This is a genomic window from Shewanella sp. MM_2022_3, from assembly GCF_022557375.1.
Lineage (GTDB): Bacteria > Pseudomonadota > Gammaproteobacteria > Enterobacterales > Shewanellaceae > Shewanella > Shewanella xiamenensis.
The window spans coordinates 1-56,747 of record NZ_JAKZGV010000001.1 but is presented as its reverse complement, the minus strand read 5'-3'; the positions used below and the strand labels follow the sequence as shown (position 1 = coordinate 56,747).

General features: G+C 46.7%; 58 protein-coding genes and 1 riboswitch (1 of these 59 running past the window's edge). Of the genes, 29 read left to right on the top strand and 29 right to left on the bottom strand.

Going from position 1 to position 56,747, the window contains the following annotated elements; translation table 11 throughout:
- Positions 1-1,957, top strand: the 3' portion of a protein-coding gene (locus MMG82_RS00290; protein WP_241406230.1) for a S9 family peptidase. It extends 335 nt beyond the left edge of the window; the window shows 1,957 of its 2,292 coding nt (coding positions 336-2,292); its start codon lies beyond the left edge, outside the window; its stop codon occupies positions 1,955-1,957.
- A 304-nt stretch (positions 1,958-2,261) separates the two neighbouring features.
- On the opposite strand, the gene arcA is transcribed toward MMG82_RS00290, so the two are convergent.
- Positions 2,262-2,978 carry a two-component system response regulator ArcA gene (gene arcA / locus MMG82_RS00285; RefSeq protein ID WP_007644695.1) on the bottom strand — a complete coding sequence of 239 codons (717 nt, stop codon included), beginning with the start codon at positions 2,976-2,978 and terminating at the stop codon, positions 2,262-2,264.
- 582 nt (positions 2,979-3,560) lie between these two features.
- Here arcA and MMG82_RS00280 point away from each other — a divergent pair.
- The 3 genes from MMG82_RS00280 (at position 3,561) to MMG82_RS00270 (ending at position 7,029) form a co-directional block, all read left to right on the top strand.
- Complete coding sequence (locus MMG82_RS00280) at positions 3,561-3,995, top strand: DUF3293 domain-containing protein (protein ID WP_037430123.1); 435 nt, start codon at positions 3,561-3,563, stop codon at positions 3,993-3,995.
- Between the two features lie 243 nt (positions 3,996-4,238).
- A riboswitch (Lysine riboswitch) is annotated at positions 4,239-4,413 on the top strand.
- Between the two features lie 143 nt (positions 4,414-4,556).
- A complete protein-coding gene (gene lysC, locus MMG82_RS00275; protein ID WP_241406229.1) occupies positions 4,557-5,912 on the top strand; it encodes a lysine-sensitive aspartokinase 3 in 1,356 nt (451 codons plus the stop codon).
- A gap of 1 nt (position 5,913) precedes the next feature.
- Positions 5,914-7,029, top strand: a complete 1,116-nt coding sequence (locus tag MMG82_RS00270) for a succinylglutamate desuccinylase/aspartoacylase family protein (RefSeq protein WP_241406228.1) — start codon at positions 5,914-5,916, stop codon at positions 7,027-7,029.
- A gap of 54 nt (positions 7,030-7,083) precedes the next feature.
- Here MMG82_RS00270 and MMG82_RS00265 read toward each other — a convergent pair whose 3' ends face one another.
- Positions 7,084-8,049 carry a zinc transporter ZntB gene (locus tag MMG82_RS00265; RefSeq protein WP_037421970.1) on the bottom strand — a complete coding sequence of 322 codons (966 nt, stop codon included), beginning with the start codon at positions 8,047-8,049 and terminating at the stop codon, positions 7,084-7,086.
- 180 nt (positions 8,050-8,229) lie between these two features.
- On the opposite strand from MMG82_RS00265, the gene MMG82_RS00260 reads away from it, so the two are divergent.
- Positions 8,230-8,604, top strand: coding sequence for a YacL family protein (locus tag MMG82_RS00260; RefSeq protein WP_037421973.1), 375 nt, complete (start codon positions 8,230-8,232; stop codon positions 8,602-8,604).
- Positions 8,605-8,692: 88 nt separating this feature from the next.
- On the opposite strand, the gene MMG82_RS00255 is transcribed toward MMG82_RS00260, so the two are convergent.
- Both MMG82_RS00255 and narQ read right to left on the bottom strand, forming a co-directional pair.
- On the bottom strand, positions 8,693-9,322 hold the full coding sequence (locus tag MMG82_RS00255) for a response regulator (protein WP_037421976.1): 630 nt from the start codon (positions 9,320-9,322) through the stop codon (positions 8,693-8,695).
- A complete protein-coding gene (narQ, locus tag MMG82_RS00250; protein WP_037421979.1) occupies positions 9,315-11,111 on the bottom strand; it encodes a nitrate/nitrite two-component system sensor histidine kinase NarQ in 1,797 nt (598 codons plus the stop codon). Before narQ ends, MMG82_RS00255 begins: the two co-directional genes overlap by 8 nt.
- Positions 11,112-11,353: 242 nt before the next feature.
- Here narQ and nrfA point away from each other — a divergent pair, with 242 nt between their 5' ends.
- Positions 11,354-12,757, top strand: a complete 1,404-nt coding sequence (nrfA, locus tag MMG82_RS00245) for an ammonia-forming nitrite reductase cytochrome c552 subunit (protein ID WP_037421983.1) — start codon at positions 11,354-11,356, stop codon at positions 12,755-12,757.
- Between the two features lie 543 nt (positions 12,758-13,300).
- Positions 13,301-14,080 carry a phosphatase PAP2 family protein gene (locus MMG82_RS00240; protein WP_037421986.1) on the top strand — a complete coding sequence of 260 codons (780 nt, stop codon included), beginning with the start codon at positions 13,301-13,303 and terminating at the stop codon, positions 14,078-14,080.
- Positions 14,081-14,101: 21 nt separating this feature from the next.
- Here the strand turns inward: MMG82_RS00240 and MMG82_RS00235 are convergent, their stop codons facing one another.
- Complete coding sequence (locus MMG82_RS00235) at positions 14,102-14,650, bottom strand: DUF2799 domain-containing protein (protein WP_037421988.1); 549 nt, start codon at positions 14,648-14,650, stop codon at positions 14,102-14,104.
- A 626-nt stretch (positions 14,651-15,276) separates the two neighbouring features.
- Between MMG82_RS00235 and MMG82_RS00230 the strand changes: the two genes are divergently transcribed.
- Positions 15,277-16,134: a PA4780 family RIO1-like protein kinase gene (locus MMG82_RS00230; RefSeq protein ID WP_037421993.1), complete on the top strand. Its 858-nt coding sequence runs from the start codon at positions 15,277-15,279 to the stop codon at positions 16,132-16,134.
- Between the two features lie 725 nt (positions 16,135-16,859).
- Here MMG82_RS00230 and MMG82_RS00225 read toward each other — a convergent pair.
- Positions 16,860-17,090 carry a transposase gene (locus MMG82_RS00225; RefSeq protein ID WP_037421997.1) on the bottom strand — a complete coding sequence of 77 codons (231 nt, stop codon included), beginning with the start codon at positions 17,088-17,090 and terminating at the stop codon, positions 16,860-16,862.
- Between the two features lie 656 nt (positions 17,091-17,746).
- Here MMG82_RS00225 and MMG82_RS00220 point away from each other — a divergent pair.
- Positions 17,747-18,439, top strand: a complete 693-nt coding sequence (locus MMG82_RS00220; protein ID WP_037430137.1) for an OmpA family protein — start codon at positions 17,747-17,749, stop codon at positions 18,437-18,439.
- A gap of 217 nt (positions 18,440-18,656) precedes the next feature.
- The gene (locus MMG82_RS00215; protein WP_241406227.1) at positions 18,657-19,484 is read left to right on the top strand and encodes a molybdate ABC transporter substrate-binding protein; all 828 of its coding nucleotides are present in this window, start codon (positions 18,657-18,659) and stop codon (positions 19,482-19,484) included.
- An 81-nt stretch (positions 19,485-19,565) separates the two neighbouring features.
- On the opposite strand, the gene mgtE is transcribed toward MMG82_RS00215, so the two are convergent.
- The 11 genes from mgtE to MMG82_RS00160 all read right to left on the bottom strand — a co-directional run bounded on the left by mgtE (position 19,566) and on the right by MMG82_RS00160 (position 27,928).
- Positions 19,566-20,930, bottom strand: a complete 1,365-nt coding sequence (gene mgtE / locus MMG82_RS00210) for a magnesium transporter (protein WP_037431332.1) — start codon at positions 20,928-20,930, stop codon at positions 19,566-19,568.
- 189 nt (positions 20,931-21,119) lie between these two features.
- Positions 21,120-21,395 (bottom strand): HPr family phosphocarrier protein, encoded by a 276-nt coding sequence (locus MMG82_RS00205; protein ID WP_011627201.1) that lies wholly within the window; start codon positions 21,393-21,395, stop codon positions 21,120-21,122.
- Positions 21,382-22,236, bottom strand: a complete 855-nt coding sequence (rapZ, locus tag MMG82_RS00200; RefSeq protein ID WP_037422011.1) for an RNase adapter RapZ — start codon at positions 22,234-22,236, stop codon at positions 21,382-21,384. Before rapZ ends, MMG82_RS00205 begins: the two co-directional genes overlap by 14 nt.
- A complete protein-coding gene (gene ptsN, locus MMG82_RS00195) occupies positions 22,233-22,676 on the bottom strand; it encodes a PTS IIA-like nitrogen regulatory protein PtsN (protein WP_037422014.1) in 444 nt (147 codons plus the stop codon). The genes rapZ and ptsN overlap by 4 nt, the downstream gene beginning before the upstream one ends.
- Positions 22,677-22,678: 2 nt before the next feature.
- Positions 22,679-22,966 carry a ribosome hibernation promoting factor gene (gene hpf / locus MMG82_RS00190; protein WP_007650503.1) on the bottom strand — a complete coding sequence of 96 codons (288 nt, stop codon included), beginning with the start codon at positions 22,964-22,966 and terminating at the stop codon, positions 22,679-22,681.
- A 28-nt stretch (positions 22,967-22,994) separates the two neighbouring features.
- Positions 22,995-24,470 (bottom strand): RNA polymerase factor sigma-54, encoded by a 1,476-nt coding sequence (locus MMG82_RS00185; RefSeq protein WP_037431329.1) that lies wholly within the window; start codon positions 24,468-24,470, stop codon positions 22,995-22,997.
- A 106-nt stretch (positions 24,471-24,576) separates the two neighbouring features.
- Positions 24,577-25,308: an LPS export ABC transporter ATP-binding protein gene (gene lptB, locus MMG82_RS00180; RefSeq protein ID WP_037422019.1), complete on the bottom strand. Its 732-nt coding sequence runs from the start codon at positions 25,306-25,308 to the stop codon at positions 24,577-24,579.
- Complete coding sequence (lptA, locus tag MMG82_RS00175; RefSeq protein ID WP_055648105.1) at positions 25,305-25,856, bottom strand: lipopolysaccharide transport periplasmic protein LptA; 552 nt, start codon at positions 25,854-25,856, stop codon at positions 25,305-25,307. Before lptA ends, lptB begins: the two co-directional genes overlap by 4 nt.
- A complete protein-coding gene (gene lptC / locus MMG82_RS00170) occupies positions 25,843-26,403 on the bottom strand; it encodes an LPS export ABC transporter periplasmic protein LptC (RefSeq protein WP_241406226.1) in 561 nt (186 codons plus the stop codon). The genes lptA and lptC overlap by 14 nt, the downstream gene beginning before the upstream one ends.
- Positions 26,400-26,951 carry a 3-deoxy-manno-octulosonate-8-phosphatase KdsC gene (gene kdsC / locus MMG82_RS00165; protein ID WP_037422031.1) on the bottom strand — a complete coding sequence of 184 codons (552 nt, stop codon included), beginning with the start codon at positions 26,949-26,951 and terminating at the stop codon, positions 26,400-26,402. The genes lptC and kdsC overlap by 4 nt, the downstream gene beginning before the upstream one ends.
- Positions 26,951-27,928: a KpsF/GutQ family sugar-phosphate isomerase gene (locus tag MMG82_RS00160; protein ID WP_037422034.1), complete on the bottom strand. Its 978-nt coding sequence runs from the start codon at positions 27,926-27,928 to the stop codon at positions 26,951-26,953. The genes kdsC and MMG82_RS00160 overlap by 1 nt, the downstream gene beginning before the upstream one ends.
- A gap of 569 nt (positions 27,929-28,497) precedes the next feature.
- Here MMG82_RS00160 and mlaF point away from each other — a divergent pair.
- From mlaF to murA, 7 genes are read left to right on the top strand one after another with little or no spacing between them, the layout of a single operon-like run.
- Complete coding sequence (gene mlaF, locus MMG82_RS00155; protein ID WP_037427130.1) at positions 28,498-29,316, top strand: phospholipid ABC transporter ATP-binding protein MlaF; 819 nt, start codon at positions 28,498-28,500, stop codon at positions 29,314-29,316.
- Positions 29,313-30,098: a lipid asymmetry maintenance ABC transporter permease subunit MlaE gene (gene mlaE / locus MMG82_RS00150; RefSeq protein ID WP_037422041.1), complete on the top strand. Its 786-nt coding sequence runs from the start codon at positions 29,313-29,315 to the stop codon at positions 30,096-30,098. Before mlaF ends, mlaE begins: the two co-directional genes overlap by 4 nt.
- Positions 30,099-30,152: 54 nt before the next feature.
- Positions 30,153-30,626, top strand: a complete 474-nt coding sequence (gene mlaD, locus MMG82_RS00145) for an outer membrane lipid asymmetry maintenance protein MlaD (RefSeq protein ID WP_037427133.1) — start codon at positions 30,153-30,155, stop codon at positions 30,624-30,626.
- Positions 30,627-30,637: 11 nt separating this feature from the next.
- Entirely contained in the window at positions 30,638-31,291 is a 654-nt protein-coding gene (locus MMG82_RS00140) for an ABC transporter substrate-binding protein (RefSeq protein WP_037427135.1), read from the top strand.
- Between the two features lie 5 nt (positions 31,292-31,296).
- Positions 31,297-31,581: an STAS domain-containing protein gene (locus tag MMG82_RS00135; protein WP_011715854.1), complete on the top strand. Its 285-nt coding sequence runs from the start codon at positions 31,297-31,299 to the stop codon at positions 31,579-31,581.
- 16 nt (positions 31,582-31,597) lie between these two features.
- Positions 31,598-31,849 (top strand): BolA family protein, encoded by a 252-nt coding sequence (locus MMG82_RS00130; protein ID WP_011621481.1) that lies wholly within the window; start codon positions 31,598-31,600, stop codon positions 31,847-31,849.
- Between the two features lie 12 nt (positions 31,850-31,861).
- Positions 31,862-33,121 carry a UDP-N-acetylglucosamine 1-carboxyvinyltransferase gene (gene murA / locus MMG82_RS00125; RefSeq protein ID WP_011073687.1) on the top strand — a complete coding sequence of 420 codons (1,260 nt, stop codon included), beginning with the start codon at positions 31,862-31,864 and terminating at the stop codon, positions 33,119-33,121.
- 518 nt (positions 33,122-33,639) lie between these two features.
- Here murA and MMG82_RS00120 read toward each other — a convergent pair.
- From MMG82_RS00120 to degQ, 3 genes are all read right to left on the bottom strand, one after another.
- Positions 33,640-34,089 (bottom strand): hypothetical protein, encoded by a 450-nt coding sequence (locus tag MMG82_RS00120; RefSeq protein WP_047538721.1) that lies wholly within the window; start codon positions 34,087-34,089, stop codon positions 33,640-33,642.
- A 528-nt stretch (positions 34,090-34,617) separates the two neighbouring features.
- On the bottom strand, positions 34,618-35,700 hold the full coding sequence (degS, locus tag MMG82_RS00115; protein ID WP_037427151.1) for an outer membrane-stress sensor serine endopeptidase DegS: 1,083 nt from the start codon (positions 35,698-35,700) through the stop codon (positions 34,618-34,620).
- A 125-nt stretch (positions 35,701-35,825) separates the two neighbouring features.
- Positions 35,826-37,178 carry a Do family serine endopeptidase DegQ gene (degQ, locus tag MMG82_RS00110; protein WP_037422060.1) on the bottom strand — a complete coding sequence of 451 codons (1,353 nt, stop codon included), beginning with the start codon at positions 37,176-37,178 and terminating at the stop codon, positions 35,826-35,828.
- 440 nt (positions 37,179-37,618) lie between these two features.
- Between degQ and zapE the strand changes: the two genes are divergently transcribed.
- The 8 genes from zapE (at position 37,619) to rlmB (ending at position 45,501) form a co-directional block, all read left to right on the top strand.
- The gene (gene zapE / locus MMG82_RS00105) at positions 37,619-38,731 is read left to right on the top strand and encodes a cell division protein ZapE (RefSeq protein ID WP_047533498.1); all 1,113 of its coding nucleotides are present in this window, start codon (positions 37,619-37,621) and stop codon (positions 38,729-38,731) included.
- Between the two features lie 298 nt (positions 38,732-39,029).
- Positions 39,030-39,458 carry a 50S ribosomal protein L13 gene (rplM, locus tag MMG82_RS00100; RefSeq protein WP_011073682.1) on the top strand — a complete coding sequence of 143 codons (429 nt, stop codon included), beginning with the start codon at positions 39,030-39,032 and terminating at the stop codon, positions 39,456-39,458.
- A 14-nt stretch (positions 39,459-39,472) separates the two neighbouring features.
- Positions 39,473-39,865 carry a 30S ribosomal protein S9 gene (gene rpsI / locus MMG82_RS00095; protein ID WP_006083052.1) on the top strand — a complete coding sequence of 131 codons (393 nt, stop codon included), beginning with the start codon at positions 39,473-39,475 and terminating at the stop codon, positions 39,863-39,865.
- 114 nt (positions 39,866-39,979) lie between these two features.
- Positions 39,980-40,168 carry a DUF2065 domain-containing protein gene (locus tag MMG82_RS00090; protein WP_047533524.1) on the top strand — a complete coding sequence of 63 codons (189 nt, stop codon included), beginning with the start codon at positions 39,980-39,982 and terminating at the stop codon, positions 40,166-40,168.
- 66 nt (positions 40,169-40,234) lie between these two features.
- On the top strand, positions 40,235-41,530 hold the full coding sequence (locus MMG82_RS00085) for an adenylosuccinate synthase (protein ID WP_037422070.1): 1,296 nt from the start codon (positions 40,235-40,237) through the stop codon (positions 41,528-41,530).
- Positions 41,531-41,637: 107 nt separating this feature from the next.
- The gene (gene motX / locus MMG82_RS00080; RefSeq protein ID WP_172590603.1) at positions 41,638-42,294 is read left to right on the top strand and encodes a flagellar protein MotX; all 657 of its coding nucleotides are present in this window, start codon (positions 41,638-41,640) and stop codon (positions 42,292-42,294) included.
- Between the two features lie 39 nt (positions 42,295-42,333).
- A complete protein-coding gene (gene rnr / locus MMG82_RS00075; RefSeq protein WP_047539298.1) occupies positions 42,334-44,760 on the top strand; it encodes a ribonuclease R in 2,427 nt (808 codons plus the stop codon).
- Positions 44,761-45,501, top strand: a complete 741-nt coding sequence (gene rlmB / locus MMG82_RS00070; RefSeq protein WP_037427160.1) for a 23S rRNA (guanosine(2251)-2'-O)-methyltransferase RlmB — start codon at positions 44,761-44,763, stop codon at positions 45,499-45,501. It begins immediately after the preceding gene.
- A gap of 61 nt (positions 45,502-45,562) precedes the next feature.
- Here the strand turns inward: rlmB and MMG82_RS00065 are convergent, their stop codons facing one another.
- Together MMG82_RS00065 and MMG82_RS00060 are read right to left on the bottom strand one after the other, a co-directional pair.
- Positions 45,563-46,990: an MFS transporter gene (locus MMG82_RS00065; RefSeq protein WP_047539301.1), complete on the bottom strand. Its 1,428-nt coding sequence runs from the start codon at positions 46,988-46,990 to the stop codon at positions 45,563-45,565.
- Between the two features lie 183 nt (positions 46,991-47,173).
- Positions 47,174-47,917 carry a DUF481 domain-containing protein gene (locus tag MMG82_RS00060; RefSeq protein ID WP_047539304.1) on the bottom strand — a complete coding sequence of 248 codons (744 nt, stop codon included), beginning with the start codon at positions 47,915-47,917 and terminating at the stop codon, positions 47,174-47,176.
- Between the two features lie 212 nt (positions 47,918-48,129).
- On the opposite strand from MMG82_RS00060, the gene rpsF reads away from it, so the two are divergent.
- From rpsF to rplI, 4 genes are read left to right on the top strand one after another with little or no spacing between them, the layout of a single operon-like run.
- A complete protein-coding gene (gene rpsF, locus MMG82_RS00055; protein WP_011623998.1) occupies positions 48,130-48,525 on the top strand; it encodes a 30S ribosomal protein S6 in 396 nt (131 codons plus the stop codon).
- Between the two features lie 8 nt (positions 48,526-48,533).
- Complete coding sequence (gene priB, locus MMG82_RS00050; protein WP_011073673.1) at positions 48,534-48,839, top strand: primosomal replication protein N; 306 nt, start codon at positions 48,534-48,536, stop codon at positions 48,837-48,839.
- A gap of 11 nt (positions 48,840-48,850) precedes the next feature.
- A complete protein-coding gene (gene rpsR, locus MMG82_RS00045; RefSeq protein WP_006083042.1) occupies positions 48,851-49,078 on the top strand; it encodes a 30S ribosomal protein S18 in 228 nt (75 codons plus the stop codon).
- A 36-nt stretch (positions 49,079-49,114) separates the two neighbouring features.
- Positions 49,115-49,567 carry a 50S ribosomal protein L9 gene (rplI, locus tag MMG82_RS00040; protein ID WP_037422085.1) on the top strand — a complete coding sequence of 151 codons (453 nt, stop codon included), beginning with the start codon at positions 49,115-49,117 and terminating at the stop codon, positions 49,565-49,567.
- 153 nt (positions 49,568-49,720) lie between these two features.
- Here rplI and hydF read toward each other — a convergent pair whose 3' ends face one another.
- From hydF to hydA, 7 genes are all read right to left on the bottom strand, one after another.
- A complete protein-coding gene (gene hydF, locus MMG82_RS00035; protein WP_241406225.1) occupies positions 49,721-50,962 on the bottom strand; it encodes a [FeFe] hydrogenase H-cluster maturation GTPase HydF in 1,242 nt (413 codons plus the stop codon).
- Complete coding sequence (hydE, locus tag MMG82_RS00030) at positions 50,946-52,028, bottom strand: [FeFe] hydrogenase H-cluster radical SAM maturase HydE (RefSeq protein WP_241406224.1); 1,083 nt, start codon at positions 52,026-52,028, stop codon at positions 50,946-50,948. The genes hydF and hydE overlap by 17 nt, the downstream gene beginning before the upstream one ends.
- The gene (locus MMG82_RS00025) at positions 52,028-52,666 is read right to left on the bottom strand and encodes a hypothetical protein (protein ID WP_241406223.1); all 639 of its coding nucleotides are present in this window, start codon (positions 52,664-52,666) and stop codon (positions 52,028-52,030) included. The genes hydE and MMG82_RS00025 overlap by 1 nt, the downstream gene beginning before the upstream one ends.
- A complete protein-coding gene (gene hydG / locus MMG82_RS00020) occupies positions 52,667-54,106 on the bottom strand; it encodes a [FeFe] hydrogenase H-cluster radical SAM maturase HydG (protein WP_241406222.1) in 1,440 nt (479 codons plus the stop codon).
- 69 nt (positions 54,107-54,175) lie between these two features.
- Entirely contained in the window at positions 54,176-54,859 is a 684-nt protein-coding gene (locus tag MMG82_RS00015) for a cytochrome b/b6 domain-containing protein (protein ID WP_037427165.1), read from the bottom strand.
- A 13-nt stretch (positions 54,860-54,872) separates the two neighbouring features.
- On the bottom strand, positions 54,873-55,193 hold the full coding sequence (gene hydB / locus MMG82_RS00010; RefSeq protein ID WP_023268564.1) for an iron hydrogenase small subunit HydB: 321 nt from the start codon (positions 55,191-55,193) through the stop codon (positions 54,873-54,875).
- Positions 55,194-55,205: 12 nt separating this feature from the next.
- The gene (gene hydA / locus MMG82_RS00005; protein ID WP_172589062.1) at positions 55,206-56,438 is read right to left on the bottom strand and encodes an iron hydrogenase large subunit HydA; all 1,233 of its coding nucleotides are present in this window, start codon (positions 56,436-56,438) and stop codon (positions 55,206-55,208) included.
- Positions 56,439-56,747: the final 309 nt, after the last annotated feature.

Sequence of the window (56,747 nt, the reverse complement as noted above, 5' to 3'; positions counted from 1 at the left end):
TGAACTGTCCGATGAAGAAAAGGCCCGCCGCGAGCGCCAACGTATTTATGGCGACGGCATTATGGAATATTTCTGGGCGGACGATAGCAAGGCACTGTTGATCCCCGCCTCGGGTAATCTGTATTACTTCTCCTTAGCAGATAACAGCGTCAGCCAACTGCCGATAGGCGAGGGCTTTGCCACCGATGCGCGCCTATCGCCCAAGGGGAATTTTGTGTCCTTCGTGCGGGATCAAAATTTGTATGTGCTTAATCTTGCAACGAAAAAGCTTGAGGCCATGACTACAGACGGTGGCGGCGCGATTAAAAATGCCATGGCGGAATTTGTCGCCCAAGAAGAAATGGACCGCATGACGGGTTACTGGTGGGCGCCCGATGAGTCAGCCATCGCCTTTACCCGTATCGATGAGTCTGGCGTTGAGTTAGTCACCCGCAACGAAATCTACGCCGATGGCATTAAGCTTACCGAGCAGCGTTATCCGGCGGCGGGTAAAAACAATGTCGAGATCCAACTGGGCGTTGTGACCCTTAATAATAAAGCCATCAATTGGGTCACCTTAAGCGATGATAAAAACAAGGATATTTATCTGCCTCGCGTCGATTGGTTGCCGGATAGCAAGCATTTATCCTTTCAATGGCAGAGCCGCGATCAACAAAAATTAGACCTGCAACTGGTGGCGCTCGATGCGCTGACCAAGCCGAAAACCTTAGTCAAAGAGCGCAGCGATGCTTGGGTGAATCTAAACAACGACCTGCACTTCTTAAAGCAACAGTCGGCCTTTATTTGGGCATCGGAGCGTGACGGCTTTAATCATCTGTATTTGTTTGACCTAAAAGGTAAGCTGAAGACGCAACTGACCGAGGGCAATTGGGCTGTCGATGAGCTGGAATATATTGATGAAACCGCAGGTTGGGTGTATTTCACCGGCCGTAAAGATACCCCCATCGAAAAGCATCTTTACCGTGTGCCGTTAGCGGGTGGCAAGGTTGAGCGCGTGAGCCGCGAGGCGGGGATGCACGATCCGGTATTTGCCGATAGTCAAAGCGTGTATCTTGATTATTTCAATAGCTTATCTCAGCCGCCGCAGATCAGTTTACACGGCGATAAGGGCCAACATTTGGCGTGGGTGGAGCAAAACCAAGTCAAAGTGGGTCATCCTCTGTATGACTATGCAGGCCTGTGGCAACTGCCTGAGTTTAAAGAGCTAAAAGCGGAAGACGGACAAGTCTTGCAAACGCGTCTCTTTAAACCCGTGCCCTTCGATGCGAGCAAAAAGTACCCCGTAGTCGTGCGCGTATATGGCGGCCCACATGCGCAATTGGTGACCAATAGCTGGAGTGAGCAGGATTACTTTACCCAATACTTAGTGCAGCAAGGTTATGTGGTATTTCAACTGGATAACCGTGGCAGTGCCCACAGAGGCACTCAGTTTGAGCAAGTTATTTACCGTCACTTGGGCGAAGCGGAAGTGAACGATCAAAAGGTTGGTGTCGATTACCTGCGCAGCTTGCCCTTTGTCGATAGCAACAACGTGGCGATTTATGGCCACAGTTACGGCGGTTATATGGCCTTGATGAGTTTATTTAAGGCGCCGGATTACTTTAAGGCGGCGATTTCGGGCGCGCCCGTCACCGATTGGCGCTTGTACGACACTCACTACACCGAGCGTTATCTCGCTCATCCCGCGAATAATGAGCAGGGTTACGAAGCCAGTAGCGTGTTCCCCTATGTGAAAAACTATCAGTCGGGGCTATTGATGTACCACGGTATGGCCGACGATAACGTGTTGTTTGAAAACAGTACTCGCGTTTATAAGGCGTTGCAGGACGAAGGCAAACTGTTCCAGATGATTGATTATCCTGGGTCTAAGCATTCGATGCGCGGTGAGAAAGTGCGTAATCACTTATACCGCTCGCTGGCGGATTTCCTCGATAGACAGCTTAAAAGCGGCAAATAACTCAGCGTTAGGTTGGCATTTATATCAGACTGGTATTTATGTCAGAGTGGCGTTTTTTAAAAGAGTGGGGCAACATCCCCACTCTTTTTTATTTTGTATGATTCTGAGTTAAGCCTATTTATTTAACAGTACGCTGCTTAGTTTAATCACAACACACTCAATACTTATCTGGCGCTCAATATTCCAGTTCACTGAGTTGTAATTTGGATTTCCAGTTTGCTTTAGCTAAAACCTTTTTTGCAGAGATAAAAAAACCAGATCCTAGGATCTGGTTTTTTATGGCGTTCAAACGGTAAGTTGAAGATTAGTCTTCTAAGTTACCGCAGAAACGGTAGCCTTCACCGTGAATGGTAGCGATGATTTCTGGCGTATCTGGCAAGCTTTCGAAGTGCTTACGAATACGACGGATAGTCACGTCAACAGTACGGTCGTGTGGCTTTAACTCACGGCCAGTCATCTTCATCAGTAGATCGGCACGAGTTAAGATTTTGCCTGGGTTTTCAACAAAGTGCAGCATAGCGCGGAATTCGCTACGTGGCAGTTTGTAAGATTCACCCTGTGGGCTGACGAGAGAACGGCTGTTGATCTCTAGGCTCCAATCGTTAAAACGATAGTATTCTACAGAGCTCTTTTCTTCGACTTCATTGCCTGCGCTATTAACACGAGTCAGAAGGTTGCGAGCACGAATCGTCAATTCACGAGGGTTGAACGGCTTGGTAATATAATCGTCCGCGCCAATTTCAAGTCCAAGGATTTTGTCGACTTCGTTGTCACGGCCTGTTAAGAAGATCAGACCGATGTTGTTGATTTCACGTAATTCACGTGCCAACAACAGACCGTTTTTACCTGGTAGGTTAATGTCCATAACCACGAGGTTAATTTTGTTTTCCTGCATAGCCTTATGCATTTCTGCGCCATCATTGGCCTCAGTTACCACATACCCTTCTGCCTCGAAAATACTTCTTAGCGTGTTACGGGTAACGGCTTCATCTTCAACGATCAGAATGTGCGGATTTTGCATATTAAGTACCTAAATTTTAACCAATATTCTAACCATAAGAATCACTTACATCGGATTCTTATATTCATAAAATGTTGATACTTCCACTTACTGCTCTGTGCTTCAAAGGGAAGATCTTCACGGCTACACGTCAGGATGTATATAAGTGAACGTTTAAAGTGTAATACGATAAAACGTAACCAGTATCAACTTCGATAAGCAATAGTTAAAAATAGTTCCTTAACTATTGTTTTTTTTAAAATGTTTAAATGATAAATCAAATGTAGAACACATTTTAAAAGATGTCTGGCCAGCATAAGGTGATTTCGCAGAGGAATCTAACAAACCCTTGTCAAGATTAAGCAAACTTAATGTTATCTGCTTAACTGGCCAATGACGACATTGTACTCGTTTTAGGCATTTGTTAACAAATGAAATGTTAACAAATTTCAGGCTGAGACGCTGATTTACCATGATATTTACTTTAGTCATTGATTAGTATAACTAATGTATTTTTAATTCTTGTGAGCCAGTTCACGCCTCTTTGGATTTTTTAGGCTCTCTGTTAAACTAGCGCGGGTTCATTTTTCGACTAGACTACCAATGGACAACATGACTCAAGATTTGTGGCAGCATTATCAAACGCCGTTGTTTTTGCTTACTCAAGCATTATCCTGTGATTTTTCCTTTGCTGTAATTACCGCCCATAATCCCGCTTCAACCCTCCTCACTCCCAGCCAAAACCGATTACTCGACCGCCAACTTCTACGTGAAATTGAATTATTAGGCAGTCCCTATCGTGCACTGATTGGGGCATCGCCAGATTTATCCCATATGGAGAAGAGCTGGGCCGTGTTTATTGATCGCAGCATGGCCTTGCAGTTGGGAAAAAAGTTTAATCAATACGCTATCTACATGGTGGAACAGGGCGAGGTGAGTTTAGTGCCTTGTACTTTAGCCGGGCAAACAGAGGTGTGTTTAGGTCGATTTAACGACTATGTGCGTTTGGTTTATGAGCTACCGGACTTGGTCACCTAACCGCGATTGACGCTTTTAATCGCTCCTCTGGCTAAGCTTTGCTGCTCTCACGGCAAGGCTAGTTTGTTTTTCTTCTTTGCTAGATCTGATTGATTTTTCCCTATTCTCATTTGGCATGAGTCGCAAACGTTTTAAATTCCCATTGTTTTTAAATGCGTTTATTGAATTTGTATATAGTGTGTGAAATTAGCATTGACTTCATTAGGGGTTTATTGCTACTTTTTTCGTCCCTTTCCGGCGGAAAGGAACAGAAGAGGAGCGTTAACTAGGTAGTCAGTCAGAGGAGCACAAACTCCAGCGATGATTGATGAGGGAGATTAACGCCGAGGCATAGATATGGTTGCTGCATGTTTATGTCGGTCGCTTAGGCTGAATCCTAACGATTGTCACCTGTAATTGGTGGAGAGCTTCTGGTGACGATTGCTGTTTCCCTTCTATTGGGGTGCGTATCATTGAGCACCAGGCTCTTCGAACGAAGTTAGTTCGGAGCGTAATCATGTTAGTTAATCAATATCTTATCCTAGTTTGTGCCGTGTCTTCTGCTTCTGCGGAGGTGCGCTAATGTCCCTTGTTGTCGCAAAATTTGGTGGTACTTCAGTCGCTGATTACGGTGCAATGAATCGCTGCGCCGATATCGTACTGAGCAATCCCGATTGCCGTTTAGTGGTGGTTAGCGCCTCCAGTGGCGTGACGAACCTGTTGGTTGAACTGACCCAAGAGTCAATAAACGACGATGGTCGCTTACAACGATTAAAGCAAATTGCGCAGATTCAATACGCTATCTTAGATAAACTGGGTCGCCCTAACGATGTTGCTGCCGCATTAGATAAGCTGTTAAGCCGTATGGCGGTATTAAGCGAAGCGCTGGCGTCCCAGCGCAGTAAGGCCACCATGGATGAGTTATTGTCCCTTGGCGAGCAGTGTTCGTCGGCATTATTTGCGGCGGTATTGCGGGAAAAAGGCGCTAACTCGAGTGCCTTTGATGTGCGCCGTGTGCTGCGAACCGACAGCCATTTTGGCCGCGCCGAGCCACAGGTTGAGCAAATTGCCTCTCTCTCTCGTGAGCATTTACTGCCGCTGTTATCTGAACAAGTGATTGTGACTCAAGGCTTTATTGGTTCAGATGAGGCGGGACAAACCACTACGCTTGGCCGTGGCGGTAGCGACTATTCTGCGGCACTGTTAGCCGAAGCCTTAAAAGCCTCTGCGGTTGAGATTTGGACCGATGTGGCCGGGATTTACACGACCGATCCGCGCCTCGCGCCAAACGCCCATCCGATTGCCGAAATCAGTTTTAACGAAGCCGCTGAAATGGCGACCTTCGGTGCCAAAGTATTACATCCTGCGACGATTCTTCCGGCCGTGCGCCAACAAATTCAAGTGTTTGTCGGTTCAAGCAAGGAGCCTGAAAGGGGTGGCACTTGGATCCGCCATCAGGTTGAAGATGCACCCGTGTTCCGCGCGGTGGCGCTGCGCCGCGACCAGACGCTACTCAATCTGCACAGCCTACAAATGCTGCATGCACAGGGCTTCTTGGCTGAAACCTTTGCCACATTGGCAAGACACAAGATCAGTGTGGATTTGATCACTACCTCCGAAGTTAACGTATCGCTCACTCTAGATAAAACCGGCTCCGATTCAAGCGGGCAAGGTTTATTAAGTGAAGCGTTGCTGCAAGAATTATCGCAACATTGCCGCGTGCGCGTGGAGGATGGTTTAGCATTGGTGGCGATTATCGGTAATCGTATCGCTACGACTGCGGGTATTTGTCGCCGCGTGTTTGAAGTGCTCGAACCCCATAATGTGCGGATGATCTGCCAAGGTGCCAGCCCGCATAACTTGTGTGTGTTAGTAGCCGAATCCGAAGCGGCACAAGTGGTTAAAGCGTTGCACGAAAATTTGTTTGAAGGCGTTTAGTATGTTGCCGACAACATCGTCTCTGCAAATTGGGGAGCTTGCCGCAGGGCAGGCTCTGACGCTGCCGATTTATCACTTCAAGCCAAGTGGTCACGTATCTGGCCCTAAAGTGTATATTCAGGCTAATGTCCATGGCGCTGAGGTGCAAGGCAATGCGGTGATTTATCAATTGATGAAACAGTTGGAAAATTGCCACATCTTAGGTGAGATTACCTTAGTGCCCTTGGCTAATCCGCTGGGGATTAATCAAAAAAGCGGTGAGTTTACATTGGGGCGTTTTGACCCTATCACTGGCGTAAACTGGAATCGTGAGTACTTAAATCACGCGATAGATTTACCCGCTTGGTACAGCGAGCATGCCGAGCTTAGCGATAGCGAACTTATTCAAGCATATCGCAGCACCTTGATTGAAGCTTGCCAGCAGCGGTTACGTAATGATTGGGGTGTGACCACGGGCCACAGATTGGCGGTTAGCTTACAGGCTATGGCCCATGCGGCGGATATAGTGCTCGATCTGCATACTGGGCCTAAATCCTGTAAACATTTGTATTGCCCTGAATATGATATTGCCGCGGCGCAGTTTTTCACGATTCCTTACACACTGGTGATCCCCAATAGTTTTGGTGGCGCAATGGATGAGGCGGCATTTTGTCCTTGGTGGCAATTGAGTGAAGTGGCAAAAGCGCAGGGGCGGGATCTCAATATCGCCGTTTCAGCTTTTACCTTGGAACTGGCGAGCCAAGAACGCATTTGCCTTGAGGATGCTTTAGTCGATGCTAAAGGCATTTTGGCCTATTTAAGCCATCGAGGGGTGATTGCCGAGCAAGTGGAACCCGTTAATATGCCGCGTTTTGGCTGTTATCTTAAGGATTACAAAAAGTACCATGCGCCTATGGCGGGCTTGGTGGAATATGTGGCGCCCGTGGGAGAGCCGCTTGCAGCGGGTGAGACCTTAGTCAATCTGCTGCGACTCGACTTATATGGCAGTGCGCAGGAGCTGACGGCACTCAGTTTGCCGCAGGATTGTGTGCCTATACTCCATTTTGCCTCGGCGTCGGTGCATCAAGGCACAGAGCTCTATAAAGTCATGACCAACCTGTTTGAATTGCCGTATTAACGGCAATCTGCAAAACAAAACGCCAATCTCGAGATTGGCGTTTTTTATTACAGTCTACAACCACTTAAAGCGATAGAAGAGCGCCATTTGCAGGGCAACCAGCGATATTAAAATGCCGCAGAAGGTCGCAAAAGCCCATGCGTTATCCGCACCGGGAATACCGCCGATATTGACCCCAAGCAAACCGGTTAAAAAGCCTAGAGGCAAGAAAATTGCCGAGACTAAGGATAAGAAATACAAGCGCTTGTTTAGCTGCTCCGATTGCTGGCTGAGTAATTCTTCCTGGGTCACATTGGCTCGGTCGCGCAGTGCATCTAAGTCTTCAATTGTGCGAATAAGCTTATCCGTGGTTTCGCGCATCTTAAGTTTTTCGGGCTCATTAAACAGCACAAATTGATCGGACAGCATCTTAGTGAAGGCTTCTTTCTGTGGGCCTAAATAGCGGCGCAAGGCTACGGTTTGTCGGCGTAGTTCGGCAATATCAGTACGTAAATCTTTAACATTGCCAGAAACAACTTGTTCTTCTAATTCTGAAAGTTGCTCCTCTAGCGTATCGATAAAATCGACTTTACGTGTAGTCAGTTTTTCACAAATGGCGAGGAGAAAATCTCCTGTGGTGGTGGGGCCTGTGCCTTCCATGATCAGTTCTGCCACATCTTTAACCGATTGCAACTCGCGATCACAGGTGGAAATAATGCGCTGTCTATCGGCGTAAATTCGCACGGCGACCATATCTTCAGGTGCTGAGTTTGGATTTAAGTTAATACCGCGCAGTGCCAGTAATACGCCTTCCCCTGCCAATACGGCTCGAGGGCGAGTATCTTGGGCGAGCAGGGCATCGGTTTCGACTTTATTAAGACCGCTGTTTAACACCCAATGGCGAGCCTTTTTGTGGCGATAACGTAGGTGTACCCAAATCAACCCGTCCTTAGGGTCCCAATTTTCAAGTTGTTCTGGGCTTAAGGTTGAGCCAGCTCGTGCGCCGCTAAGCACTATGCTATAGATAAATCCTTCGTGCATGTCACATTCCATCTCATGCTAAATCATCGGGTAAAGCTAACTGATTTTACAGTGGAAATGAAGCCTAGCGTCGTTTCCTCTCACAATAACCTCGGCGCTAGATGAGTAAATTGCTGGCCAAGCAACTTATGATGAAATAGATTAAAATTAGCCTTAGTTGTAATGTATTGAGAAGATAAAATGGAATATGAATTTCGGCGTAACAGTTTGACTGGCACGTATTTAGCCAGCTTTAGCATGGACCATGAGGTACTGGGCCAATGGTTTTCAGAAGAGTTGGGGCCTGAGTTAGCCAAAATTCAGCAAGTGCTCGATATTATCAAAGAAATTCAAACAGGTAAGCGAGTTTCTTGGCGTTTTATCGGCAAAGATATTACCTTAGATCTGGATGAGGAGCAGGCACGAATTTACGCTAATGCTTTAGGATTTGAGCAGGATTATGAACTCGAAGAGGCGATGTCCCTCTATGATGCTGAATCTGAGGCTTACTGTGGGCTAGAAGATTTAGAAGAAGCGCTACTTAGTTGGTATGAATTTGTGCAAAAAGGACTATAACCGCTCGCTGTGAATATCAACTAATAATAAAGGCAATCTATTGATTGCCTTTATTATTTAATGGAGTAAGCCTATCACTTATCCAATATCAATTGTTCAAATATCTTACCGCCATTTCGGTTCTCGACTTGGCATTAGCTTTACGCAACAGGTTTTTGACATGCACTTTCACAGTGCCTTCACTGATGTGTAAATGCTCTGAAATCATACGATTACTTAATCCTTCCGCCAGTTGTTGCAGGATCTGTAGCTCCCTTGGGGTGAGGCTTGAAATCCATTCTTGTTCATCGGCGGCATTTTTGAGTTCATAGAGATATTCTTCAACTTCTTCGCTGATCACTCTGTGGCCTGACATGGCATTTTTGAGTTTATCGAGCAGCAAATCTGGCTCGGTATCTTTGAGTAAGTAACCGTCAGCTCCCGCACGTAATAGGCGAATAACATCTTGTTTGGCATCTGAAACTGTTAGGATCACGATTCGTGAAGTCACGCCTTCTTGGCGCATGGCATTGAGGGTATCGAGGCCAGTCATTCCCTTCATATTGAGATCGAGCAAGACGATGTCAGGTTCATCAGTTACTACGGCGCTTAAAGCATCTAAACCACTACCCACTTCACCGAAGAGGTTAAAGTCTGGATCTGAGGCGATCAATTGGCAGATACCTTTACGTAAGAGAGGGTGATCATCGACCACCAGAACAGAATAAGGTTTACCCATGTGTAGGCTCCTGTTGAGAAGGGAAGATTAAAGTGACTTTGGTGCCCTGTGATAAATTGGATGTGCTATGGGATTCAAGGGGCGAGTCTGGATTTTCTGGCTCTAGCTGTCCAGTGATTCCTTTGCGACTAGTTTGCGGATCATTGCTGCTAAATACAACCGTGCCGCCTAATTTGCTGGCACGTTCATGCATGATGCCTATGCCGAAGTGCTGATCCCGTTCTTTAATATGGCCAATGCCTACACCATCATCACTTACACTGATATTAACCATACCATGCTCATCTTTATAACAGCGGATATTGATATGGCTAGCACGGGCATGTTTGATGGCGTTGAGTGTTGCTTCTCGGGTGATCTGCAAAATATGGATATGTTGTTTCGCCTCAAGCCATTGAGGGGAAAGCTTATAATCGAGGTGGATCTTGATATCGGTTTTTGCTCTGAGCTGCTCAAGCATTGCTTCCATCGCATTCTTCAGATTGGGCTCCTTAATGGTTAATCTGAAGGTGGATAGTAACTCTCGGAGTTGTACATAGGCTGTACTAACCCCTTCGTTGATCTCTGTGAGTTGTCCCTCAATGGTAGGATTGCGGCAGCTAAGATCTAAATTTTTGCGCAGCAAGCTAATTTGGATTTTTAGGAAAGAAAGCACTTGCCCGAGTGAATCATGTAATTCCCTTGCGATAACACCACGTTCTTCCATTAGGGCTAGCTGTTGTCTTTGTTCGGTAGCGTTATGAATAACGATGGAGCGAGTAAGCATAATGGCAAAGTTTTTAAACAACGGAGTATTAATATCTTGGGTTGAGATAAGCTCTAAATAACCTAAATCAGCCTGCTCAAATTGTAGCGGAAAGCGGATGTTGTTGTGAGCGCCTTCTGGCCAGCCACCATCGGCTTCTACGACTTCGAGCTCCTGCTCAGGGTATTGGATAATCAGCCTCAAATACTCGATCGACTCATAATCTTTTAGCTGATTTAATGCTGCTTTGAGGGCCTTATAGTCCAGCTTATTGGCATTAAGTGTTAACAGAGTATCGTATAAAAAGGCCAATTCATTATTCGCCCGTGTCAGTGCTAAGGTTTTTTCGGCCACTTGTGACTCTAAGTTACCGTAGAGTGTGGCTAGCTCTCGCGCGGTTTTTTGCAGTGCATCGGTCAGAGCCGTGAGTTCAATATATTCGGTTTCGGGCATTTCGATCTCAAAGTTACCCTTAGAAATCGTATTGGCGGACTCCATCAATTGTTGCAAGGGTACAACGACTTTTCGTTTAGTAAAGCGCACCGCTAAAAAGGCGATAACCAGCATCAGCCCAAGCCCAAAAATTTGGCTCGCCGCGAGAAGGCGCAACTTAAAAGCGGCATGATGCTCCATCTCCAATACCAATAAATCAATAGTATCGACAAAGTCCTTGAGTGAGGCGGCGTAGTCGCGGGAGTTTTCCTGCTCGATGTAATATTTCATCACTAGCCACTTATCGATAACAAGTTGATATTGCTCGGCGATTCTTTTCTGACTGAGCCAGCCTGTGGAGGGTTGTAGTGCCTCAGAATGCAGCGTATTTTCAAATTCAGTGATTTTTTCTTGGGCAGCTTCACTGCCTGAGTTGGCGTAGAACATCAGCCGGTAGCTTTGCATCCGCAGTGAACCAGAGGCGTTGATGGCTTTTGCATCCCCTAGGCTGTAAGACAAATTGATGATTGCGAAGATCGCTAGGCTGCTAGAAAGCAAAATCAGTACTAACATTAAACCCAGAATTTTTGAGGTAAGGCTTCCTCGTTTCATATGTCTAATACCTACCTTGTGACGCTTGAGCTAATGTTACTTTAGCCGTGTTTTTACATTAGAAAATAATGTATTACATTAACAAAAACATAAAAGTGTGAACAACAACACTATTACATTTTGATCTAGCGCAAATTTCGTTTCAGATACCCCCTAAGAGGTATATTTTTAGCAGTATTTAGCTACTAACTTTGACCCTGGAGATGTCGTGACTCACTAAAATAATGCAACACGGAGATGAGATGATGAAGAAGATGACAGGTAAGTCCTTTGCACTGAGTGCATTGGTTGCCGCCAGCTTCATGGCGGCGAGTGCGATGGCGAGTGATAAAACTGAGCCTCGCAATGAAGTTTATAAAGATAAATTTAAAAATCAATATAATAGCTGGCATGACACTGCAAAGAGTGAAGAGCTCGTTGATGCGTTAGCACAGGACCCGAATATGGTTATTCTGTGGGCGGGCTATGGTTTTGCTAAAGATTACAACGCACCTCGCGGCCATATGTATGCTGTGACTGATGTGCGTAATACTCTGCGTACAGGCGCTCCAGCCAATGCGGAAGATGGCCCAATGCCAATGGCCTGTTGGAGCTGTAAGAGCCCAGACGTACCTCGCTTAATCGAAGAGCAAGGTGAAGATGGTTACTTCAAAGGTAAATGGGCCAAAGGTGGTCCAGAAGTGACCAATACTATTGGCTGTGGCGATTGCCATGAAAAAGGCTCTCCCAAATTACGTATTTCTCGTCCTTATGTTGACCGTGCTATGGAGGCTATTGGCACTCCATTTGATAAAGCATCCAAGAAAGACAAGCAATCAATGGTTTGCGGTCAGTGTCACGTTGAATACTATTTCGAGAAGAAAGACGACCGTAAAGGTTTCGTGAAATTCCCTTGGGATATGGGCGTAACTGTTGAGCAAATGGAAGTTTACTATGATGGTATTGAGTTCTCTGATTGGACTCATGCACTGTCTAAAACACCAATGTTAAAAGCACAGCACCCTGAGTACGAAACTTGGAAGATGGGTATTCATGGTAAAAATAATGTCAGTTGCGTTGACTGCCATATGCCTAAAGTGACTAGCCCTGAAGGTAAGAAGTTCACTGACCATAAAGTCGGTAACCCATTCGATCGTTTCGAAGAAACCTGTGCAACTTGCCATAGCCAAACGAAAGAATTCTTAGTGGGTGTCACTAATGAGCGCAAAGCTAAAGTTAAAGAAATGAAACTTAAAGCGGAAGAGCAATTAGTGAAGGCGCACTTCGAAGCTGCTAAAGCATGGGAATTAGGTGCTACTGAAGCTGAAATGAAGCCAATTTTGACTGACATCCGCCACGCTCAATGGCGCTGGGATTTAGCCATTGCTTCGCACGGTGTTGCCGCTCACGCTCCTGAAGAAGCGCTACGAGTGTTGGGTACATCTGTTAATAAAGCCGCTGATGCTCGTGTTAAGTTAGCACAGTTGTTAGCGAAAAAAGGTTTAACAGATCCTGTCGCTATCCCTGATATTTCGACTAAGGCGAAAGCTCAGGCGGTATTGGGTATGGACATGGAAAAACTGAATGCAGAGAAAGAAGCATTCAAAAAAGACATGTTACCTAAGTGGGATGCCGAAGCGAAAAAACGCGAAGCGACTTACAAATAATTATTGTTGAATATGAGCTAACCCCTCATAGTAAAGCCCCCGCAATCGAGGTTGCGGGGGCTTTTTATTAGCGATTTTGCTCAGCCATAATTTCTTATGAGTGCTCAATTGGTAATCTCATTTCGTTATCTTTAATGGCCCTGTTGGACGTTGAATGAAGCTTGCTCTAACGGTTTGTCTATCACTATCCCGCAGTAAAGTCCGTGACCTAACTATTCGTTGTCCTTAGGTTTGTTGCCAGTTTTCCAGCAATGTTGGTGACGCCCTGATTTACTCCTATCGATTGTTGTATCTGTAAATAACCGACTTTTTGAGAAAGTTGGAGTACGAAGTTTTAGGGCATGGGAGGCTCATCCATTAAGCACATGGTTATTGATTCACTATAATCATTTTATCCCTTAGCTGTTTTTAATCAGCGTTCAACCTGTGGAGTTGTAAGGTTTTTGTTATTTTTTCGGTAAAATGTCTTAAGCTTTTGATAAGAATTTCTCCTTATCCTCGAAGCTATGATTTTGGTGATTGGATAAATAAGTGCATCAGAATATTAAAAGCAATGTTAGGACGACATTTCTTCAGTTTGCAAAGGGATATTTGTTTGTTCCATGGCTCGTATTTACGGTAATTATTTTGGGGCTTGAATGGACTCATGCTGATATGCGCTTTGCCAGCCTATTATTCAATTGGCAGGGAGGTGTCAGTTCATGGCCTTTACGAGGGCATTGGCTTACCGAAAGTATCTTGCATGTGACAGGACGTAATCTGGTGATTTTGTTCGCCATAGCGGTTGTTGCTTGCATTGGCCTAAGCTTTCGACTTGAGACGTTGCGTGTTTATCGTAAAGGTTTTATCTATTTATTCTGTAGTGTTCTTGCTAGCGTGTTGTTGGTTCGATTAGGTAAGAGTTTCACTCACATGACTTGCCCTTGGGATGTCATTGAATTTGGCGGGCGTATGATGCATAGCTCTCTGTTTGCGCGCTTACCAGAAGGGGTGGAGTTTGGTCAGTGTTTTCCTGGAGGGCATTCAAGTGGCGGTTTTGCATGGGTGGCGAGTTATTTTGTGCTTAAGGAATACAATCCCCGTTACGCAAAGTTTGGCTTACTCTTTGGGATTGGATTAGGGGCTATTTTTGGTTTTGCCCAAGAACTGCGCGGTGCTCATTTTTTAAGTCATGACTTATGGAGTTTGGCGATTGCGTGGACCTCAGCAAGCCTGCTTTATTATAGTTTTTTCCTACGTGTTCCGAAGGTTAAAAACAGTAACGTCGCGAACAAAGTCAGCCTTATCGATACTAAAGTTTTCGAAAAAGGCATCTCTAAGTGATTATATGGGTTAACTTTTCAATTAGAACCTAAATTGAAAACGGATATCTCCATGGCGCAGACGTAAACTTTCGTCCAGAAGATGGTTCTTCTCATTCAATAAAATATTTTTTTGCCTTAGTAATTCGGCTTTGTCGGTGAGATTATTTAGTTTGTTATTGATACTGCTAATCTCGCTGTCAATAGCATTTAAGCGATCGGCTATTTCTGCTAAACGTTTATTAATCAGATATTGTTCATGTCCTTGATTGTAGCGTTCAACAAATTGATTGTTATTACAGACGCCGTAGTAATATTCTCCCGCCAAACCAATACGGTAACCATTTTCTGGCAAGCAATAACTCATTAATCCTTGTTGATATCCTTGCTGCCATTGCGTCGCATCAACCTTGAGATTAAATTCACGGCAGTCCTGTTGATATTGGTTGAGCCTACTCGCAGCAGCACCGCGGTTACCATCGGCTAAGCCAGTGGCGTACCAGTCATTATCACGGCATTCTTCGAGTGAAAGACTCGTGCATTGAGTGAGGGAGAGGGCTGTCAGAGCGAATGCAAAGTTTAGGTATCGCATTTTATTATCAAAAGAGTTCCAAAAGTGGCATCAGCATAAAGCTTAGTACTGAGGAGATCTAGCGCTATATTTCGCCCTTTGTGCGGTTATTTAGCAGCACCAAGCTGGCTTGGTTACCCTACTTTATCACAACATACTCGGTGGATAGTGCTAACGGGTTGAGTTTGTGATAATTTAATACTTTCAATAGCTTGGGGTAACACTTTGGCGATATCCCCTCATTTTTGCTCAAAATAGGCATTGATACCCCATAACAAACGTGGAAAACCATTTTAAGATTATTCTGAAGGTAGTTAATGCTTGGGTAACGGCTTAAAGCCGCCGTCACTTACGGCAGAGTGATCTCGTTGTGTGTTTAATGGTTGTGGGATTTAACATGTTGCTGATGAAGCGAGCAAGTATTTGTTTGGGGCAATCAAGGAGATAATGTGCCGTTCTCTGCAAATGTATTGGCTTTAAATCCACCATTTTTTGCTCTTGTGTTCCTACGCTAGGTGCTTTAGTTTTTACTGAAGTCGGGTATGCTTACCCTCATTTTGTTATTCATTATTGGTAGAAGGCTGCTTTATATATGAAGATTTGCCCGGCACATTCCATCTTAGGCCTAACTAAGGTATAAGGTCGGTATGAAAACTCCTAAACGAATCCAACCACTGGTTGATGAAGGACTGGTTGATGAAGTCATCAGCCAGTTAATGAGCGGTAAAGAAGCTACTGTGTACGTTGTGCGCTGTGGTGAAGATATTCGCTGCGCTAAAGTTTACAAGGAAGCGGACAAACGTAGTTTTAAGCAGGCGGTGGTTTACCAAGAGGGGCGCAAAGTCCGAAATAGCCGTCGCGCTCGCGCAATGGAAAAAGGCTCTAAATTTGGCCGTGAGCAAATGGAAGAAGTCTGGCAAAACGCTGAGGTAGATGCATTGTTTCGCTTGGCTGATGCCGGAGTGCGAGTACCAACCCCTTACGGTTGCTACGATGGTGTGTTACTCATGGAATTAGTCACCGATAGTGAAGGTCATGTTGCGCCTCGCCTTAATGATGTCAGCCTTAGCGCTGAGAAAGCTATACATGACCACGCTTTAGTGATGACTTATGTCAAGCGTATGCTTTGCGCAGGCTTAGTGCATGGTGACTTGTCCGAATTTAATGTCCTAGTCGATGATCAAGGCCCTGTCATTATTGATTTACCCCAAGCGGTAGATGCGGCAGCGAATAATCATGCTAAATGGATGTTGGAGCGGGATGTCAATAACATGACGCAATATTATGGCCAGTACGCACCTGAATTGCTCAAGACTCAATACGCGAAAGAAATGTGGGCCTTATTTGAGGCGGGTCAGTTAAAGCCTGATACGCAGTTAACAGGTCATTTTACTGAAGTATTAGTCGATGCCGACGTCAGTTCTGTTTTGGATGAAATTCAAGCTGCCTATGAAGAGGCTCAGGAGCGCAAGCAGCGACTTCAAGAAGCCAATGAAGATTATTAGTAGAATATTCTTCAATAAAATAGACGCCTTATGAGCGTCTTTTTTATTGGGATTAATTGCCTGGTGCGAGTGTTAAAGCCTGTGGCATTGCCATCCTTGGCACAGGCGTTATGCCCCTTCCTTTCCATTGAACCACTCAATAAAAGGACAAGACCAAAGGGAGAAATATGTTGATGGGCCACACAGAGCACTATCGACATATTAATCTTTGGGGGAGACAACTCCCTCGAGCCTTGCCGAAACCTTCCCAATAACACAGCCATCCGTGGCGCGCTATCCTAGTCTAGCGCTGGATCGTCATTGATCCGTGAATAAAAGGACAAGACCCGAGAGGGTAATATGTTCATGACTTGGGGGAGCACAATTCACATATTTGATCTTTGGGGGAGATAGCTCCCTCTAAAGCCTTGTCAAAACCTGCCTCTTTTTCTCTTGCAACACTTTGAGTGTTAAGTTGACAGAGTCGGACAGTAAACAGCACAGTTATTATTGTTATTTTGTACGATTTATATCTTAGGTCGTTGGGGAGCGATAATAGATACCCATCCGACTCTGTCTAAACTGTTATTTATTGCTAATCCAATTAATTGGATGACAAGGCCGGACGTAAAAGGGCGCTGTTATTATTGTTTTTAGCACAACTTTCATATCGCGTTAGACCTACAGGGCAATATGCAATGGGGTCCGGCCTTGTCTATAAGGGCACTGGGCGAGGTTACCTCAACCTATATCGTGCGTAATTCACTGTTTAGCTGCTTAATACGTTTCTGCAGCTGGGCAATTTCATTTATTAAGGCGCATTCACGTTGCTGCGGCTGTTGCTCACTTTCCCTTACCCACTGGTAAACCGCTTTAGCCGAGAGACCATACTGTCGTGCGACATCAGAAAGTAATCTGCCTTTGACTTTTACTTCAAAAATAACGTCAGGTTTAAGATTATGATTGACGATTCCCATGGCCTATCCCTTTTCACTTTATGCTATCTGTATACGCTTTAACGGGTTCTTTGGGGGTATTCCTTCATGACTATTGGCGCTGCTCTATATCCCACTGACTATGTCCTATATGGCGCAGGGACAACCATTCGTGGTGACAATGACTAATAAGTTTCATCAGATGTTTCATCTCTTCCTCCTCAATCCACTTAGGGATTGTGCTTCGATTAACATGCCTCACAACGGGCACTTAGATTAACGTCCATTGATGTCAAACAACTTACTTAGGTATCGAGTGAGTTACGCTTGGGGTCTCTACTCTTCTACCTATTTATTAGTATGTAAAATCCGTGCCAATTTTTTAATATATAAATTAATGTTTAAAATCAATTGATTGAGTTTGTGTTTCAAACGGTTGGTTTTAGAAGTTATGTCAGAAACGGTGCAGCATGCACTATTTCAGTGCTTTTACTCTAAATGTTGCATGAATAAGCCAAAGATGTTTTTGTTTGGTGTTTTTTGCGATTAAATTACTCATAAACTGAGCAAAGAAACGATTAAAGATTGTCTCGAAAGAGAATGCTTATATACTGCGATTTTTTCATGGTGTTTTTGGCGATTTACCACGCCCTTTGCCTTTCAAAGGCAAATCTCATCAATCATGTTATGAGGTCATAATGATGAAGCCTTCTCTGATTAAATCATTGCCAGCATCTAAGCTTGCTATTGTGGTTATGGCTAGCGCCTTGATTGCGTCAGGCTGTTCGACTGTCAACCCCTATACCAACGAACAACAAACGGCAAAAGCGACTACGGGGGCGCTAATTGGTGCAGTTGCTGGAGCTGCCGTTGGTGTAGCCTCGTCAAGTAAGAGTGACCGCGGTAAAGGAGCTTTAATTGGTGCAGCCTCTGGCGCCGCCTTAGGAGGTGGTATTGGCTACTATATGGACGTACAAGAAACCAAATTACGCCAACAACTCGCTTCCACGGGAGTTAGCGTAACTCGCAGTGGTGACAATATTATTCTTAATATGCCAAATGAAGTGACTTTTGGTGTGGATCAAACCGAGCTGAGTGAGGGTGCTAAGCGGGTACTGAACTCTGTTGCGCTGGTGGCGAAGGAGTATAGTAAGACCCAACTTAACGTGTTGGGTTATACCGACAGCAGCGGCTCAGATTCATACAATTTACGTTTATCGCAGGTACGAGCCAGCGAAGTAGGGAACTACTTGATGAGTAAAGGCGTGGCTTCCGCTCGCGTAAAGTCTAAGGGAATGGGTGAATCGAGTCCAATCGCATCCAATGCTAGTGCCGAGGGACGCGCGCAAAACCGTCGTGTGGAGATAGTGTTGACCCCAACGGGTCAATAATCATTCATCAAGGTTAAAGTCGCCTGCGGGCGACTTTTTATTTTATCGTAAGGGACAAATTGTCCTTCCGTTGTCTATCTTCAGTGATCTTGTCCGCAATCATCTCTATTGGGGCTTATCAGGCGAGTATTCGACTTGATCCTGCCGGTATTTTCCCGTTTTGTATGTAGTTAGTTAAATTAGGATAACTATTTCGCAGAGCCAAAGGAGAGCAATTATGGCAAAACAGGGCTTAGTACTGGCATTCAGTTTAGGGACTACAGTGATGGCAGGGATGGTACAAGGTGCGCCAATAGACACTGAGGCGACAGCCCCTATTGAACTAAGAGCCGCGGGCAGTTTAAAGGCGGCGATGAACGATATTATTGCGGCTTACCAAGCGAAATCCCAAGCTAATGTGGCAGCGCAGTATGCGCCTTCGGGTTTATTGCTTAAGCGGATCCAAGAGGGGGAGCGGGTTGATATTTTTGCCTCGGCGAATATGAAACACCCGCAGGCCTTAGTCGATGCGGGAGTGGGTCAACAGGTGCAAATGTTTGCCCGTAACCAGCTCTGCGCCATTGCTCAAGCGGAAGTGCCACTCACTAGCGCGAACTTATTAGATACCCTGCTCGCGCCGCAAACTAAACTCGGGACTTCGACGCCAAAAGCCGATCCCGCTGGCGACTACGCTTGGGCAGTCTTTGCGAAAGCCGAGGCCTTAAAAGCTAATGCGAAAACTATATTAGAAACCAAAGCCATGCAGCTAACGGGTGGGCCTGAGAGTGCTAAACCGCCCAAGGATCGTAATCCCTATGCTTGGGTGATGGAAAATAAGCAGGCGGATGTGTTCTTAACCTATTGCACCAATGCGGTGCTGGCACAAAAAGAAGTGCCTAGCCTTAAGATTGTCGATTTACCGCCAGAGTTAGCCGTTGGTGCCGACTATGGCCTATTGGTGTTAAAGGATGCCAATAGTGCAGCCGCACCTCTGGCCGAGTTTATTTTATCCCCAGAGGGACAGGCTATTTTGAGCAGTTATGGTTTTCAGCCGCCTAAAAAATAATGTCTAATGGACTCATTAAAAATGGCGCTAAATGCGCCATTTTTGTTGCTCGCTTTAGCAAGGCTTAGGCCAGTGCTAGTGCTAGTGCATTAAATACAACGTCGCTAATCCGAGAAAGGCAAACAGACCTATCACATCGGTGACTGTGGTGAGCACCATACCGCCCGCCAACGCCGGATCTACTTTTAAGCGCTTTAAGATCAGCGGAATACTGGCGCCTGCTAGTCCTGCGACTGTCATATTGATGAGCATTGCACCGCCAATCAGGCTGGCAAGCGCCATATCATCTTTCCAAACTAATACCGCGATAAACACTAACATCGACCACATTAAGCCATTCAAAAAGCCAATAGCTAGCTCTTTGCCTATCAGCCAGCGGGCATTACTTTGGCCAATATGGCCTAGGGCAATCCCGCGGATCACTAGGGCCAAGGTTTGGTTCCCTGCGACGCCGCCCATGCTCGGTACAATCGTCATTAAAATCGCAATCGTGGCAAACTGTTCAATAGTGCCCTCAAACATATTGCTGACAGAGGCCGCCAGCAGAGCCGCAAATAGGTTGATAGTGAGCCAGAGCGAACGGCGGAAGGTACTTTTGAGTACTGGGGCGAAGGTGTCTTCATCATCGTCCATCCCCGCCATTCCCATCATAGAGTGCTCGGCGTCTTCACGGATAACATCCACCACGTCATCGATGGTGATCCGGCCGAGCAACTTGCCCTCACTATCGACCACGGGCGCTGACACCCAGTCATGGCGCTCGAACAGTTGCGCCACTTCACTGTCGGACATGCCCACGGGAATGCTCTCGATATCGGTATCGATAATGCTGCTGATATGAGTATTGGGATCGCAGGTGAGCAGATCCGCAAGTTTGACCCCACCAAGCACGCGATCGTGTTTATCCACCACGTATAAAGTATCGGTAGTGTCGGGCAGGTTGCCCCGTTGGCGCAAATAACGCAGTACCACATCGATATTGACATCGGGTCTTAAGGTTACTGTGTCGGTGTTCATTAAGCTGCCTGCGGTCTCATCGGGATAAGAGAGCGCCTGCTCGACTCGCTGGCGGTTTTGCAGACTCATCGACTGTAATACTTGTTTATACACAGTATCTGGCAGGCTTCGCAGAATATAAGCCAGATCGTCCGTATCCATGCTGGCTGTAGCCTTGGCGACTCGCTCTGGACTCATGGTGCTGATCAGCGGGTCTTTTAACTCTTCGCTGAGTTCATCGAGAATATCCCCGAGCTGATCTTGATCGACGAGTTGCCATAACACCTGCCGAGCTTTGGGAGGTGACGATTCTAAAATCAATGCGATATCTGACGGCGCCATATTTTGTAGCATTTGCCTGACATGCACAAACATACCACTGTTGAGGGCTTGACTCAGTTGGTCGAGACGGTGTTCGGCTTGTAAACTGTCTGAGGCTTCTACAGGCATGTTTCCTCCATGGCGGCGGTGGATGGGTTGGCGTTTAGCTATTGAGGACTTAAGCCAAAGCGCAGCAGTACATTGTAATTTAGCGCACGGGAGGGCGTCGAGTCACAAATGTGTTTTACTGGTATAAGGTGCTGAAATCAAAACCAAACAGGATACTGAATACCGGCAGGGATCATCGAGATGATACCATTAGCAGGCTTCGTCAAACTTAGCGTCGATAAGGGCACAAATGGCATTAAGTGCAGGCTCGGCATCCGGGCCTTCGGCGATGAGGGTGATGGTTTTACCCATGCCCGTCTCGAGCATGAGTAGACCCAATACACTGGCGGCAGAGGCCTGTTTTTCACCTTGGATCAGCGTAATGCTGGCATCAAACTCAGAGGCCAATACCACGAGCTTTGTGGCGGCACGGGCATGTAAGCCGAGTTTATTGCAGATGGTGACTTGGCGCTCAAGTTTTGGCATGGCTCAACTCTCGATGGCGCGCATTGACTTTATGTTTGCCATTACTAAAACGTTTAGCTAGTTGCTCGGCTACATAGACTGAGCGGTGTTGGCCACCTGTGCAACCAATCGCAATCGTCAGATAGCTACGATTATTGCGCTCTAAATGCGGCAACCAGGTTTCGAGCAAATTCTCGATTTGCCAGATGAACTTATTCACCAGTGGCTGGCGATTTAAAAACTCCGCTACGGGTTCATCTAAACCGGTGAGAGGTCTAAGCTCCGGTTCCCAATGGGGATTTGGCAAAAAGCGCACATCAAACATAAAGTCAGCTTCGGTCGGCATACCATGCTTAAAACCGAAGGACTCGAAGTTGATCACCAGTTCCTTATCGACACTGCCAAGGAGTATTTGCCGCACTTGGTCGCTGAGTTCATAGATATTCAGATTAGAGGTATCTATATAGTGATCCATCTGCTGTGACAGCGGCTCGAGCAATTTGCCTTCAAGCTTGATGGCTTCTTGCAGTGACACTCGGCTCTTAGATAAGGGATGTAAGCGCCGCGTTTCACTGTAGCGTTTGAGCAACACTTTATCGCTGGAGTTTAAGAAGAAGCTGGTGAGTTCAGTGCCCGTAGGCAGGCTGGCAAGCTGTTTAACCAGCACTTTGTCTTGCTCTGGTAAATTGCGCACGTCAACACTGATAGCAACGAGATCGTTACTGCCTTTGAGCTGTTCAAGCAAACTGCCAATCAAAGGCAAAGGCAAATTATCGACACAATAGTAGCCGAGATCTTCAAGCACTCTAAGTGCGACCGATTTGCCTGAGCCTGAACGCCCTGACACTATGACCAGTTTCATCCAATGATTACCTGATAGAGTTCCGTTTCATCATGCGTCTTGCGCAATTGTTTTAATATTTGCTTGTCACTGAGCTTTTCAGCCATGCATGACAAGGTACTTAGGTGCTGCTGACATTGGTCGGCAGGCACGAGTAGTGCAAATAAAATATCGACGGGTTGTTTATCGATAGCATCAAAGGCTATCGGCTCCTCACATTTTATCAATATCGCTATGGGTTGTGTTATATCGGTTAATCGACCATGTGGAATGGCGATACCGTTACCTATACCTGTGCTACCCATCTTTTCGCGCGCCACGAGGCTTTCGAAGATCTCTTGAGATGAGAGGGTGGGGTACTGGGCAGCGGCTAAGTCGCTGATGAGTTCCAGTACCTTTTTCTTACTGCCCGGAGTGGCGCAGGTTGTGCACTCCGGCCGCAGTATGGTACGAAGTTCCATTGCTAGTGTTTTGTTAACTTCTCTTTGTGTTTAATAACCTGACGATCAAGTTTATCAATCAGGACGTCTATGGCAGCATACATATCTGCATGCTCTGAAGTCGCGAAGACTTCACCACCGGTGAGGTTGATTCTCGCTTCGGCAATCTGTTGCATTTTCTCAACATTGAGCACAACGTGCACATTATTGATCTGTTCGAAATGACGTTCAAGTTTTGAAAACTTTTCCTCAACATATGCCCGTAACGATTCAGTAATCTCGATATGGTGTCCACTTAGGTTTATTTGCATAGAAACGTCCTCCGATACTCACAATAGGCTATAAACTTTTACGCTGATTGGAAGGGGGAATAAGCATCGCTTCTCGGTACTTCGCAATGGTTCTGCGCGCAACGTTAATTCCCTGTTCTGCCAGAAGTTGAGCCATCTTGCTGTCGCTTAATGGTTTTTTCTGGTTTTCCGCTGCAACCAGTTTCTTAATGAAAGCTCTGATTGCTGTGGATGAGCACTCACCGCCATCATCCGTCCCGACGTGGCTTGAGAAGAAATATTTTAGTTCAAAAAGTCCTTTTGGGGTATGCATGTATTTTTGAGTCGTCACCCGTGAAATGGTGGACTCATGCATTTCTACCGCTTCGGCGATATCGTTTAGAACCATGGGTTTCATGGCTTCTTCGCCATATTCGAAGAAACCTTGTTGGTATTGCACTATGCAGTTTGCCACCTTGAGCAGTGTTTCGTTGCGGCTTTCAAGGCTTTTGATAAACCATTTGGCTTCCTGCAAATGACCACGAATAAATTGGCTATCTGCTTGATTTTTTGAACTACGAGCCATTGCTGCATATTGCTGATTGACGTTGATTTTTGGCATGCAGTCAGGGTTTAATTCGACCACCCAACGGCCGTTTTTCTTCGACACCGAAACATCGGGGATCACATATTCTTCATCGACAGGGGTGATGAGTAAACCGGGGCGAGGGTTCAAGGTTTGGATCAGCGCAATACTGTCCCTTAACTCGTCCTCTTTCAGTTTGGTCTTACGCATTAACAGCCTAAAGTCGCGGGCGGCGATCAGATCTAGATGATCTTTGATCAGCATGCGGGCATTTTCGATGTGAGGGGTATCAGGCGAAAAATGAGATAGCTGGATCAGTAAACATTCGCTTAAATCCCTTGCCGCGACACCAACGGGGTCGAAGTGTTGAATACGCTTGAGCACGGCTTCGACTTCGTCGAGTTCAATCTCGGGATTGCCCATGGCTTCGAGGATATCTTCAGTGCTTTGAGTGAGATAACCTTGATCGTCGATGGCATCAATAATCGCGGTGGCAATGGCTAAATCGGTTTCAGAGAAGGGCGTGAGGTTTTTTTGCCATTCTAAATGTTCGTACAACCCCTCGCTAGTTTCCCCTTGGAAGGGCATGTCATCTTCACGGCTGGCGCCAGAACCTGAGTTTGGCGATGCGGTAAAGACTTCATCCCAAGTGGTATCCATGGGTAACTCTTCGGGCAGAGATTCTTTGGTCAGCGACTCGGCAATGTCCACGGTGGAATTATCTTGTTCCTGTGGCTGGGCAGTCGTTTCGCTAAAGTCGGTATCGGCGATATCTTGCTTACGTTCGCTAGGCGCGTCAAATTGCTCCTCTTCCAGCTCGAGAAGAGGATTAGAGTCTAAGGCTTGCTGGATTTCTTGTTGCAGTTCCAATGACGACAGTTGCAGCAGGCGAATGGCCTGCTGAAGTTGTGGCGTCATGGTTAACTGTTGACCCAGTTTGAGCTGGAGTGACGCTTTCATGTTACCGCTGATCCCTAGGTTATTATTGTGAGTTTAGGTCGCTTGATATCATATGGATGGAGCCTAGCGCTCTCAAATTCAAGGCTTATTAGCTTTGTTTTAGTAACTATAGCCTGAATTGTTCACCTAAGTACACAGCCCTAACTTGCTGATTGTCTAAGATCTCTGCGGGTGTGCCCTCGGCAATAAGATTACCGTGACTCACAATGTAAGCATGTTCACAGACGTCTAAGGTCTCGCGCACATTGTGGTCAGTGATAAGTACTCCAAGGCCTCGGCTCTTAAGCTGCTCGATAATTTTCTTGATATCGATAACGGAGATCGGATCAACGCCCGCAAAGGGCTCATCAAGCAGAATAAACTTGGGGTTGGCCGCTAAGGCGCGGGCAATTTCGACGCGGCGACGTTCACCGCCCGATAAGGACATGCCTTGGCTGTCACGAATATGGGTGATATGGAACTCTTCTAGCAGTTGCTCTAGTGCTTCTTCGCGCTGGTCACTATTGAGCTCTTTACGGGTTTGCAGTACCGCCATGATGTTGTCGTGTACGGTTAATTTACGAAAGATACTCGCTTCCTGTGGTAGGTAACCAATACCTTTGCGGGCACGCAGATGCATAGGATCGGCGGTTAAATCATCATCGTCGATAAAGATATGGCCTTTATCGCTTTTAACTAAGCCCACGACCATGTAAAAGGTGGTGGTTTTGCCCGCGCCGTTAGGGCCGAGTAGGCCGACGACTTGACCCGTTTTGACCGTCAGGCTGACATCTTTGACAACCTGACGACTCTTATAACTCTTGGCGAGATTCTGTGCTTTTAAGGTGATTTGGGTCATTTAGAATCCTGTTTTTTCACAGGTTTATCTGTTGGTGTATTTTTGAGTTCTTCCTGATAATTATCAGGTTGAATAATGGTAATTACGCGATCATCACCATTGCCGCTACTTTCGGCGATCAGTTTTTGCTGAATAATATCGTAACGAATTAAATTGCCTGTAACTTGACTACCCGCTTGGTCTAGGGTCGCTGTACCAGTTAGGGTCAACGTCCGAGTGGCCATTTCATAGCGAATCTCTTTGGCGCTAGCAGATGCAGGGCGGCCATCATCCAGGATTTGGCTGTAGGTTGCTGGATTTCCTGTAGCCAGTAAGACTTTACTATTTTCGCCTTCGACAGAAAATGCACGGAGTTGATCCGCATGGATTTTAATTGAGCCTTGAACAACTTCAACGGGACCGAAGAAAATGATCTGATTGTTTTTAATGTCCGCAGTTTGACTGACGGCTTTAATTTTCACTTCTTGCTGTAAGTCACCGATCTTGGCGAAGGCATTCATGCTTGTCATTAGCATTAGGCTGGCAAGTAATATGTTATTTTGCTTCATAGGTTCCTACTACCTGACTGGTCAATTGCACTTCCTGCGCGTTAAGGTCGGCATAAAGGCCTTGCCCTTGAATATTAAAATCTTTCCCTGTGACGTAAATGATGCGGTCAGAGGTCATTATCATTGTGTTGAGATCGAGTTCTAAAAAACTGGTGGACAAGGTTTGTATCGGTTCACCAGGGCTGATGGCATCGATAATAACATTATTTTCTAATACAACCTTGCCAGTATCTTTGTTGAGTCGACCTTGATCGGCTTTGATCTGCCATTTTGCTTTACCTTGGTCGGGATACACAAGATAGACAGGCTGAATAAAGTCTGTTTGGTTTTTAAGCTCATAGTGTTCCATGTGCTTTGCCGTGACACGACTATTGACTTGTCCTTGCTCGTTAAACTCGATGCTGCGCAGATCTTCGATAATGTAGTCGGGTCTGTCTGTATCATTCAGGCTGCTATCGGTATCGCCACCGCGTTTTTGTTGGACCTGCCAATACAGCACGAGTGCAGTACCAAAAAAAGCAATAATGGCGAGGGTCACACGACTCATATGCTCATCCCATGGGCTGAGGTAAATTTGTTTTGACTCAGAAGTAACAGATCTGTCAGCTCTCTGAGCGCACCATGACCACCATTTAACTGGGTCACAAAATGGGCGTGTTGGCGCACATAGGGATGTCCATCGGCGACACAGACGGCAAGACCGACGACATTCATCACTGGCAGGTCGACAATATCATCACCGATATAGGCAACTTCTTCAGGTGTGACATTGTAGAGCGACAGCAGTTCTTCATAGGGGACAAATTTATTATCCACACCTTGATAAATATGGGTTACACCGAGGGCCGTCATGCGGTTTTCAACAATTTTAGACTGGCGGCCTGTTATCACGGCCAGATTAAAGCCACTGGTCAATAATGAACGCACGCCATAACCATCGCGGGTATGGAAGGCTTTGAGCTCCTCACCCGAGTTGCTTAAATAAATGCGGCCGTCAGAAAATACCCCATCCACATCGCAGATCAGCAGTTTAATTTTTTGCGCTCTTTGCCACACATCATCGCTGATCGGGCCGTAAAATCCTTGCTGTGGCATTAAATGACTCCCGCTTTAACCATATCGAGCATATTGAGCGCCCCGACAGGATGATTGTCTTTATCTATCACTATCAGGCCGTTGATATTTTTTGAGTCCATCACTTGCAGCGCCTGCGCTGCCAAGACGTTTTCAGTAATTGTGACACAGTTTCGCGTCATCACATCGGCGATAGGCGTGGTGCGTAGGTTGACTTGGGCATCGATAACGCGGCGTAGGTCGCCGTCGGTAAAAATACCCACGAGTTTGTTTTGTTCATCGATCACCGCCGTCATGCCTAGGCCCTTCTTGGAGATTTCATACAGGGCATCGGTGATGCAGATATCGTGTTTAACCAGTGGTAAATCATCGCCACTGTGCATGACATTACTGACTTTTAACAGTAGCTTACGCCCTAGGGCACCGCCTGGGTGAGACATGGCAAAGTCTTCCCGAGTAAAGCCTTTGGCTTGCAGCAGCGCAATGGCCATTGCATCACCCATTACTAAGGTTGCGGTGGTGCTCGAAGTTGGCGCAAGCCCGAGCGGACAGGCTTCTTCAGGCACTTCAATACATAAATGAATTTTGGCCAAACGTGCCATCGTGGACTCAGGTTTGCCCGTCATAGCAATCACGGGAATGGCTTTACGTTGGATAACGGGCATCAGCGCAAGGATTTCGCTCGATTCACCCGAGTTTGAAATGGCGAGGATAATATCATTATCAGAGAGTACGCCTAAGTCGCCATGGCTGGCTTCGCCTGGATGCACAAAGAAGGCAGGGGTGCCAGTGCTGGCGAGGGTAGCAGAGATTTTATTACCAATATGGCCAGATTTCCCCATCCCCATCACGATGACTTTGCCGGTGCAGTTGAGGATTAACTCGCAGGCTTGGGCGAATTCAACGGAATCGACATATTGATAAAGATTGTCGAGGGCCGATTTTTCAATATCGATGACTTTACAGCCCCACTGGCGCAATTGTGATTGGTCTACCATGTCTATCTCTCTTCTTGCATTGTCTTTGTCGCCCCGTCTGGGATTGGAATAGCACAATTTGGTACGCGATAAAGATGATAAAATTAACGGCTTGTTACTTTGAGTCGCATGCTATTGTTTAAGCTCTGCGCCTAGGCATTAGGGCAGAATATATCGTTTAGCCATTGAATGCCTTGAGCAATATCATCGTCTTTGGTATTTCCCTTTTGCCACCCGCAGTGAGTAAGGTAACTATGATGGCCAGTTTGATGCTTAATTGCAGAACTCAATAGCGTTTTTAAGTTAAGTTGTACTCACATTATCTTTGTATCAATTAGCTTATGTCTTGACCGTTTACAAAACCATTTTGCTAATTTATCAACACTGCTGAAAACATTAAGTAACACTTTAGCTTCACAGAGCGAAAACTTAGGGCGCATTCTCGCTGGAAATGAGGCAAATTGAAAGTATCGCAGGACGATAGTGTCGATTCTGTTGTAGGTTAAAGCGCAATTACGTACAATTTGCGGCTCTTCGATTGGTCTGGGCAGGAAGCGTAGGCCACCTCTTTTCAAATATCGGAATCAAGCATGACTCAAGAACAAACGCCGTTGGTTGAGATCCGTCATTTGGGCTTTCGCCGTGGCCAGCGTGTCATATATGAAGATATTAGCCTGTCTATCCCTAGGGGCAAAGTCACCGCCATTATGGGACCGAGTGGTATAGGTAAGACCACCTTGCTCAAGCTTATCGGCGGCCAATTAACACCCGATAGCGGCCAAGTGTTGTTCGATGGACAGGATGTGCATGCGGCGAGCCGTAGCGAATTATTCGAACTGCGCAAGCGCATGAGTATGTTGTTTCAAAGTGGCGCATTATTCACCGATATTAACGTCTTCGATAACGTTGCCTTTGCGCTGCGTGAACATTCAGGCCTGCCCGAAGAGATTATTCGGACTATCGTGCTGATGAAACTTGAGGCCGTTGGTCTACGGGGCGCCGCGCAAATGATGCCCAGCGAGTTATCCGGTGGGATGCAGCGCCGCGCTGCCTTAGCTCGGGCTATAGCCCTTGAACCAGAAATGGTCATGTACGATGAACCCTTTGCCGGACAAGACCCTATTTCTATGGGCGTGCTGGTTAAGCTTATCCGCGAACTTTCCGATGCTCTTAATTTAACCTCGGTTGTGGTGTCCCACGATGTGGATGAAGTGCTCGGGATTGCAGATTATGTGTATGTGGTTGCAGATAAAAAAGTTATTGCCCATGGCACGCCTGAGGAGTTAAAGCATGCGGATAATCCGCAGCTCAAGCAGTTTATTCAAGGTGCGCCAGATGGTCCTGTGCCGTTCCATTATCCGGCAAAGGATTACCAGCAAGAATTATTGGCAAAAGGAGTTGGCAAGTGAAGTTATTAGATAGTATTGCCGACCTTGGCCGCAGCGCTATCGAGTTAGTGCTCGGTTTTGGCCGTGCAGGCCTGATGCTGTGGGGCGCGATTGTTCGTTGGCCTCGGGTGCGTAAAGGTTTTCCATTATTAGTGCGCCAAATCTATGTGGTCGGCGTACAATCTATGGTCATTATTGTGGTCTCCGGCCTGTTTATCGGCATGGTGTTGGCGCTGCAGGGCTACAACATCTTAGTCGGGTTTGGTACGGAGGAGAGCTTAGGCCCGATGGTGGCCTTAAGTTTACTGCGTGAACTTGGCCCCGTGGTTACAGCCTTGTTATTTGCTGGCCGCGCAGGTTCGGCACTCACCGCCGAAATCGGTCTGATGAAGAGTACCGAGCAGTTATCCAGCTTAGAGATGATGGCGATTGACCCACTGCGGCAAATCATTGCGCCACGCTTTTGGGCGGGTGTAATAAGCATGCCGTTGTTGGCGCTGATGTTTACTGCGGTAGGTATTTATGGCGGCCATTTAGTGGGCGTGGAATGGAAGGGGATCGATGGTGGTGCCTTCTGGTCGATTCTGCAAGCCTCGGTAGAATGGCGCCAAGACATAGTGAACTGCCTGATTAAGAGTGGCGTATTTGCCGTGGTGGTGACTTGGATTGCGCTATATCGTGGTTATCAAGTGATCCCTAATCCAGAGGGGATCAGCCGTGCAACTACTTCAACTGTGGTGCAATCGAGCCTCGCCGTACTGGCATTGGACTTTTTACTAACAGCCCTGATGTTTGGCCGCTAACGGATTGCAGCGCCAAGGATACAGATCGACGGATTAACAGAGTGGTAACTGAGCATGTTGACACGAAAAATTGAATTATTAGTGGGTGTGTTTCTCTTAACGGGCTTAGCGGCCTTTTTAGTGTTGGTGTTTAAAGTCGCCAATATCGAAGTGCAGACCAGCGACAGTAGCTATACCCTCACCGCCAACTTCACCAATATCGGTGGCTTGAAGGTTCGCTCTCCGGTCAAGGTTGGCGGCGTCGTGGTTGGCCGCGTGAGTAAGATTGATTTAGACCCAGTCAAACTGGTGGCTGTGGTGACGATTGTGATGGACAAGCGTTTCGATAAATTTCCTGAAACCAGTAGCTTAGCTATTTTAACTTCAGGTTTGCTCGGTGAGCAGTTCCTCGGATTAACACCAGGCTTTGTCGATGATGACGTGAGTATGCTTAAGGATGGCGACAAAATTGACGATACTCGCTCAGCATTAGTGTTAGAAGATCTGATTGGTCAGTTCTTATATAGTATGGGTTCAAAGGATAAATAGGGGTTACCGCTATGTTTAAACGCTTATCGCGCTTATTACTGCCGTTAGTATGGATGTTTACTGCAACGACCGCACTGGCGGATGACGCTCAGGTTAACACTATGGATCCTTATGCCATGGTGAAATCTGTTGCCAACAAAACCTTCGATCGGTTCCACAAAGACAAGGCGTTGATTGACGCTGATGCGGATCATCTCAAGGTGATTGTGCGTGAAGAATTAATGCCTTACATCGACTATAAATACGCCTCTTACAAAGTGTTAGGTCAGTATTTAAAAGAGTCGACTGAAGATCAGCGCAATCGTTTCGTCGATGCTTTTGAAGGCTACTTAGTTTCAACCTATGCCCAAGCTTTTACCGAATACACTAACCAAAAAGTGGAGTTTTCGCCTGGTAGTGATTTCAGCAATGAGAAGATTGTCGATGTAAACGTACAGATTATCGAAGCGGGTCGTCCGCCGATTAAGCTGTTGTTTAAAGTTCGTCGCCTCAAGGATGACTCTTGGAAGGCGTTTGACCTAGTCGCTGAAGGCGTGAGTTTGCTGTCCTCTAAGCAATCTGAAATCTCGAACCTTATCCGCCAACAGGGGATTGATTCAGTGATTAAGATGTTGGAAGAGCGCACCAAAGACAAAGTGACTAAAAAGCCTAAAGCAGGGAAGTAAGCGCCGTGGTTGAATTTGTGCAACAGGGTAAAATTTGCCACCTCAAAGGGCGTTTATCACAGGAGCAAGTGGTCGCACTTTGGCCGCAAAGGCAAAGCCTGTTAAGCCAAGACACCCAAATGTTGTCGCTCACTGAGCTGGAGTACAGCGACAGTGCTGGCGTGGCATTTTTGCTGGCGTTAGTGCGTCAGCATGGCACGCCATTGCAGTTGTGCTCAGCATCGGATCAGCTAAAAAAATTAATCGACTTATATGATTTACAGTCCTTCTTCACCGAAGAAGCGAATTGAAAAGGTAACGAATTTCATGGAATGCAGCTTAATAGAACAGATTTTACGTGACGCGTTAGCACTCGATGAAGTGCACGCCAGCTCCGATGGCAGCCACTACAAAGTGATTGCCGTGGGTGAATGTTTTGACGGTATGAGCCGCGTAAAACAACAACAAGCCATTTATGCACCCCTGATGAGCTATATCGCCAGCGGTGAGTTACATGCATTAACGATTAAAACTTTCACGCCGACTCAATGGAAACGCGAGAAAATTTTCAACAGCTAGTAGTGAGGAAAAGTGGATAAATTAGCGATTCAAGCAAGCCCTCCGCTTGCTGGTGATGTGATTATTTCCGGTGCCAAAAACGCTGCGCTGCCGATTCTAATGGCAGGCGTGTTAGCCGAAACTGACTTTGTGGTCTCAAACGTCCCTAATTTGCGTGATGTGAGCACCAGCTGCAAATTGCTGCGTTGCCTAGGCGCCGATGTGGATGAGTTGGGCGAAGGTAAGATCCGTATTTCGACCAAGAACCTTAATGAGTTTTGTGCTCCTTACGACCTCGTTAAGACCATGCGTGCCTCGATTCTGATCCTTGGGCCGTTATTAGCCCGCTATGGCACCGCAGACGTGTCATTACCCGGTGGCTGCGCCATTGGTGCTCGTCCAGTAAACCTTCACTTACATGGCCTCGAAATGATGGGCGCCAAGATTGAAGTGAAAGAAGGTTATATCAAGGCCCGTGTCGATGGTCGCTTAAAGGGCGCCCATATTTTTATGGACATGGTGAGCGTAGGCGCGACCGAAAACCTGTTGATGGCCGCGGCACTTGCCGATGGTGAAACCGTGATTGAAAACGCGGCCCGTGAACCAGAAGTGATTGACTTAGCTAACTGTTTGATTGCCATGGGCGCGAAGATCACCGGTGTGGGCAGTGCCACACTGCGTATTCAAGGGGTTGAGCGTCTTCAGGGCTGTGAATATCGTGTGATGCCGGATCGTATTGAAACCGGTTCATTCCTTGTTGCCGCCGCTGTGACCCGTGGTCGTATCCGTTGCTTAAAGGCAGACCCAGCTTCGTTAGAGTCTGTTATCGCGAAACTCGAAGATGCGGGTGCCAAGATCACTACAGGTGAAGATTGGATTGAACTCGACATGGAAGGCAAGCGTCCAAAAGCGGTAAATATCAAGACGGCACCATATCCTGGTTTTCCAACCGATATGCAGGCACAGTTCTGTGTGCTCAACGTATTAGCCCAGGGCACAGCGACCATTACCGAAACCATCTTCGAAAACCGCTTTATGCACGTGCCAGAACTTATCCGTATGGGCGCGACCATGGAGCTTGAAGGCAATACCTGCATTATCCAAGGCATTGAGTCTTTGAGTGGTGCGCAGGTAATGGCGACCGATTTACGTGCGTCGGCAAGCTTGGTGATTGCAGGCTTAGTCGCCGATGGTAAAACCATTGTCGATCGCATCTATCACTTAGATCGCGGCTATGAGCATATCGAGCAGAAGTTCCAAGGGTTGGGCGCGCATGTAGAGCGTGTGCAATAACATTTGCGTAGGATTCGCTCCCAATAAAAAAACCAGCCAAGTGCTGGTTTTTTTATTGAGCGCAATTTATTTGGGTAAAAAGGAAAGGGACAAAAGCGTGTCAGGTCATCGGTTGTATCAGGTGAATTTCGGATAAAAATTTCTATGGATTAACTATAAGCACAGGGGCGCGAACTTGTGAGCGTCCCGCGGCCGCAGGCCGCTACTGATGCGTGTTGTTAGCAACCCGTGCAACAAACAACAACAGCCGTGCAATTTTAAAACTTGCGGCTGCACAACAGAAAAACACCATGCTACCGCCCGGGTCGTTGGCGCAAGACGCCAACGGTTTGAGTTACTTTTAAGCGCCTTGCCAAGCCAGTTTTATAATGGCAAACGGCGTTGAAATAACGAACGGGCTAACCCACCGAACGTACTGAAAATGCGCTATTGCACCGTTCATGCTTTTGCAAGCTAACTACCAAAGCAGCGGCGCGCGTTAGCGCGTCCAGCCCGCAGGGCGATGCTGCCTTTGCTTGTTAGTGGCCTTTGACAAATAGCTCGCATTTATAGCCGCCGTCCTCACTTTCCAAGTTTTCACTTACATAGAGGGTATATTTCCCTGGTTTAGAAAATATCGTCTCATTAGCGCTTTTGTTATCCCACCGATACCCTGTTGTGGTTGGAGATATTTCAATTTTCTTTGCGCTTTCAAACTGTGGAGAAGACATTAAAGACTTCATGGTTGATGGCGGTGAGCCAACTACCAAAAATAGCCATAGGTTTTCGTCGTGCCTGTATAAGGCAAGTTCCTTACCGTGATGCTCACTAAGATTAACTCGGAGAACATCGTCGCGGCCTAACTCGCGTGGAATGCAAGAAACCATTTCATCTGATTCTAACCAGATAGTTTCTGGAGCCTCTGATTCCTCAGCGATCCCATGTGAGCTCAGAAGAGCAAAGATAAAAAATAAGATTCGATTCATCATTGACCACTAACATTTTATTAGTGCGCATGCGCGTTTACCTCATTAGACCAGTAAAAACGCGCATCATTAACTGTTTGTATTGCAAAGAACTTATCAGCTTTTTATCTAATACACCATCCGGAAAAACGCGCATGCGCGTTTTCCAAACCTATTAACTAATTTTGGGAAAGTTTATGCGAATGATTTTTAAGGGTTTTATAAATTTTAGGCTGGATAAACGCGCAAACTAATGAGTGTAAAAACACTCAAAAGCATCTAAATTTAAATACGACTGTATACCCATACATTGTTAGTCGATTTCTGGTAAGGCCAAACATAGCCAAATAGATAAGAATTTGTATGGCAGCAGATGTGGGAATTTTCGTTTGAGCTAATGAGCCTAAACACACAAAGGGGCAAAAGTCCGTTAGAAATGGCAGTGCTATATTTAGCTCTGCATTTGAGGGTAGGTAATAGGTGATTTGGACGATGACTCAGAATGAGGTTTTACATGCCTCATTCTGAGATTAACAAAGTTAGTTACAGAGCTTAATTATCGACGACGACTTTTTCATCGATAATAACGGGTAGTTCCTGCTGTTTACCTTGGCGGATAACTGTCATCATGATTTTCTTGCCGGGCGTAGTTTCGGCAATTCTATCCATCAGCATTTCGACCCCAGGCACATCTTCGTCGCCGTATTTGATGATTACATCCCTTGGTTGTAGCTGCGCTCGTGCCGCTGGACCATTAGGATCGACACCAGTAACTAATACACCACGTAAATCGGGCAGGTTGAGGATTTGTGCCACAACTGGGTTAATCGGTTCGCCAGAGATCCCTAAGGCACCACGGATCACTCGACCATTTTTAATCAGTTTACCCATAATGCTGTGGGCCAGTTTAATCGGGATCGCGAAGTTAATGCCGTGGCCGCCACCTTCGCCGCCCACTTGGAAGGCGGCGGTGTTGATACCAATCAGGCTACCATTAGTGTCGATTAAGGCGCCGCCTGAGTTACCGGCGTTAATCGCGGCATCTGTCTGTAAAAAGTCTAAATAACCCGAACTCAAGCCGTTACGACCCGTGGCGCTGATAATACCTTGGGTAATGGTTTGCCCAAGGTTATAAGGGTTACCAATGGCTAATACCACATCACCAACCTGCGGTGGGCTGTCGAGATTGACTGGCACAGTAGGAAGATTATCGCCTTCGATCTTAAGCACAGAAAGATCGGTTTCGGGATCAAAACCTACGACTTCCGAGGTGAATTTGCGGCCATCTTGTAGGGCGACTACAATTTCATCGGCTTTTTTAATGACATGATAATTCGTGAGAATATAGCCTTCTTTACTCATGATCACCCCAGATCCTAAACCTTGGAGTGAGCCAGAATTCAATGGACGGCTCTGATCGATACTTAAGCTGTAAATATTGACTACGGCAGGTGCTGCGCGGCGCACTGCCTTAGCAAAGGACAGTTCAACTGTATTATTACCGCGGTTTTGCAGAAGTGAATTGCCAAGACTCTTATTATCGAAGTAGTGAGTCACCAATAAAAACATGGCCGCCATGATAAGGCCGAAAAGCACGGCTTTACCGAGATATAACAGGGTTTCTTTTATTGTCATGGCAGGCTAAGTATTAAAAAAGGTGAGTTAGATTAACATGTTTAACAAGTTAAAGCATAGGGAACGCGCGTTCCCTATGCTGATCTGCATCTGATTATGGGATATAAATCAGACCGGCGTATCGATTAACGCAGCACTAGGTACAATAAGCTCTTACCACGCAGGATCTTCAGGGCTACAGCACCTTCTTGATCTTTGAGCTGTTCCTTGAGTGATTTGAGATCTTTCACCGCAGAACGATTGATACCGACAATCAAATCGCCTTTTTGCAGACCACTCATTGCCGCAGGCGAGCCTTGCGCGACATCGGTAATTTCAACCCCTTTAGAGGCATTTTCTAATGAGGCTCCTTGCAACATAGGATGTACAGCACCAGCCGCTTTTTCAGTGGTTTGGCTTGCTTCGCCTAAGGTGACACTCACGGTCTTCTTATCGCCATCACGGATAAGGCCCAGTTCGACCTTGGCGCCTGCGCCCATGGTTGCCACTTTAGCTCGCAGCTCTTGGAACGACTTAATTGCTCGTCCATCCACGCTGACAATAATATCGCCCGCTTTAATACCTGCTTTTTCGGCAGCACTGCCCGCAGTGACTTCATTCACAAAGCCCCCGTGCTGAGTGTCTAACCCAAAGCCTTGGGCAAGTTGGCTATCTAAATCACGGCCTGAAATCCCCAATACACCACGGCGGACCTCACCGTGTTCGGCAATTTGAGCCACGAGGTTTTTCACCATGTTTGCGGGAATCGCAAAACCGATACCGACGTTACCACCGTTTGGTGCGACGATAGCCGTGTTAATACCGATCAGTTCACCTTTAAGGTTAACCAGCGCGCCGCCCGAGTTACCACTATTGATAGCTGCGTCGGTTTGGATAAAGTTTTCAAGCATTTCAATGCCTAAACCACTACGGCCTAGGGCACTGACAATCCCTGAGGTCACGGTTTGTCCTAGACCGAAGGGGTTACCAATAGCCACGGCAAAGTCACCAACACGCAGCTCATCTGAGTCGGAGGTTTTAATTGCGACCAGATTTTTAGCTTCGATTTGCAGTAAGGCAATGTCGGATTCTGAGTCGGTACCAATCAATTTGGCTTTGACTTCACGGCCGTCATGTAAGCCAACTTGGATATCATCGGCACCGTCAATCACATGGTTATTGGTGACAATATAGCCTTTGTCAGCATCGATAATCACACCAGAGCCTAAGCCTCTAAATGGACGCTCTTGTACTTGTTCCTGCGGTGCATTCGGGCCGAAGAAATAGCGGAACACATCCGGAACGCGTTGTTTAGAAACATGGGTGCCGGAAACCGCTACAGAAACCACTGCGGGAGTCGTGCGCTCTAGCATAGGCGCAAGACTGGGTATGGGTTGTCCCTCAACAGATTGCGGTATAGCGGCCTGTGAAACCGCAGGCATCATTGTCAGGGTTGCGGCTAACATTGCGGCTGAAAGTACAGATAATTTCGTTTTCATCTATTCATAACTCCAAATAAGGGATCAAGGATCTGGATGTAATGCGTCGTCAGTTTGTGTCCGCACCAGATCGAATCTGTATCGTTACCGGCTATTTGCCTAGGTAACCATTCGGACACGCACCTCATTGAAAAAGTTCATCAATATTAACAAAGGTTAATTTCTTAACGGTTATTTTATCAACATTTTATTGACTGTAACTGAAGTGAAACCTGTGGGCTTTTAAGGTATTTTTCAAGCCCCAATAACTTCCAACCATTGAGTTTAATCAGCTAACAGCATAGTTCTTCCTAATCAGTTTTATCATATTAAGCCGTTGTGCTGGGCCTCTCCGCAAGCTCACTACAGATCCAAGTTGATAGGGTATAAATATATGCTGCGTCATCTTGGCCGTGTTAATATCGACGCAGTTTTTCCAAAGGATAAAAGAGAATAATAACGTGCCCCAGTTAAGCCCTTGGCAGCATTATCAAAAAGATCTTACTCGTGATGGTTTTACCCATGATCCGGCGCAGGAAATGGCGGTAAAGGCGCTGCAACGCGTTTATGAGGATCTCACCGTAGCCGAAGAGCCTAACTCTTTATTTGGTAAGCTATTGACTTCTTTTGGCTTAAAGTCGGCACCCGCGCCTACAAAAGGGCTTTATCTTTGGGGAGGCGTAGGCCGCGGCAAAACCTATTTGATGGACACCTTCTTTGATGCATTACCTGGTAATCAAAAGTTAAGGGCGCACTTTCATCGTTTTATGCATCAACTGCATTTAGATTTAGACACCCTTAAAGGTACGCGCGATCCATTATTAGTGATTGCCAAACAAATGGCGGCAAAATATAAAGTCATTTGTTTTGATGAGTTTTTCGTGTCAGATATCACCGACGCCATGTTGCTTGGCACCTTATTCCAAGCGCTTTTTAAAGAAGGCGTGGTCTTAGTGGCGACTTCAAATATCATCCCCGATGACCTATATAAAAATGGGTTGCAACGGGCGCGATTTCTTCCTGCGATCGCGCTGATCAATCAGCATTGTGAAGTATTAAATGTGGATTCGGGTATCGACTACCGTCTACGGACGTTAGAGCAGGCAGAAATTTACCACTATCCACTTGATGAGCAGGCCGATACTAACTTACTGCGTTATTTCCGTCAGTTAGCGCCTGAGGCCGAGATTTCAACTGACGCGATTGAAATTGAAGGCCGTGAAATATCCATTCGCCAACAGGCGCAAGGCGTCTTACTGGCGGATTTTAGAGCCTTATGTGATGGCCCCCGTAGTCAGCGGGATTATATGGAACTGGCGCGGATTTATCATACCGTGCTGGTGAGTGGCATTGAGCAAATGGGCGCATTTTTAACGGGTGATGATATCGCCAGACGCTTTTTGGCCATGGTGGATGAGTTTTACGAACGAAACGTTAAATTGATCGTGTCCGCGCAGGTGCCGTTAGAAGACATTTATGCCGACGGCTTATTGAGTTTTGAATTCAGACGTTGTCGTTCCCGTTTGATTGAAATGCAATCCCACGATTACTTAAAATCAGAGCATTTACCCTAAGTCTTAGACTATTGCAGAGCGTGCTTTGCGAGGTTTTTCTCGACAAATCTTCAGTGGCTCATTCCTTAGCGTAGTAATGAGCCACATCGATCGAATTTTTATGATTTTTGTCAAAATATCAGGTGATTTTTAACTCACGTTTGTCTATAATCCGCCACCTGCCCACGTTACTCCACCAAACTAGGTGGAAGTTGTACGCCGAGTTAAGTACTCGAAGGGGTACTGAAAGGCAATTTTGTGTTGTTTGTCATTGCAAGCAACATGTGAGACAGAAAATTAACTTTGGGTTTTTGTAATAATGAAGACTTTTACTGCTACACCAGAAACTGTAACTCGTGACTGGTTCGTCGTTGATGCAGACGGCAAAACTTTAGGTCGTATCGCTACCGAAATCGCTCTGCGTTTACGCGGTAAGCACAAGCCTGAATACACTCCTCACGTTGACACTGGTGATTACATCATCGTTATCAACGCTGAGAAAGTTACTGTTACTGGTAACAAAGCGCAAGGCAAGACGTACTACTCGCACTCAGGCTTCCCTGGTGGCATTAAGCAAATCAGCTTTGAAAAGCTGCAAGCTCATAAGCCAGAAATGATCATCGAGAAAGCAGTTAAGGGTATGTTACCAAAAGGTCCACTGGGCCGTGCCATGTTCCGTAAACTGAAAGTTTACGCTGGCGCAGAACATAACCACGCTGCACAACAACCTCAAGTTCTTGATATCTAAACGGGATTAAGCAAATGGCTGCAACTCAGTACTACGGCACTGGCCGTCGCAAAACCTCTACAGCACGCGTATTCGCTAAAGCTGGTAGTGGCAACATCGTTGTAAATCAACGTCCTTTGGACCAATACTTTGGTCGTGAAACTGCTCGTATGGTTGTTCGTCAACCATTAGAGTTAGTTGAAATGACTGACAAGCTGGACATCTATGTAACTGTTAAAGGCGGTGGTATCACTGGCCAAGCAGGTGCAATCCGTCACGGTATCACTCGTGCCCTGATGCAATTAGATGAAGCTCTGCGTCCATCATTACGTTCTGCTGGTTTCGTTACCCGTGACGCTCGTAAAGTTGAGCGTAAGAAAGTGGGTCTACGTAAAGCACGTCGTAAGCCACAATTCTCTAAGCGTTAATACGTTTTGGAATCTCAAAAAACCCAGCTTATGCTGGGTTTTTTATTGCCTAAAATTGGTTATCCTCGTATTAATCACCGATTTTTAGGGTAGAAAAAGCTAAGAGAGAGGAAGATGAGCTTACAGTTATTTATGCTAGCCGTGGCACTGGTGTTGATTTTGGAAGGTGTGGGACCATTGTTATTCCCCAATAAATGGCGCCGATATTTAAATGAACTTTCCAATCAAAATCAGCAAGTTTTGCGTCGAATCGGTGGCTCATTAGTCACTGCTGGTGTGGTCATTTTGATTATTTTTTCATAAATGCCTTACCACTTGCGGTTTAAAATCTGTTAGAATTCTTTTTTAACCACAACCTTGCAGCAAACAATGGGCAAAAACGTAGTTGTTCTCGGCACTCAATGGGGTGACGAAGGAAAAGGTAAGATTGTCGACCTTCTAACAGAACAGGCAAAATATGTAGTTCGCTACCAGGGCGGTCATAACGCAGGTCACACTTTAGTGATCAATGGCGATAAAACCGTACTTCATCTGATCCCATCAGGCATCCTACGCGACAATGTGAAATGCATTATCGGTAATGGTGTGGTGCTTGCACCCGACGCACTGATGAAAGAAATCAACATGCTCAAAGAGCGTGGCATTCCTGTTGAGGAACGTCTGCTGATTTCTGAAGCATGTCCGCTGATCCTACCATTCCACAGTGCCTTAGACATCGCTCGCGAAAAAGCGCGCGGTAACAAAGCTATTGGTACTACGGGTCGTGGAATTGGTCCTGCGTATGAAGATAAGATTTCTCGTCGCGGTCTGCGTGTGGGCGATCTGTTCAATGCTGAACTATTTGCTGAAAAGCTGAAAGAAGTTATGGCATATCATAACTTTATGCTGACAGAGTACTACAAAGTTGACGCCGTAGATTACGAGCAAACACTTAGCGATGCGTTAGCCTTAGCTGACTATCTGAAGAGCATGTGTGTTGACGTGACTGAACTTTTGGATAACGCGCGTAAAGCGGGTGAGCCAATCCTGTTCGAAGGCGCACAAGGTACACTGTTAGACATTGACCACGGTACTTATCCGTTTGTGACTTCGTCAAATACGACCGCAGGTGGTGTGGCGACAGGCAGCGGCTTTGGTCCACGTCATTTAGACTATGTCTTAGGTATCATGAAGGCATACACCACTCGCGTTGGTGCTGGTCCTTTCCCAACTGAACTCTTATGTGAAGTGGGTGATCATTTAGGGACTAAAGGTCATGAATTTGGTGCGACTACTGGTCGTAAACGTCGTCCAGGTTGGTTAGATGCAGTGGCAATGCGCCGCGCAGTACAAATCAACAGCGTAAGCGGCTTCTGCTTAACAAAGTTAGACGTACTTGATGGCCTGAAAGAAGTGAAGATCTGTGTGGGTTATCAACATCCAGATGGCACTATCTCCAAAGTTACGCCATTAGCAGCTGAAGGTTATGAGCAGGTCACTCCTGTTTATGAAACTATGCCAGGCTGGAGCGAGTCAACTTTCGGTGCGACCTCTTTAGATCAGTTACCGCAAGCAGCTATCAACTACATCAAGCGTATTGAAGAGTTGTTAGAAACGCCGATCGACATCATTTCTACCGGTCCAGACCGTAATGAGACGATGATTTTAGTTAGCCCGTTTAACTAAAATCGTAGAGGCCGTGTTTCACGGCCTTTTCTTCCTCTGCTGTTCCTTCCTGTTTGCTTTCGTGGTTAGAAATTCGGCTCGAGCTCAAGAAATAGGTTATACTGCCGATGCAAGTATTCACCTTATTGTCATTGAGAGTCGTTATGCTACGTACTGCATTAGTTGCGCTGCTGCCCTTAGTATCTTCAATGTGCTTTGCTGAAACACAGGCGGTGGATATTTATTCTCAAGATCAATTACTTGAAATGATCCGCGGTGAAAAGTATTTGGCAAGAGTCAAACAAGATGACTGTCAGTTAGTGCAAGACATCGAAGCGCGCGCAGAAGTCTTAAAGCAGCCCCTGTATCAGTTTTTGTGGGGAGAAATGCTCAACCACGGAATCTGTGTAAAAGCCAATGCGGTCAAAGGGATGGGGTTATTGCGTGATGCAGCTGAGCAGGGCAGCCCCGAGGCCATGGTGAAACTTGCCGAATATTATCAAAATGGTAAGTTTGTTATTCGTAATAAAGACCGTGCGGTCAATTATTTATTGCCAGCGGCAGCGAGCGGTAGTTTAGCCGCGCGGATGATGCTGGTCCGTTTATACGGTGAAGGTTATGGTAGTCCAAGAGACTATGAAATGGCCTATAACTGGTTATACAACAATGTATTTACCGATGAGGCGACTAAGAAAAAAGCCTTGTCATTACTGCAGGTGTTAGCCGCTAAAATGCCCGCCAGTGCAGTGGCGCGGGCCCAGCAAGAGCACTTGCGAACCCGTTGAGTTGTCTCTACTGATTGAGACAAAAATATTGGATATTGAATGATCAAAGACCCTCATTTCGAGCGTGAACAGGATAAGTACGAAAACCCTATCCCAAGTCGTGAGTATATTATCGAGTACTTACGTTCTCAAAAATCACCTATTACCCGTGACAGCATCGCTGCTGCACTACAGATCCATGATGAAGAGCAATTAGAAGCCCTGCGCCGCCGTTTACGGGCGATGGAGCGCGACGGTGAATTGGTATTTACCCGCGGTCAAAGCTACGGCTTACCTGAAAAAATGGATCTGATCCCCGGCATTGTTCTTGGGCACCGAGAAGGCTACGGCTTCTTTAAACCTGACGAAGGTGGCGACGATCTATTTATCTCAAATCGCGATATGCTGATGTATTTCCATGGCGATAAAGTGCTGGCACAAAAAGCCGGTATGGATCGTAAAGGTCGTCGTGAAGCCCGTATTGTCCGTTTGATCCAGCCCCGTAGTGCTGCGATTGTTGGTCGATTCCATGTCGACAGTGGCATGGCATTTGTGATTGCCGATGATAAGCGCATTACCCAAGAAATTTTAATCGCTAGTGAAGATCGCAATGGCGCCCGTCAAGGCGATGTGGTGGTGGTAGAATTAACCCGCCGTCCCGGTCGATTTGTTAAAGCCGCAGGCAAAGTGACCGAAGTGCTTGGCAAGCAAATGGCACCGGGAATGGAAATCGAAATAGCCCTGCGCAATTACGATCTTCCCCATACGTGGTCGGCCGCCATTGAAAAGAAACTGCGCCGTATTCCCGATGAAGTGACTGAATCAGATAAAGTGGGTCGTGTCGATCTGCGTGATCTACCCTTAGTGACCATCGATGGTGAAGATGCCCGCGACTTTGACGATGCTGTTTATGCCGAAGCTAAACCCAGTGGTGGTTGGCGTCTGTGGGTGGCGATTGCCGATGTAAGCTATTATGTGCGTACCGATTCGGCCTTAGATACTGAAGCCCGTGCCCGTGGTAACTCGGTGTACTTCCCATCGCAAGTGATCCCAATGTTGCCGGAGAAAATCTCTAACGGCTTGTGTTCACTCAATCCTCATGTTGACCGCCTGTGTATGGTTGCAGAGATGACGGTTTCAGCCCGCGGTAAGTTATCGGGTTATAAGTTTTATCCGGCGTTGATGCATTCACACGCGCGCTTTACCTACACCCAAGTCGCTGCGATGCTCGAAGGTGGGCCGATTGCGCCTGAGCATGAAGCACTCTTTCCACATCTTCAATGCTTACAGTCGCTTTATTTAGCGCTTGATGAACAGCGCGCAGAGCGCGGTGCGATAGCATTTGAGACGATAGAAACGCAGTTTATTTTTAACGAACAGCGCAAGATCGATAAGATTGTGCCAAGAGCGCGTAATCAAGCTCATAAAATCATTGAAGAATGTATGATTTTGGCGAACGTGTCTGCTGCTAAGTTTGTGAAAAAGCATAAGGGTGAAATCCTCTATCGCGTGCATGAGTCACCCTCTGAGCAGAAACTGGCAAACTTTAAAGAGTTTTTAGCTGAGCGTGGTTTGAGCATGGGCGGAGGGCTTGAGCCAACGCCTGCAGATTATCAAAATGTAATGTTGCAGATTGCCGACCGTCCCGATGCTGAACTTATTCAAGTGATGTTGCTGCGCTCTATGCGCCAAGCAATCTACACGCCTGATAACGAAGGCCATTTTGGTTTGGCACTGGAAGAATACGCGCATTTTACCTCGCCTATTCGTCGTTATCCTGACTTAGTGCTGCACCGAGTGATCCGCTATTTGTTGGCGAAAGAAAAAGGTGAAGCCAATGAGAAATGGACTCCCGATGGTGGCTACCACTATCAACTCGATGAATTAGATAAATTAGGCGAAGAATGTTCTACGACTGAACGCCGCGCCGATGAAGCAACACGTGATGTAAGCGACTGGCTTAAATGTGAATTTATGCAGGACCATGTGGGTGACACCTTCGAGGCCGTGATAGCCTCTGTCACTAACTTTGGTTTATTCGTTCGCTTAAATGACTTATTTATCGATGGCTTAGTGCATATTTCTAGCCTGGGCAGCGATTATTACCAGTTCGATCCTATGCGTCAGCGTTTGATTGGTGAGCACACAGGTCAAATCTATCAAGTGGGTGACCCTGTCACGGTAAAAGTGGCCGCGGTAAACTTGGATGATAGACAGATTGACTTAGTCATGATTGGCGACAGTGGTAAAGGCGGTCGCCGCAAGGCGGCACCTAGTCGCGACAAACCCATGACAGCCCGTGAGCGGGTAAACCGCGAAGGCGCGAAAATGGCGAAAACGGCTAAATCGACTGGCGTTAAAGCGAAAGCGGGTTCAGACAAAGCGGCGAGTAAGTCTAAGTCTAAAGCGGGCACTAAGCCTAAGAAAAGTGTAAAAGATACGGCGAAAAAGCCAAAGGCCGCGAAGCGGAGCACGAGAAAGAAGTAAATGAAAAAACAAGATATTATTTTTGGGATCCACGCGGTTGAAGCGCTGTTAAAACACAGCCCTGAGCGCATTATTGAACTTTGGCTGTTGCAGGGCCGTGAGGATGAGCGTTTAACCCCGCTGATCCGTCAAGCGAAAGCCTTTGGCACGAGCATTCAAGTGACTTCACGCAAAGTGTTGGACGAGAAAGCCGAAAGTACTCAGCACCAAGGTATTATTGCCCGTGTGAAAGCGGCTAAAATCCTTGGTGAGCATGACTTAGATGAGCTGTTAGCAAAGACCGACTTACCGTTTTTATTGATTTTAGATGGCGTTACCGATCCGCATAACCTAGGTGCCTGCTTACGTAACGCCGATGCGGCGGGCGTGCAGGGCATTATTGTGCCAAAGGATAACTCCGTTGGCTTAACGGCTGTGGTTAGTAAGGTCGCTTGCGGCGCAGCTGAAACCGTGCCGTTATTCCAAGTGACTAACCTCGCCCGCACTATGCGCCATCTGCAGGAAAAGGGCGTATGGATTGTGGGGACGGCGGGTGAAGCGGATTGCGAGCTTTATCAAGCCGATCTTAAAGGGCCATTAGCGATTGCGATGGGCGCCGAAGGCAAAGGTTTACGCCGCCTAAGCCGTGAGTGTTGCGATACTTTAGTTTCGATTCCTATGTCGGGAAGCGTCTCTAGCTTAAACGTGTCGGTCGCCACGGGTATTTGCCTATTCGAAGCCGTGCGTCAACGCCGTAGCTAATTGATATATATCAATAAAAAAGACGGGCGAGCCCGTCTTTTTTTATTGCCTAAATCAACCCTTAATTGGTTTTAATAGCATCGAGGTTGGATTCGTCCACCTCGTTTGTCTCATCGTGGATAAAGCTGGGCGCTGGGTGAAATTCAAACTCGAATGTTAGCTGTTGCTCATTATCATTCTCTGCATCTTCAACAAGGGCATCGGCACCTAAATCTTCTTCATCTTCCTGCTGTGTTGGTGTCATGTGTTCCTGCACCGATTCAACATCCACCCTCGGGTCAAGTGCCGCAGCCAGTGGTGATGAGACTAAGTCACCGGTCGCCATGATGTAGTCTTGGGTGACACTGGTTTCGGTTTTTTGCTGTGAGTGAACATAACGTAGCCGTAAAAACAGGATTAAGGTACAGGCCGACATAAAGCCATAGAGCATGCTGTTGCCAAACCATTGCATAAGAGTCGAGGCGATTAATGGGCCGATGCTGGCGCCCATGCCAAAGGTGAGCAAAATGGTTGCCGATAGTCCTACCCTTTCACTTTGCTCGACACGGGAGTTAGCCAGTGCGGTTGCCAAGGGATAGAAGGTAAAGCCAAGAATGCCGAACAAAAACGTCATCACCAGTGAGAGTGTCGGATGATAGGGAGTGAGGGCGATAGCTAATGCTAAGATCCCAAGCAGTACGCAGTTGATTCGGATCAGGCGACTGCGGGACATAATGTCAGATAATTTTCCCATTGGCCATTGGGCGAGTAGGCCCGCGAGAATGGTTGCCGTCATATAGGTGGCCACCTTCTCGGGCGGTAAACCTAAGTTGCTCGCATAAGCAGGCGCCAAACCGTAAAAGGAGCCTACAATCATGCTGCCAATGGCAATGGTCGTTAGTGCCTGCGGCGCTTTGCGCCAATAGTGAGCAATTTTTAAGGGGGCGGGCACCAGTGGTGCTGGGTGAATACGCCGCGTTAAAGAAATCGGGACAATACACAGGGCAAAGCAGATGGCGATCAGTAACAGCGGCTCTAGACCGAGTTCAGGATAGAGGCTGATGGCACCTTGGCCCAAGATCAAACCGAAGTAAGAGACTATCATGTAGCTGGCAAACACAGTGCCGCGTTGGCTGCTTTCAGCCTGTTCATTGAGCCAACTTTCGAGCACCATGTATTGGCACATCATCCCCATACCGACGATAAGTCTTAGCAGGATCCAAATAGCTAACTCATCTACGAGTGCGTGACCAAGTGCGGAGGCGGCAACGATCCCAGCACTAGCGACAAAGGCACGGATATGTCCGACTTGGGCGATTAGCCGGTGGCCAATCTTAGATCCTGCGACAAGGCCGACATAGTAGGCCGACATCATGCTACCTATCCACAACTGCGGAACGTGCATCACCGAGAGCCTAAGGCCTAAATATGTGGTGAGTAAACCGCCAGCCAGCACTGTTAATAACGTCGTGCTATATAAAGAGGCGAAAGTACGTAGCGGGTTTGTCATTAACTGCTCCTTGTATGATTGCCAGGGAGAGTATATCAGCAGTCGGTGTTTATTCCGTGTTGCAAAATGTTGGAATTTATCGACTAATTTATCGTTTTTATGTGTGGGTCACTAAATTGTGCTGAAATGGGATTTGGCTGAGTGGGGGAATTGTTGTGCCAGCCAAATCGTTTTATTGCTTGTTTATCTAAAGGTATACAGCAAGTTAAAGGTGGTGATGGTATCCGTCTGCTGGCTGCCCTCAGGAACCACTTCGGTGAACTTGATGTTCATGCCGATTTTAAAGGCCCAATCCTGAAATACTAAATTTTTGTAGTTCATATCGAGAGTCAGGGTATTGTTATTTTCGCCCACTTCGGCGGTGAGATCGGCATTGATACTGGTGTATTCCTGTAATTTTTGAGAAAACTTTGCCGCAGTACGTAGGATCACATCCTTTTCGGGAGCGGGGTCTGGCTCTGCGACTGACTCGGCAGGCAAGTTGTATCGATAACCTGGGCCGATTTCGAGACTGAGTTTGGTCTTGTAGCTACTAATTGCGTTAAAACCATAACCCGAAGAAAGAGTTGAGATTTGGGTATAACTACCAAACTGATCCCAAGTGAAGTCGCCACGGCCGAAGATATAACCTTTGTTGAGTTTATAGTTGCTTTGAAGCTGGAGTTCGTACTTTTCGGAGGTGGTTTGATTTTTTTCAGAAGCAAAATACGCTTTTAGCGTCGCTTCCTGCTTAGTTTGTTTAGTATCGTAAATCAGTTGGGTTCGACCATTAAAACTGCTCGATTCGGTATTGCCTGTGTTCAATTGTAAGCCGGCTTCGACTTCTGCAGTCAAATCACTTGGTGGTTCCTGATAATCGGGAGGGACAAGCGCAAGTGCAGGAAAAGATAGGCAAAACAAACTAACTGGTGCGATAACTTTTAGCATTATAATGGGTTCTTGAGAGGCTGATGTCTGATATCCGAATAGGGGTGAGGCGTCATCATACCTGTATTGGGTGTTGAGGCAAAGTTATTGCTTGAGTTTCGCGTCTGCTTTCTGTACTATCTCGCGCTCAAATCAGTCACTATTTTCGTTCCTTGCCTCTATTTGGTTTGACTGAGCCAATAACGAGGCTACATAACCGTAAGGAGCAATAAATGCGTCATTACGAAATCGTATTTATGGTTCACCCAGATCAAAGTGAACAAGTACCAGGTATGATTGAGCGTTACACCGGTGTTATCACCGAAGCTAACGGCAAAATCCACCGTTTAGAAGATTGGGGCCGTCGTCAACTGGCTTACCCAATCCAAGATCTGCATAAAGCTCACTATGTTCTGATGAACGTTGAAGCACCAGCAGAGACGATTGAAGAGCTAGAAACTGCTTTCCGTTTCAACGACGCAGTTCTGCGTAACATGGTAATGCGTACTAAAGTTGCCGTTACTGAAGCATCTCCAATGGCGAAAGCTAAAGATGAGCGCGATTCACGTCGTGGCCCAGCTGGCGACCGCTCATATGATGAAGCTAACGCTGAAGAAATCGCTGAGTAAGTTTTTCTGTGACCACCAATAACTTGGTGTTGTCAGGAACCATAACCCGTTCCAGACGCTTTAAAAGCCCGGCAGGCATTGCACATAGTGTGATCATGCTAGAACACAAATCGCAGCGTTATGAAGCAGATATGCTCCGCAATGTCTACGTTCAAATACAAGTGATATTGAGTGGACCACGTTTTGAAAGCGTGGCAGATAATCTGAAAGCAGGTGTGGAAGTACAAGTACAAGGTTTTATGACGCTTCAACAGGGGCGAAATGGCCAAAATCGCTTAGTCATCCATGCCGAAAATGTCGAATTGAAAACTTAGGAGACTGTCAAATGGCACGTTATTTCCGTCGTCGCAAGTTCTGCCGTTTCACCGCTGAAGGTGTTGCAGAAATTGATTACAAAGATATCGTTACTTTAAAGAACTACATCACTGAAAGCGGCAAAATCGTTCCAAGCCGTATCACTGGTACTAGTGCTAAATATCAGCGTCAACTAGCTCGCGCTATCAAGCGTGCTCGTTATCTTTCTCTACTGCCATACACTGATTTACATCAGTAATTGCAGTATTCCTAATCGAATATAGAGGATTTGATAATGAACGTTATTCTGCTTGATAAAATCGCTAACCTGGGTAACCTGGGTGACCAAGTTGCAGTTAAAGCTGGTTACGCTCGTAACTACCTGCTGCCACAAGGTAAAGCTGTTGTTGCTAACGAAAGCAACGTTAAAGTATTTGAAGCTCGTCGCGCTGAATTAGAAGCTAAAATCGCTGCTGATCTGGCTGCTGCTAACCAACGTGCTGAGAAAATCGCTGCTCTGGAAGCTGTTGTTATTGCTTCTAAAGCGGGTGATGAAGGCAAACTGTTTGGTTCAGTTGGCAACCGTGACATCGCTGATGCAGTAACTGCTGCTGGCGTTGAACTGGCTAAATCAGAAGTTCGTTTACCATTAGGCGCTCTGCGTACTACTGGCGACTTCGAAGTTGAAGTTCAATTACACACTGAAGTTAAAGCTGTTGTTAAAGTTTCTATCGTTGCAGAAGCTTAATTACCAACTGCTTTAAATGAAAAACACCGCTTCGGCGGTGTTTTTTTATGGGCGCGATTTAGCATTGCTGTGTGAGTGGCTGTTTGTCACGTATTAACGCTAATCAGGCTTAGCCACTTGAGTGCAGCCAAGCCAGACGCTAAAACACATACGCTATTGCTGTGGATTGCGGTTAAAAGGCGCAAGCACTCGCGGTAGCACGCCCTGTAATTTAGAAATCGCCACCCCATAGTTAGTGATAGGCACCTGCCGCCGTTGACATTCACGAATGCGACGGAGCATTTCATTGCGGTTAAACATACAAGCGCCGCAGTGGATGACGAGGGCATATTGTTCTAAATCATCGGGAAAGTCGTGCCCAGATGTGACTACAAACTGGAGTTGTTTGCCGGTGTAGCTATTTATCCAGCGGGGAAGTTTAACTCGGCCAATATCGTCCTCCTGCACATTGTGACTACAGGCTTCGGCGATGAGCACTTTATTACCATCTTGCAATTTATCTAAAGCATCAGCTCCCGCAGCGAGAACGGCTAAATCGCCTTTAAATCGGGCAAATAAGGTTGAGAAGGTGGTGAGAGGGACTGCGTCTGGCACTGTGGCGGCGACTTGCTTAATCGCTTGAGCATCAGAAATCACCAGCTTAGGCGTAACCACTGATAATGCCTGCGTTAGTTCTGTTTCTTTGACGACCATTGCGATGGCGCTGCGATCAAGCGCCTCACGCAGTATCTGCACCTGTGGCAGGATCAATCGTCCCTTAGGTGCGGCCATATCGATAGGGACGACACAGAGAATGACATCCCCCGCTTGGTAGAGATCGCCCGCTAGGAGCGGCTCCTGCTTATACTCCGCAGGTGCTAATTCGACCATCAACTGCTTAAGCTGTTTACCTGCAAGACCTGTGGCGGCAGAAACGACAATAAAGGGTAAGGATTGAGTCTGGCAAAAGGCAATATCCTCAGCTTTGGGGAGGCAGATATCGGCTTTATTGAATACCACAAGTATTGGCATTTCTAATTGCTGTATTTCGTCAATTAATGCCATGTCTGAGGGGCACAGCCCGTGCTCATCAACGACTAAGAGTGCCATATCGGAGCGAAACAACACTCTGCGAGTGGCGCTCACTCGCATCATTCCTAATGTCCCTTCATCGTCTATGCCAGCGGTATCGTAAAAGGTCACTGGCCCTAAGGGTTGTAACTCATAGGCCTTGGCCACGGCATCTGTGGTTGTGCCTTTAATATCGGATACTATCGAGATCTGTTGCCCTGCGATCATATTAAGTAGGGAGGATTTCCCCGAATTACGCCGACCGACCAAGGCGATATGGTAGCGCATTCCTCTTGGTGCCGATTGGGTTTGGCTATGCTCTTGTGGATTAATGCCTTGACACATATTGGGTCCTTTTTGAATCACCACGGCTAAAGGAGGGGATTAGCGCGTGGCGTTGAATTTGCTGGCAGACTTGGTTAAGTCGCTCTGCGGCTGGGTTTTGTTGCTGGTTTTTTCCCGGATAGATGCTGTAATCGCCACTGACTTGTGCTGGGGTGAAGGAGGGCATAAGCACATTACATCCGCGTTTGAGTGCCAGTTCCCTTGCGCCTTTTTCGAGGGCGTCGAGGGAACTGGTGGCAGGAATATTCGCCCCCGGATTCATCAGTCGCAAAATAGCGCTAACCCTATGACTCTTAAGGGCGCTGCCATTGGGGGAAGTCGCAAACGGTGTTTGGTTATGGGCAATAAAGGGGCCGCAGGCCAGCATATCGAGCTGCAACTCCGATAAATGCTGAATATCACACGCTAAAATCGCATCCGTCATTCCCGGTAAATCGACAATAATCCCTGAGCCAGTTTGATATCCCAGAGACTTAAGATAATTGAGCCTTGCAATGCGCTCGTCAAAATTGGCTTTAGGGCGACACCGAGCAAAGAGGGCGCGGTCAAAGGTTTCCATCTTGAGCAAATAGCGATCTGCGCCCGCCTCGCGCCATTTTTCCAGCTCTTGATGTTTGCGATCACCCAGTGACAGAGTGATTGCTAGATTGTGGTGACGTTTAATTTCAGTAATAAGGGCACTAATACGATTGCCGCTGTAGTTAAAGTCATCCCCCGATTGCAGCACCACAGTACCTAGTCCCAGCTCGGCAATGCTATCCACTGCGTTAAGGATTTCTTCGTTTGAGAGTCGATAGCGTGTTACCTGCCGATTTTCGGTGCGTAAACCACAGTAATGGCAGTGGTTACGACAGTGATTCGAAAACTCGACAATGCCGCGTAAATACACCTGTTGATTAAATTGCAATTCAGTGGCGAGCTGGGCGCGACTAAACAACCATTCATCGTCTTGCCCCTGAAGTAGCGAAAGGATTTCGGCATAGGAAAATGCTGTGGGCTTAAGCAAGGTCGGTTTAACGGACGTTGGCTGAGTGACTGGCGCTGGCTGGCTAGGGCGAGTGATCATTAGTTACGCCCTTTATCTAGCTCAATCAAGCTTTGATACCAAAGATCGCCCACTGCGCGGCGGCATTCATCAACATAACGGCCTAGGGCCACTTCTACCGCGGAGTTTTGCTCACTGGGGATGCCTGTATCAAACCAATCGATTAAGCTGTTTGGCGCAAGGCCTAAAGCAAGGATGTCAAACTCCAGCCAAAGCCCCTGAGCTGAAGTGGTATGGCTATGGGCGTAGTGGCCGACAAAGAGTCTATCGCCAATCAACAATATAGGTTGCAACGGTAGCGCTTGGGTCGACACTAAATTGACTGTCTCAGGAAACTGCGTTTTAAGCTCGGCGCACCAGTGGCGGGAAATATCATACAGCTGCTCAACCTCTTGCAGCAGCATCTCGGGCCTTAGGATGGTGGCAAACTCATCCCGCCATAGACGAGTGGGCTCAAGTTTAATGAGGGTGAGTTGCTTTAAGCTGGCGTATTGTAGCCGCTGCAATAACAACTGCCCTACGGCATTATCGGCAAAATTACTGTAAATGGCCGCGTGTAGCACGATTTCATCAGCGCGTTCTATCGCATTGAGTAAGGCGCTAGTGTTAAGGCCGAAATGCAACTGCACGCCGAGATCTGAGAATAGATAAGATGCCATTTATAGATAGATATCCCGTTCACCCGCATCGGTTTTTTGCAAGCAGCCGCGCACATTGCGCGCCCGTGACGGGCTCATTTTAGCCAGTTCTCGCTCTATCAGGGCGTTACCGGCCTCGCGAGTCTTTTCACTGGCGTAATCGTTCAAATATTCCTTAAAGGTGATCAAGGCATTGGGCTGGCAGAATTTGCCAATAAACTGCTGTTTGGCTAATCCCATAAAGTGATCGCCAGTTCGTCCTTTGCGGTAACAACCCGTGCAGAAAGAGGGAATAGCATCTGAATCAGTCACTAGCTCATAAATAATATCGTCCATCTCTCGTTGATCACCAAGGCTGAATTGCTCGGCATCATGTTGATTTTGTTTGCTGTCTTGATAACCACCCGGTGCGGTACGCGAGCCTGCGCTGATTTGTGAAACCCCGAGTTCTAACAGTTCTTTGCGCAGCTCCGCACTTTCCCGCGTGCTCATAATCAGCCCGGTATAAGGCACGGCAAGGCGAGTGATGGCAACAATGCGCTTAAAGCAGTCATCATCGACCTCATAGGGCGGTTTTTCACTGATAGCCGAACCATGGGCAGGTTCAATCCGCGGGAAGGAGATAGTGTGTGGGCCAACGCCACAATCTTTTTCGAGTTGTTGAACATGGGTGAGCATGGCGAGCAGCTCAAATCTATGGTCATACAGGCCAAAGAGGGCGCCGATACCGACATCGTCAATTCCTGCTTCCATCGCCCTGTGCATGGCGTAGAGGCGGTATAAAAAGTCGGTTTTTTTACCTTTAAGATGGACTTGGCTGTAGGTGTCTTGATGATAGGTTTCTTGGAAGCATTGATAAGTGCCTATCGCCGCTGTTTTAAGTTGCTTAAAGTCCTCCACACTCATTGGCGCGCAGTTGACGTTGATACGACGAATTTCTCCGCCCTTGCCTTGCTTAACGCTGTACATGGTTTGAATACTTTCAACAATGGCTTGCACATTGTTGCGTGGATGCTCGCCATAAACGGCCAAAATCCGTTTGTGGCCCATTTCTTCGAGGATCGCAACTTCTTGGCGGATTTCATCCTGTTTTAAGGTTTTACGTTTGAGCTCATGGTTATCGGCGTTAAAGCCGCAATAACTACAACTATTGGCGCAATGATTCGACACATACAGCGGCGCAAACATCACAATACGATTGCCGTAAATGGTGTTTTTAATCTCACGGGCGACGGCAAAGAGTGCTTCATCCAGCGCTTTATCTTGGTTTTGCAGTAGGAGAGCGGTTTCTTGAATGCTTAAGCCTTCGCATTGGCGCGCTTTGTCGAGAATGGCGAGGACTTGCTCGCGACTTGGATTACTGGCGTCTTCAATGGTCTGCCAAATCGCTTTATCGTCGATAAAGCTGACGTTGGGATTATAGTCAGTGACGGTAATGGAATGATGCTCGTGTGTGCTCATGGTTATCTATGCCCTTGAGTATGAATGCGAAAATGCGGCAGTTGTGTGCAACTGCCGCTGGAGACTTAGCTATTTGCTTGTCAGCTGTTCACCATTAGTGGCGACGGGGGCAATTTCATTTTTAACCCACAGAGGGGTGTACTCAGCGGCATCATGGTAGGGCACATTGCCGTGGATCATCATGGCTTTGAAATCATCAAAGCGGTACACCGCGAGGAAAAGATGCACGGGTAAAAAGGCGGTTAACACTAAGCCTGACACTAAATGAGCCTGACCTAAAAACCACACTATATCCCGCGGCGCAGCATGGGGGATAAGCCATAGCACTAGACCAGAGAGGATAAGCACTGTGCCGCCAATCAGTACGCAGGCACCAAAGAGTTTTTGGCCTGAGTTGTATTTGTTCATCGGTGGAATAGGCACTTTTTTACCCAGTAAGAATTTCTGTGGGTAGCCGCCTAACACCATAAACCATTTCACATCGCGCCCTGAGAAACTAAACACACGTGCGATAAACAGTACCACTCGATCGAATGCCATGATGGTAAATGCCACGGCATCGAGGGCCATAACAATCCCTGCAATAATGTGCACATCATAGGTTAGCTGCATACCTTCTTGGGAAAGCGGTTTAAAAAACAATAACAAACCTGTCGCGGCTAATGGCAAAAAGCTGAGCAGCAGGATGTAGTGGAAGATCCTGACGTTTAGCGGATGTTTTAAAATGGGTCTCATATCATGTTCTTGATGCATTTCTCATCTCCAATCAAGAGCTTAATTTAGTGCGATCGACAAAGTGGGTGTGTAGCAGCTCGTGGGACATATGTCCTAATGGCTCGCCACCGAACTCTTTGTAGTACTTTTCAACCGCTGGGTTGGCGTGGCTGACACGTTTTTTCGCTAGGCTATCGTCCTTATATAACCCTTGGCTTCTGGCCTTAATGTATTCATTCCGGCGCTCAAGCTTGCTGGTAAACCAGCCGATAGGGATCGCGAGTGCAGCCACAAACGCGGCGCCAACGGCCATAAATTTACGGCGTGACAGAAAGAAACTGTCCTCGGCAAATAGGTGTTTTTTCTTGTTCATTTTTGTTTCCCGTTAAATGTTACCTAACCAAGAAGAGCCTTTACCCTCAATAGGTTGACCTCCACCGTTAACGCAACCACCTGCGCAGTTCATCACCTCAATAAAGTGGTAGGGAGAGGTGCCTGCCATCACATCGCGCAGCACGGGTTCGATGTTGTTGCCCATGTCATGCACTACGGCGACATTGACGGTCACATTTTGTTTAAGCTGGGTATCAAACAGGCTGACTGAGGCTGATTTCACCCCTTTTAGTCCACGTACGGGTTCAAATTCCAACTTAGCCATTTCAGCGCCAGTCAGCACTTTATGGGCGGTACGCAGTGCCGCTTCCATCACCCCGCCGGTTGTACCAAAAATAGTGCCCGCGCCTGTGTATTCAGAGAACAAACTATCACCTTGATATTCCGCGGTATTAGCGAGATCGATATCAAGCAGTTTGAGTAACTGTGCCATTTCCCTTGTGGTGAGCACGGCATCAATATCTTGGTACGAAGGCGTGTTAGCCCCGTGTTCCTGATGATATTGCCAAGCAGAGTTAAATTCGGGGCGTGAGGCTTCGAGTTTTTTCGAGGTACAAGGCATCACAGAGACGGTAAAAATATTCTCCGGCTGCATTTGATACACCTTGGCGCCGTAAGTTTTGGCAACCGTTCCGGCCATTTGCTGGGGCGATTTGGCGGTTGACAGGTTAGGTAAAAGTGCAGGGTAGCGGGTTTCGAGGTAGCGTACCCAGCCCGGGCAGCAGGAGGTGAACTGCGGCAATGCACCTGCATTTTCTTCACCTTTCACATTGGCATGGAGGCGATGAATAAACTCACTGCCTTCTTCCATAATGGTGAGATCGGCGGCAAAGTTACAATCAAAAATCTTAAAACCCGCCTGATTCATGGCGCCATAGAGTTTACCTGTCACCAGTTCGCCCGTGCCTAAGCCAAATTCTTCACCAATCGCCACCCGTACCGCAGGGGCGATAATGCCAACGACGGTGGTATTCTTATCGGCGAGTTTTTTTATCACGGTTTCAAGGGCGCTGTGGGTTTCTTCAATGGCGCTAAAGGGGCAGTTGATTAAACACTGTCCGCAACTTAAACATTTATCTTCATCGATAGAGTGCGCTGCACCCGAGGCACCATTAATGGCGTGGGTTGGGCAGAACTGTTTGCAAGCATCACATCCTTTGCATTTGGATGCATTAATCTTGATCAGCCCTTGGATTTCTCCTGGTTGATAAGTTGTCGCTGTCATAGAATTTTGCGTTCCTCATTTTCAACCTGAATTATATTTTCAGTGTTATTTAATGTGTTTGTTAAGTGCTTATGTTGACGGTTACATTTAATTTGTGAAATTTTAGGCGGCTGGATGATAGGAAATTGAACCTATGAAAAACATGATGGTGATCAAGTTTTATGGTTTTTGATAAAACAGGTGTTTTTAATAGTTTTATTTGCGTTTTTTGAGTTTTTTTGAGAAATAAAAATAACAATCTTGGTTAATTTTATAGTGGTGATTTTTATATTTTTTATTTAAATACAGTGTGTTATTTTTATTTTTGTG

Coding starts and splice junctions, on each gene's coding strand:
- arcA (WP_007644695.1), bottom strand. CDS start 2,978: ATGCAAAATCCGCACATTCTGATCGTTGAAGATGAAGCCGTTACCCGT.
- MMG82_RS00280 (WP_037430123.1), top strand. CDS start 3,561: ATGGACAACATGACTCAAGATTTGTGGCAGCATTATCAAACGCCGTTG.
- lysC (WP_241406229.1), top strand. CDS start 4,557: ATGTCCCTTGTTGTCGCAAAATTTGGTGGTACTTCAGTCGCTGATTAC.
- MMG82_RS00270 (WP_241406228.1), top strand. CDS start 5,914: ATGTTGCCGACAACATCGTCTCTGCAAATTGGGGAGCTTGCCGCAGGG.
- MMG82_RS00265 (WP_037421970.1), bottom strand. CDS start 8,049: ATGCACGAAGGATTTATCTATAGCATAGTGCTTAGCGGCGCACGAGCT.
- MMG82_RS00260 (WP_037421973.1), top strand. CDS start 8,230: ATGGAATATGAATTTCGGCGTAACAGTTTGACTGGCACGTATTTAGCC.
- MMG82_RS00255 (WP_037421976.1), bottom strand. CDS start 9,322: ATGGGTAAACCTTATTCTGTTCTGGTGGTCGATGATCACCCTCTCTTA.
- narQ (WP_037421979.1), bottom strand. CDS start 11,111: ATGAAACGAGGAAGCCTTACCTCAAAAATTCTGGGTTTAATGTTAGTA.
- nrfA (WP_037421983.1), top strand. CDS start 11,354: ATGATGAAGAAGATGACAGGTAAGTCCTTTGCACTGAGTGCATTGGTT.
- MMG82_RS00235 (WP_037421988.1), bottom strand. CDS start 14,650: ATGCGATACCTAAACTTTGCATTCGCTCTGACAGCCCTCTCCCTCACT.
- MMG82_RS00230 (WP_037421993.1), top strand. CDS start 15,277: ATGAAAACTCCTAAACGAATCCAACCACTGGTTGATGAAGGACTGGTT.
- MMG82_RS00225 (WP_037421997.1), bottom strand. CDS start 17,090: ATGGGAATCGTCAATCATAATCTTAAACCTGACGTTATTTTTGAAGTA.
- MMG82_RS00220 (WP_037430137.1), top strand. CDS start 17,747: ATGATGAAGCCTTCTCTGATTAAATCATTGCCAGCATCTAAGCTTGCT.
- MMG82_RS00215 (WP_241406227.1), top strand. CDS start 18,657: ATGGCAAAACAGGGCTTAGTACTGGCATTCAGTTTAGGGACTACAGTG.
- mgtE (WP_037431332.1), bottom strand. CDS start 20,930: ATGCCTGTAGAAGCCTCAGACAGTTTACAAGCCGAACACCGTCTCGAC.
- MMG82_RS00205 (WP_011627201.1), bottom strand. CDS start 21,395: ATGCCAAAACTTGAGCGCCAAGTCACCATCTGCAATAAACTCGGCTTA.
- rapZ (WP_037422011.1), bottom strand. CDS start 22,236: ATGAAACTGGTCATAGTGTCAGGGCGTTCAGGCTCAGGCAAATCGGTC.
- ptsN (WP_037422014.1), bottom strand. CDS start 22,676: ATGGAACTTCGTACCATACTGCGGCCGGAGTGCACAACCTGCGCCACT.
- hpf (WP_007650503.1), bottom strand. CDS start 22,966: ATGCAAATAAACCTAAGTGGACACCATATCGAGATTACTGAATCGTTA.
- MMG82_RS00185 (WP_037431329.1), bottom strand. CDS start 24,470: ATGAAAGCGTCACTCCAGCTCAAACTGGGTCAACAGTTAACCATGACG.
- lptB (WP_037422019.1), bottom strand. CDS start 25,308: ATGACCCAAATCACCTTAAAAGCACAGAATCTCGCCAAGAGTTATAAG.
- lptA (WP_055648105.1), bottom strand. CDS start 25,856: ATGAAGCAAAATAACATATTACTTGCCAGCCTAATGCTAATGACAAGC.
- lptC (WP_241406226.1), bottom strand. CDS start 26,403: ATGAGTCGTGTGACCCTCGCCATTATTGCTTTTTTTGGTACTGCACTC.
- kdsC (WP_037422031.1), bottom strand. CDS start 26,951: ATGCCACAGCAAGGATTTTACGGCCCGATCAGCGATGATGTGTGGCAA.
- MMG82_RS00160 (WP_037422034.1), bottom strand. CDS start 27,928: ATGGTAGACCAATCACAATTGCGCCAGTGGGGCTGTAAAGTCATCGAT.
- mlaF (WP_037427130.1), top strand. CDS start 28,498: ATGACTCAAGAACAAACGCCGTTGGTTGAGATCCGTCATTTGGGCTTT.
- mlaD (WP_037427133.1), top strand. CDS start 30,153: ATGTTGACACGAAAAATTGAATTATTAGTGGGTGTGTTTCTCTTAACG.
- MMG82_RS00140 (WP_037427135.1), top strand. CDS start 30,638: ATGTTTAAACGCTTATCGCGCTTATTACTGCCGTTAGTATGGATGTTT.
- MMG82_RS00130 (WP_011621481.1), top strand. CDS start 31,598: ATGGAATGCAGCTTAATAGAACAGATTTTACGTGACGCGTTAGCACTC.
- MMG82_RS00120 (WP_047538721.1), bottom strand. CDS start 34,089: ATGATGAATCGAATCTTATTTTTTATCTTTGCTCTTCTGAGCTCACAT.
- degS (WP_037427151.1), bottom strand. CDS start 35,700: ATGACAATAAAAGAAACCCTGTTATATCTCGGTAAAGCCGTGCTTTTC.
- degQ (WP_037422060.1), bottom strand. CDS start 37,178: ATGAAAACGAAATTATCTGTACTTTCAGCCGCAATGTTAGCCGCAACC.
- rplM (WP_011073682.1), top strand. CDS start 39,030: ATGAAGACTTTTACTGCTACACCAGAAACTGTAACTCGTGACTGGTTC.
- rpsI (WP_006083052.1), top strand. CDS start 39,473: ATGGCTGCAACTCAGTACTACGGCACTGGCCGTCGCAAAACCTCTACA.
- MMG82_RS00090 (WP_047533524.1), top strand. CDS start 39,980: ATGAGCTTACAGTTATTTATGCTAGCCGTGGCACTGGTGTTGATTTTG.
- MMG82_RS00085 (WP_037422070.1), top strand. CDS start 40,235: ATGGGCAAAAACGTAGTTGTTCTCGGCACTCAATGGGGTGACGAAGGA.
- motX (WP_172590603.1), top strand. CDS start 41,638: ATGCAAGTATTCACCTTATTGTCATTGAGAGTCGTTATGCTACGTACT.
- rnr (WP_047539298.1), top strand. CDS start 42,334: ATGATCAAAGACCCTCATTTCGAGCGTGAACAGGATAAGTACGAAAAC.
- rlmB (WP_037427160.1), top strand. CDS start 44,761: ATGAAAAAACAAGATATTATTTTTGGGATCCACGCGGTTGAAGCGCTG.
- MMG82_RS00065 (WP_047539301.1), bottom strand. CDS start 46,990: ATGACAAACCCGCTACGTACTTTCGCCTCTTTATATAGCACGACGTTA.
- MMG82_RS00060 (WP_047539304.1), bottom strand. CDS start 47,917: ATGCTAAAAGTTATCGCACCAGTTAGTTTGTTTTGCCTATCTTTTCCT.
- rpsF (WP_011623998.1), top strand. CDS start 48,130: ATGCGTCATTACGAAATCGTATTTATGGTTCACCCAGATCAAAGTGAA.
- rpsR (WP_006083042.1), top strand. CDS start 48,851: ATGGCACGTTATTTCCGTCGTCGCAAGTTCTGCCGTTTCACCGCTGAA.
- rplI (WP_037422085.1), top strand. CDS start 49,115: ATGAACGTTATTCTGCTTGATAAAATCGCTAACCTGGGTAACCTGGGT.
- hydF (WP_241406225.1), bottom strand. CDS start 50,962: ATGTGTCAAGGCATTAATCCACAAGAGCATAGCCAAACCCAATCGGCA.
- hydE (WP_241406224.1), bottom strand. CDS start 52,028: ATGATCACTCGCCCTAGCCAGCCAGCGCCAGTCACTCAGCCAACGTCC.
- MMG82_RS00025 (WP_241406223.1), bottom strand. CDS start 52,666: ATGGCATCTTATCTATTCTCAGATCTCGGCGTGCAGTTGCATTTCGGC.
- hydG (WP_241406222.1), bottom strand. CDS start 54,106: ATGAGCACACACGAGCATCATTCCATTACCGTCACTGACTATAATCCC.
- MMG82_RS00015 (WP_037427165.1), bottom strand. CDS start 54,859: ATGCATCAAGAACATGATATGAGACCCATTTTAAAACATCCGCTAAAC.
- hydB (WP_023268564.1), bottom strand. CDS start 55,193: ATGAACAAGAAAAAACACCTATTTGCCGAGGACAGTTTCTTTCTGTCA.
- hydA (WP_172589062.1), bottom strand. CDS start 56,438: ATGACAGCGACAACTTATCAACCAGGAGAAATCCAAGGGCTGATCAAG.